Origin of the sequence: Rubrivivax sp. JA1055 (assembly GCF_020966565.1) — a bacterium.
GTDB classification, from domain to species: domain Bacteria; phylum Pseudomonadota; class Gammaproteobacteria; order Burkholderiales; family Burkholderiaceae_C; genus Rubrivivax; species Rubrivivax benzoatilyticus.
Genome location: NZ_JAJKFP010000006.1, coordinates 56,857 through 111,628, shown reverse-complemented (window position 1 = coordinate 111,628; position 54,772 = coordinate 56,857). Strand labels below are relative to the sequence as shown.

At 72.4% G+C, this 54,772-nt stretch carries 52 protein-coding genes and 1 tRNA gene (2 of these 53 running past the window's edge); 22 read left to right on the top strand and 31 right to left on the bottom strand.

What is annotated here, in order from left to right; genetic code table 11:
* From panC to LOC65_RS09955, 3 genes are all read right to left on the bottom strand, one after another.
* Positions 1-767, bottom strand: partial view of a pantoate--beta-alanine ligase gene (gene panC, locus LOC65_RS09965; protein WP_230247382.1) — the 5' portion only. It extends 79 nt beyond the left edge of the window; 767 of the gene's 846 nt are visible here — the first part of the coding sequence; the start codon lies at positions 765-767; its stop codon lies off the left edge, out of view.
* A 7-nt stretch (positions 768-774) separates the two neighbouring features.
* Positions 775-1,623: a 3-methyl-2-oxobutanoate hydroxymethyltransferase gene (panB, locus tag LOC65_RS09960; RefSeq protein ID WP_009857569.1), complete on the bottom strand. Its 849-nt coding sequence runs from the start codon at positions 1,621-1,623 to the stop codon at positions 775-777.
* A gap of 95 nt (positions 1,624-1,718) precedes the next feature.
* Positions 1,719-3,311, bottom strand: coding sequence for an aspartate:alanine exchanger family transporter (locus LOC65_RS09955; RefSeq protein ID WP_230247381.1), 1,593 nt, complete (start codon positions 3,309-3,311; stop codon positions 1,719-1,721).
* A gap of 173 nt (positions 3,312-3,484) precedes the next feature.
* Here LOC65_RS09955 and LOC65_RS09950 point away from each other — a divergent pair, with 173 nt between their 5' ends.
* Complete coding sequence (locus tag LOC65_RS09950) at positions 3,485-5,239, top strand: sensor domain-containing diguanylate cyclase (RefSeq protein ID WP_230247380.1); 1,755 nt, start codon at positions 3,485-3,487, stop codon at positions 5,237-5,239.
* A gap of 96 nt (positions 5,240-5,335) precedes the next feature.
* Positions 5,336-6,085 carry a precorrin-6A synthase (deacetylating) gene (cobF, locus tag LOC65_RS09945; RefSeq protein WP_230247379.1) on the top strand — a complete coding sequence of 250 codons (750 nt, stop codon included), beginning with the start codon at positions 5,336-5,338 and terminating at the stop codon, positions 6,083-6,085.
* Positions 6,086-6,096: 11 nt separating this feature from the next.
* Here cobF and LOC65_RS09940 read toward each other — a convergent pair whose 3' ends face one another.
* Complete coding sequence (locus tag LOC65_RS09940) at positions 6,097-7,413, bottom strand: DUF1015 domain-containing protein (protein WP_230247378.1); 1,317 nt, start codon at positions 7,411-7,413, stop codon at positions 6,097-6,099.
* A gap of 227 nt (positions 7,414-7,640) precedes the next feature.
* On the opposite strand from LOC65_RS09940, the gene LOC65_RS09935 reads away from it, so the two are divergent.
* The gene (locus LOC65_RS09935) at positions 7,641-8,003 is read left to right on the top strand and encodes a hypothetical protein (RefSeq protein ID WP_164963623.1); all 363 of its coding nucleotides are present in this window, start codon (positions 7,641-7,643) and stop codon (positions 8,001-8,003) included.
* A 165-nt stretch (positions 8,004-8,168) separates the two neighbouring features.
* Here the strand turns inward: LOC65_RS09935 and LOC65_RS09930 are convergent, their stop codons facing one another.
* Positions 8,169-9,248: a HAMP domain-containing sensor histidine kinase gene (locus LOC65_RS09930; protein ID WP_009857577.1), complete on the bottom strand. Its 1,080-nt coding sequence runs from the start codon at positions 9,246-9,248 to the stop codon at positions 8,169-8,171.
* The gene (locus LOC65_RS09925) at positions 9,245-9,967 is read right to left on the bottom strand and encodes a response regulator (protein WP_009857578.1); all 723 of its coding nucleotides are present in this window, start codon (positions 9,965-9,967) and stop codon (positions 9,245-9,247) included. Before LOC65_RS09925 ends, LOC65_RS09930 begins: the two co-directional genes overlap by 4 nt.
* A 123-nt stretch (positions 9,968-10,090) precedes the next feature.
* Between LOC65_RS09925 and LOC65_RS09920 the strand changes: the two genes are divergently transcribed.
* From LOC65_RS09920 to LOC65_RS09910, 3 genes are read left to right on the top strand one after another with little or no spacing between them, the layout of a single operon-like run.
* Positions 10,091-11,209 (top strand): efflux RND transporter periplasmic adaptor subunit, encoded by a 1,119-nt coding sequence (locus tag LOC65_RS09920; RefSeq protein ID WP_230247377.1) that lies wholly within the window; start codon positions 10,091-10,093, stop codon positions 11,207-11,209.
* Between the two features lie 13 nt (positions 11,210-11,222).
* Positions 11,223-14,354, top strand: coding sequence for a multidrug efflux RND transporter permease subunit (locus tag LOC65_RS09915; protein WP_230247376.1), 3,132 nt, complete (start codon positions 11,223-11,225; stop codon positions 14,352-14,354).
* 2 nt (positions 14,355-14,356) lie between these two features.
* On the top strand, positions 14,357-15,751 hold the full coding sequence (locus LOC65_RS09910) for an efflux transporter outer membrane subunit (protein WP_230247375.1): 1,395 nt from the start codon (positions 14,357-14,359) through the stop codon (positions 15,749-15,751).
* A 191-nt stretch (positions 15,752-15,942) separates the two neighbouring features.
* Here the strand turns inward: LOC65_RS09910 and LOC65_RS09905 are convergent, their stop codons facing one another.
* From LOC65_RS09905 to cbiE, 7 genes are all read right to left on the bottom strand, one after another.
* Positions 15,943-16,965 (bottom strand): SGNH/GDSL hydrolase family protein, encoded by a 1,023-nt coding sequence (locus tag LOC65_RS09905; RefSeq protein WP_230247374.1) that lies wholly within the window; start codon positions 16,963-16,965, stop codon positions 15,943-15,945.
* A 175-nt stretch (positions 16,966-17,140) separates the two neighbouring features.
* Entirely contained in the window at positions 17,141-17,929 is a 789-nt protein-coding gene (locus LOC65_RS09900) for a hypothetical protein (protein ID WP_230247373.1), read from the bottom strand.
* Between the two features lie 109 nt (positions 17,930-18,038).
* A complete protein-coding gene (locus LOC65_RS09895) occupies positions 18,039-19,373 on the bottom strand; it encodes a serine hydrolase domain-containing protein (protein ID WP_405048243.1) in 1,335 nt (444 codons plus the stop codon).
* Between the two features lie 112 nt (positions 19,374-19,485).
* Positions 19,486-20,808: a cobyrinate a,c-diamide synthase gene (locus LOC65_RS09890; RefSeq protein WP_230247372.1), complete on the bottom strand. Its 1,323-nt coding sequence runs from the start codon at positions 20,806-20,808 to the stop codon at positions 19,486-19,488.
* A complete protein-coding gene (gene cobM, locus LOC65_RS09885; protein WP_230247371.1) occupies positions 20,805-21,587 on the bottom strand; it encodes a precorrin-4 C(11)-methyltransferase in 783 nt (260 codons plus the stop codon). Before cobM ends, LOC65_RS09890 begins: the two co-directional genes overlap by 4 nt.
* Entirely contained in the window at positions 21,584-21,955 is a 372-nt protein-coding gene (locus tag LOC65_RS09880) for a cobalamin biosynthesis protein (protein WP_230247370.1), read from the bottom strand. Before LOC65_RS09880 ends, cobM begins: the two co-directional genes overlap by 4 nt.
* Entirely contained in the window at positions 21,952-23,133 is a 1,182-nt protein-coding gene (gene cbiE / locus LOC65_RS09875; protein WP_230247369.1) for a precorrin-6y C5,15-methyltransferase (decarboxylating) subunit CbiE, read from the bottom strand. Before cbiE ends, LOC65_RS09880 begins: the two co-directional genes overlap by 4 nt.
* On the opposite strand from cbiE, the gene LOC65_RS09870 reads away from it, so the two are divergent.
* Entirely contained in the window at positions 23,132-23,875 is a 744-nt protein-coding gene (locus LOC65_RS09870; protein WP_230247368.1) for a cobalt-precorrin-6A reductase, read from the top strand. The two genes, cbiE and LOC65_RS09870, sit on opposite strands and share 2 nt — an antisense overlap.
* Here the strand turns inward: LOC65_RS09870 and cobJ are convergent.
* The 5 genes from cobJ to cobA all read right to left on the bottom strand — a co-directional run bounded on the left by cobJ (position 23,854) and on the right by cobA (position 28,092).
* Positions 23,854-24,585 carry a precorrin-3B C(17)-methyltransferase gene (gene cobJ, locus LOC65_RS09865; protein ID WP_230247367.1) on the bottom strand — a complete coding sequence of 244 codons (732 nt, stop codon included), beginning with the start codon at positions 24,583-24,585 and terminating at the stop codon, positions 23,854-23,856. The two genes, LOC65_RS09870 and cobJ, sit on opposite strands and share 22 nt — an antisense overlap.
* Positions 24,582-25,307 carry a precorrin-2 C(20)-methyltransferase gene (gene cobI / locus LOC65_RS09860; RefSeq protein WP_164963611.1) on the bottom strand — a complete coding sequence of 242 codons (726 nt, stop codon included), beginning with the start codon at positions 25,305-25,307 and terminating at the stop codon, positions 24,582-24,584. Before cobI ends, cobJ begins: the two co-directional genes overlap by 4 nt.
* A gap of 4 nt (positions 25,308-25,311) precedes the next feature.
* Positions 25,312-25,941: a precorrin-8X methylmutase gene (locus LOC65_RS09855; RefSeq protein WP_164963610.1), complete on the bottom strand. Its 630-nt coding sequence runs from the start codon at positions 25,939-25,941 to the stop codon at positions 25,312-25,314.
* A 13-nt stretch (positions 25,942-25,954) separates the two neighbouring features.
* Positions 25,955-27,181, bottom strand: coding sequence for an NnrS family protein (locus LOC65_RS09850; RefSeq protein WP_230247366.1), 1,227 nt, complete (start codon positions 27,179-27,181; stop codon positions 25,955-25,957).
* 113 nt (positions 27,182-27,294) lie between these two features.
* Positions 27,295-28,092 (bottom strand): uroporphyrinogen-III C-methyltransferase, encoded by a 798-nt coding sequence (cobA, locus tag LOC65_RS09845; RefSeq protein ID WP_230247365.1) that lies wholly within the window; start codon positions 28,090-28,092, stop codon positions 27,295-27,297.
* Between the two features lie 378 nt (positions 28,093-28,470).
* On the opposite strand from cobA, the gene LOC65_RS09840 reads away from it, so the two are divergent.
* Together LOC65_RS09840 and LOC65_RS09835 are read left to right on the top strand one after the other, a co-directional pair.
* Positions 28,471-29,067 carry a DUF6088 family protein gene (locus tag LOC65_RS09840; protein ID WP_230247364.1) on the top strand — a complete coding sequence of 199 codons (597 nt, stop codon included), beginning with the start codon at positions 28,471-28,473 and terminating at the stop codon, positions 29,065-29,067.
* Entirely contained in the window at positions 29,060-30,079 is a 1,020-nt protein-coding gene (locus tag LOC65_RS09835) for a nucleotidyl transferase AbiEii/AbiGii toxin family protein (RefSeq protein WP_230247363.1), read from the top strand. Before LOC65_RS09840 ends, LOC65_RS09835 begins: the two co-directional genes overlap by 8 nt.
* A 364-nt stretch (positions 30,080-30,443) precedes the next feature.
* Here the strand turns inward: LOC65_RS09835 and LOC65_RS09830 are convergent.
* The 4 genes from LOC65_RS09830 to LOC65_RS09815 all read right to left on the bottom strand — a co-directional run bounded on the left by LOC65_RS09830 (position 30,444) and on the right by LOC65_RS09815 (position 32,563).
* A tRNA-Val gene (locus LOC65_RS09830) sits at positions 30,444-30,518 on the bottom strand.
* Between the two features lie 49 nt (positions 30,519-30,567).
* Positions 30,568-31,272 carry a DNA polymerase III subunit epsilon gene (dnaQ, locus tag LOC65_RS09825; RefSeq protein WP_230247362.1) on the bottom strand — a complete coding sequence of 235 codons (705 nt, stop codon included), beginning with the start codon at positions 31,270-31,272 and terminating at the stop codon, positions 30,568-30,570.
* Positions 31,269-32,075 (bottom strand): prolipoprotein diacylglyceryl transferase, encoded by an 807-nt coding sequence (gene lgt, locus LOC65_RS09820; RefSeq protein ID WP_230247361.1) that lies wholly within the window; start codon positions 32,073-32,075, stop codon positions 31,269-31,271. The genes dnaQ and lgt overlap by 4 nt, the downstream gene beginning before the upstream one ends.
* A 170-nt stretch (positions 32,076-32,245) precedes the next feature.
* A complete protein-coding gene (locus LOC65_RS09815) occupies positions 32,246-32,563 on the bottom strand; it encodes a TIGR04438 family Trp-rich protein (RefSeq protein WP_009856408.1) in 318 nt (105 codons plus the stop codon).
* Between the two features lie 77 nt (positions 32,564-32,640).
* Between LOC65_RS09815 and LOC65_RS09810 the strand changes: the two genes are divergently transcribed.
* Positions 32,641-32,934: a c-type cytochrome gene (locus LOC65_RS09810; protein ID WP_230247360.1), complete on the top strand. Its 294-nt coding sequence runs from the start codon at positions 32,641-32,643 to the stop codon at positions 32,932-32,934.
* A 56-nt stretch (positions 32,935-32,990) separates the two neighbouring features.
* On the opposite strand, the gene acs is transcribed toward LOC65_RS09810, so the two are convergent.
* Positions 32,991-34,973, bottom strand: a complete 1,983-nt coding sequence (acs, locus tag LOC65_RS09805; RefSeq protein ID WP_009856406.1) for an acetate--CoA ligase — start codon at positions 34,971-34,973, stop codon at positions 32,991-32,993.
* A gap of 177 nt (positions 34,974-35,150) precedes the next feature.
* Here acs and LOC65_RS09800 point away from each other — a divergent pair, with 177 nt between their 5' ends.
* The 3 genes from LOC65_RS09800 to LOC65_RS09790 are packed head-to-tail and all read left to right on the top strand — an operon-like array spanning position 35,151 to position 37,936.
* The gene (locus LOC65_RS09800; RefSeq protein WP_009856405.1) at positions 35,151-35,753 is read left to right on the top strand and encodes a TIGR00645 family protein; all 603 of its coding nucleotides are present in this window, start codon (positions 35,151-35,153) and stop codon (positions 35,751-35,753) included.
* A gap of 19 nt (positions 35,754-35,772) precedes the next feature.
* On the top strand, positions 35,773-37,299 hold the full coding sequence (locus tag LOC65_RS09795) for a fumarate hydratase (protein WP_230247359.1): 1,527 nt from the start codon (positions 35,773-35,775) through the stop codon (positions 37,297-37,299).
* 13 nt (positions 37,300-37,312) lie between these two features.
* Positions 37,313-37,936, top strand: coding sequence for an L-threonylcarbamoyladenylate synthase (locus LOC65_RS09790; RefSeq protein ID WP_230247358.1), 624 nt, complete (start codon positions 37,313-37,315; stop codon positions 37,934-37,936).
* 1 nt (position 37,937) lies between these two features.
* On the opposite strand, the gene LOC65_RS09785 is transcribed toward LOC65_RS09790, so the two are convergent.
* The 3 genes from LOC65_RS09785 to plsY form a co-directional block, all read right to left on the bottom strand.
* The gene (locus LOC65_RS09785) at positions 37,938-39,161 is read right to left on the bottom strand and encodes a hypothetical protein (protein ID WP_230247357.1); all 1,224 of its coding nucleotides are present in this window, start codon (positions 39,159-39,161) and stop codon (positions 37,938-37,940) included.
* Positions 39,162-39,253: 92 nt separating this feature from the next.
* Positions 39,254-39,598, bottom strand: coding sequence for a RidA family protein (locus LOC65_RS09780; protein ID WP_009856401.1), 345 nt, complete (start codon positions 39,596-39,598; stop codon positions 39,254-39,256).
* On the bottom strand, positions 39,595-40,305 hold the full coding sequence (gene plsY / locus LOC65_RS09775) for a glycerol-3-phosphate 1-O-acyltransferase PlsY (RefSeq protein ID WP_009856400.1): 711 nt from the start codon (positions 40,303-40,305) through the stop codon (positions 39,595-39,597). Before plsY ends, LOC65_RS09780 begins: the two co-directional genes overlap by 4 nt.
* A gap of 262 nt (positions 40,306-40,567) precedes the next feature.
* On the opposite strand from plsY, the gene LOC65_RS09770 reads away from it, so the two are divergent.
* Positions 40,568-41,119: an excisionase family DNA-binding protein gene (locus tag LOC65_RS09770; protein WP_164963603.1), complete on the top strand. Its 552-nt coding sequence runs from the start codon at positions 40,568-40,570 to the stop codon at positions 41,117-41,119.
* Here the strand turns inward: LOC65_RS09770 and ybaK are convergent, their stop codons facing one another.
* The gene (ybaK, locus tag LOC65_RS09765; protein WP_009856398.1) at positions 41,120-41,614 is read right to left on the bottom strand and encodes a Cys-tRNA(Pro) deacylase; all 495 of its coding nucleotides are present in this window, start codon (positions 41,612-41,614) and stop codon (positions 41,120-41,122) included.
* A gap of 4 nt (positions 41,615-41,618) precedes the next feature.
* Positions 41,619-42,680, bottom strand: a complete 1,062-nt coding sequence (locus LOC65_RS09760) for an aldo/keto reductase (RefSeq protein WP_230247356.1) — start codon at positions 42,678-42,680, stop codon at positions 41,619-41,621.
* 62 nt (positions 42,681-42,742) lie between these two features.
* Here LOC65_RS09760 and LOC65_RS09755 point away from each other — a divergent pair, with 62 nt between their 5' ends.
* A complete protein-coding gene (locus LOC65_RS09755; RefSeq protein ID WP_230247355.1) occupies positions 42,743-43,348 on the top strand; it encodes a hypothetical protein in 606 nt (201 codons plus the stop codon).
* A gap of 197 nt (positions 43,349-43,545) precedes the next feature.
* Here LOC65_RS09755 and LOC65_RS09750 read toward each other — a convergent pair whose 3' ends face one another.
* Positions 43,546-45,255 carry an acyl-CoA synthetase gene (locus LOC65_RS09750; RefSeq protein WP_230247354.1) on the bottom strand — a complete coding sequence of 570 codons (1,710 nt, stop codon included), beginning with the start codon at positions 45,253-45,255 and terminating at the stop codon, positions 43,546-43,548.
* Between the two features lie 145 nt (positions 45,256-45,400).
* On the opposite strand from LOC65_RS09750, the gene LOC65_RS09745 reads away from it, so the two are divergent.
* Positions 45,401-46,522 (top strand): HD-GYP domain-containing protein, encoded by a 1,122-nt coding sequence (locus LOC65_RS09745; RefSeq protein WP_230247353.1) that lies wholly within the window; start codon positions 45,401-45,403, stop codon positions 46,520-46,522.
* On the opposite strand, the gene LOC65_RS09740 is transcribed toward LOC65_RS09745, so the two are convergent.
* On the bottom strand, positions 46,523-47,008 hold the full coding sequence (locus tag LOC65_RS09740; protein ID WP_009856394.1) for a GNAT family N-acetyltransferase: 486 nt from the start codon (positions 47,006-47,008) through the stop codon (positions 46,523-46,525).
* 59 nt (positions 47,009-47,067) lie between these two features.
* On the opposite strand from LOC65_RS09740, the gene LOC65_RS09735 reads away from it, so the two are divergent.
* The 6 genes from LOC65_RS09735 (at position 47,068) to LOC65_RS09710 (ending at position 54,288) form a co-directional block, all read left to right on the top strand.
* Complete coding sequence (locus LOC65_RS09735) at positions 47,068-48,027, top strand: alpha/beta fold hydrolase (protein WP_230247352.1); 960 nt, start codon at positions 47,068-47,070, stop codon at positions 48,025-48,027.
* A gap of 46 nt (positions 48,028-48,073) precedes the next feature.
* Positions 48,074-49,178, top strand: a protein-coding gene (prfB, locus tag LOC65_RS09730) for a peptide chain release factor 2 (protein ID WP_138938793.1) whose coding sequence is annotated in 2 segments (ribosomal slippage) — positions 48,074-48,154 and positions 48,156-49,178 — 1,104 coding nt in all. Because the reading frame shifts where the segments join, the coding sequence is not laid out codon by codon here.
* On the top strand, positions 49,178-49,858 hold the full coding sequence (locus LOC65_RS09725) for an HAD family phosphatase (protein WP_230247351.1): 681 nt from the start codon (positions 49,178-49,180) through the stop codon (positions 49,856-49,858). Before prfB ends, LOC65_RS09725 begins: the two co-directional genes overlap by 1 nt.
* Entirely contained in the window at positions 49,851-52,511 is a 2,661-nt protein-coding gene (gene pepN / locus LOC65_RS09720) for an aminopeptidase N (RefSeq protein WP_009856390.1), read from the top strand. The genes LOC65_RS09725 and pepN overlap by 8 nt, the downstream gene beginning before the upstream one ends.
* Positions 52,508-53,515, top strand: a complete 1,008-nt coding sequence (locus tag LOC65_RS09715) for a class 1 fructose-bisphosphatase (protein ID WP_009856389.1) — start codon at positions 52,508-52,510, stop codon at positions 53,513-53,515. Before pepN ends, LOC65_RS09715 begins: the two co-directional genes overlap by 4 nt.
* Positions 53,516-53,601: 86 nt before the next feature.
* The gene (locus LOC65_RS09710; protein ID WP_230247350.1) at positions 53,602-54,288 is read left to right on the top strand and encodes a response regulator transcription factor; all 687 of its coding nucleotides are present in this window, start codon (positions 53,602-53,604) and stop codon (positions 54,286-54,288) included.
* A gap of 18 nt (positions 54,289-54,306) precedes the next feature.
* On the opposite strand, the gene LOC65_RS09705 is transcribed toward LOC65_RS09710, so the two are convergent.
* A protein-coding gene (locus LOC65_RS09705) for a sensor histidine kinase KdpD (protein ID WP_009856387.1) crosses the window boundary here: on the bottom strand, positions 54,307-54,772 show its 3' end. Its footprint extends 956 nt past the window's final position; 466 of the gene's 1,422 nt are visible here — the last part of the coding sequence; the start codon falls outside the window, past its right edge; the stop codon is at positions 54,307-54,309.

The following is a 54,772-nucleotide window of genomic DNA, read 5'->3' as shown; positions in this document are numbered from 1 at the left end:
AGCGCCGCGGCGTCGGGCGGCAGCAGCGTCTCGCGCCGACGCACCGTCAGGTAGTCCGGCGCCCAGCCGCGCTCGCGCAGCGCGGCGGCAGCCTCGGCTTCGGCGGCGGCCAGCGCCGCCGGGTCGGCCGCACGGCGTGCAGCCCCGGCCAGCGAATGCAGCGCCGCGGCCAGCGCCGGCGCCTCGGCACGTTCGGCCTCGTTCAGGTAGCCGTTGCGCGAGCTCAGCGCCAGGCCGTCGGCGGCACGCACCGTCTCGCCGGCGACGACCTGCGTCGGCAGCGCGAACTGGCGCGCCATCGCGTCGATGACACGCCACTGCTGGTAGTCCTTGCGGCCGAAGACCGCGACCGCCGGCTGCACGATGCCGAAGAGCTTCAGCACGACGGTGCAGACACCGCCGAAGAAACCCGGCCGGAACTCGCCTTCGAGGATGTCGGCCAGCGCCGGCGGCGGTGCCACGCGGTAGACCTGGGGCTCGGGATAGAGCTCGGCCTCGTCGGGCGCGAACAGCAGGTCGCAGCCGGCACCGGCCAGCAGCTCGGCGTCGCGCGCCAGCGTGCGCGGATAACGGTCGAAGTCCTCGTGCGGCAGGAACTGCAGCCGGTTGACGAAGACGCTGGCGACGACCGGGCCGCCCAGCGTCTCCGCCTGGCGCACCAGCGCGAGGTGGCCGTCGTGCAGGTTGCCCATCGTCGGCACGAAGGCCGTGCGCGTCTGGCCGGCGAGCGCGGCGCGCAGCTCGGCGATGGTGTGGATCGTCTTCATCGGGGACTCAGTAGCCGTGCTGCACGGGGTCGGGGAAACGCCGGGCCTTGACCTCGGCGACGTAGGCGGCGGCGGCCTCCTGCACGCTGCGCGTGTGTTCGCCGTCGCGGCTGAAGTCGTGCACGAAGCGCGGCCGGCGGCCGGGCGTCCAGCCCAGCATGTCGTGCAGCACCAGCACCTGGCCGTGGGTGTCGGGCCCGGCGCCGATGCCGATCGTGATCAGCCCGGGCGCGGCGGCACGCACCTGGCGCGCGACGGCCGACGGCACCAGCTCCAGCACCAGCATCGCCGCACCGGCCTCGGCCATCGCCCGGGCCTCGGCGACCAGCGTCTCGGCGCCCGCGGCATCGCGGCCCTGGACACGGAAGCCGCCCAGCGCGTGCACCCGCTGCGGCGTCAGCCCCAGGTGGGCGCAGACCGGGATGCCGCGGTCGACGAGGAAACGCACCGTCTCGACCATCGGCCCGCCGCCTTCGAGCTTGACCATCTGCGCGCCGGCACGCATCAGCGTGATCGCCGACGCCAGCGCCTGCTGCGGCGAGGCTTCGTAGCTGCCGAACGGCAGGTCGCCGATCAGCCAGGCCGAGGACAGCCCGCGCGCCACGCATTCGGTGTGATACGCCATGTGGCCCAGGTCCACCGGCAGCGTGCTCGAGCGGCCCTGGACGACGTTGCCCAGCGAGTCGCCGACGAGCACGACGTCGACGCCGGCGGCGTCGACCAGGCGGGCGAGCGTGGCCTCGTAGCAGGTCAGCATCGCGATCGGCTCGTCGCGCGCGGCCATCTCGCGCAGGCGCACGAGATTCAGGCGCGGGCGCGAAGCCCCGGCGGGGGTGTCGGTGACGTGGACGCTCATGGCGTGGGCGGCCCGCGGGGGGCGGCGGTGTCGGAACGGGCGCGATTATGGGTGCGCGCCGCACCGGCCCGCGCGCCGCAGGGCCACGCCCGGCGCTACAAGCCGCCGAGCACCTGGCCGAGCAGGATCTTGCCGATCATCGCCGCCGGGTAGACCAGCGCGTAACCCTGGGCGACGCGGCTGTCGTGGCCGGTGCGGCCGTTGGCAAACGCCAGCACCGCCGGCTGCGTCTGGGTGCCGGCCAGCACCCCGGCCAGCCGCGTGTTGCCCATGCCGAAGACGCGCCGCATCAGGATCGTGATGCCCAGCGCGGTCGTCGCCGTGACCATCAGCCCGAGCACCAGCAGGTCGATCCAGGCGCCCGACGCGAAGGCCGCGCCGAGCTGGCCGCCAGCCTTGGTGCCGGCCTGGGCGAGGAAGATCAGCAGCCCGAGCTCGGCCAGCGCCTGGGCCGCCGAATGCGGCAGCGTCGTGACGATCGGCCCGACGCGGCACAGCTGGCCGAAGACCAGCCCCAGCACCAGCGTGCCGGCGGCCGAGCCGATCGAGAACTCGGCGCCCGGCACCGGGAAGACGAACTTGCCCAGCAGGATGCCGGCGGCCATGCCCAGGCCGAGCGCGATCGGGTTGATGTCCGACAGCCCGCGCTCGGAGTCGCCGAGGAAGGCCGACACCGCCGCGATCTGCTCGCGCGGCGCGATGACCCGCACGCGGTCGCCGGGCTGCAGCACCAGGTCGTCGTTGGCCAGCATGTCGACGTCGCCGCGGCGCACGCGCGTCACGGTAGCGCCGAAGCGCCGCATCAGCCCCAGCCCGGCGATCGTGTTGCCGGCGAGCTGGGTGTTGGACAGCGTGATGCGGCGGAAGTCGAGTTCGCTGCGGTCGGCGTGCAGCGTGTGCGACGAGGCGTGGCCGAGCTCGGCCGCCACGCGGGCGACGATGTCCTCGGGGCCGACGACGGTGACCAGGTCGTTGCGGCGCAGCACGTCCGCGTCGCCCGGGGCCTGCGTCGGGAAGCGGCTGCCGCCGTGCTTGACGCGCGAGAAGCGCACGCGGCCCCCGTGGCGGCGCTCGATCTCGCCGATGCGCGGCTCGTCGCCGGTCTCCACGCGCACCGTGCAGTTGACGAGCGGCGCCGGCGCGTCGCGGTCGTTGGCGCGGCCACGCAGCGCCAGCTGCGCCGCCAGCAGCATGCCGATGACGCCGAAGACGTAGGTCACGGCGTAGCCGATCGTCGGCAGCGGGCTGTTGCCCGAGGCCTCGCGCGCGGCGGCCAGCGCCGGGGTGTTGGTCACCGCGCCGGCGAAGGCGCCGGCCACCAGCGCCGGGTCCAGCCCCAGCAGCCGGCCGCCGAGCACGGCCACCAATGCCGCCGTCGTCAGCACGCCGACGGTGGCCAGGATCGGCCAGATGCCGCGCCGCAGCGACGCGAAGAAGCCCGGCCCCGACATCACACCGATGGCGAAGGTGAACAGCGTCAGCCCCAGCGTGCCCAGCGCCTCGGGCACGACGAACTCGTGGCCGCGCGACTTGGCCCCGGCGCTGGCCGCGATCGCCAGGAACAGCACCGCGGCGGCGCCCAGCGAGACGCCGGCAACCTTGAAGTGGCCGGCCAGCGCGCCGAAGCCGACGAGCAGGAACAGCAGCAGGATCTCCTGCCGGGCGAGATAGGCGAGCACGACATCCATGGGCATCGGGTCCGGAACTGCAGGGAGACGGAGGCGAGAGCAAGGTCCGCGCCGGATGATGCACGACCCTGCGCGTCGGCACGACGACAGGTGACACGGCGGCCGGGCTCGGTCACAGTCGTGGCCATGTGCATGCGCAAGCCGTCCGCCAGCGCGGGCCCCGGCCACCGGCCATGACCCCTCCCGGGCAGGAAACCGCCGGGCCGCTTGCCGCCGCCGCGGGCCACGCCACCGCCGGCATGTCGCCGCGCGCCTGGGGCTCGTTCCGGCTGCGGCTGACGCTGGGCGCCGGGGGCCTGGCGCTGTGCACGCTGCTCGGCGTGGGACTTTACGCGGCGCGGCTGGCGACGCAGGAGCGCCAGAACTTCGTCGGCCTGCAACTGCTGGGTGCGGCACGCTCGGCGGCGATCGGGCTGGCCACGCGGCTGCAGGAACGCGAGCGTGAGGTCGAGATCCTCAGCCGCGTGCCGTCGCTGGCCGAGAGCCCGCTGGACTCCGAGCGCGTGGCGCGCTCGCTGGCGCTGCGCAAGGAGACCAACACCGAGTACGCCTGGATGGGCGTGGCCAGCCTCGACGGGCGCGTCGTCAACGCGACCGGCGGCCTGCTGGTCGGCGCCGACGTGCGCACGCGGCCCTGGTTCGCCGCCGGGCTGAAGGGCTCCTACACCGGCGACGTGCACCAGGCCGCACTGCTCGCGACCCTGCTCGAGCCCCGCCCCGGCGGCGAGCCGCTGCGCTTCATCGACCTGGCCGCGCCGGTCATCGGGCCGGCCGGCCAGGTGCGCGGCGTGCTGGCCGCGCACGTGCACTGGGACTGGATCGCCAACGCGGTGCGCAAGGCGGTCAGGGAAGACCCGCGCGCCACGGACACCGAGGTGATCATCCTGGGGCGCGACGGCACGGTGCTGTACCCGCTGCGCGCCCCCGGCACGCGGCTGCCGCAGGCGCTGGGGCGGGAGCGCTTCGGCATGCAGGAGGAGCCCGGCGGCGCGTCCTACCTCGTCGCCCGCGCGAGCGTGCCGGTCACCCAGCACTCCGACCTCGGCTGGAGCGTGGTGCTGCGCCAGCCCTCGGCGGCGGCCACCGCGCCGGTGGCCCAGCTGCGCGACCGGCTGTTCGCGATCGGGCTGGCGACCTCGCTGCTGGTCGCGGCCCTGGCCTACGTGCTGGCCGCCCGTGTCAGCCGGCCGCTGGAGCGGCTGGTGACGGCGGTGATGTCGGTGCGCGAAGGCCGCGGCGGCCAGGCGAACTTCCCGCGCGACGGCGGCTCGCCGGAGCTCAGCGCGCTGTCGGACGCGGTGCGCGAGATGACCGAGACCCTGCTCGACCGCGAGGCCCGGCTGGCGCAGGCCAACGCCCACCTCGAGCAGACCGTGGCCGAGCGCACGTGCCAGCTGTCGCAGGCCAACGAGGAGCTGGCGCGGCTGGCGGCGCAGGACGCGCTGACCGGGCTGGCCAACCGGCGCGCCTTCGAGCAGCGCGCCGCCGAGGAGGAGGCGCGCTGCCGTCGCTCGGGCACCGGCTTCGGCCTGCTGCTGCTGGACATCGACCACTTCAAGGACGTCAACGACCGTTTCGGCCACGCCACCGGCGACCAGGTGCTGCAGCAGATCGCCCGGCTGCTCGAGAGCGCCACGCGCGAGACCGACCTCGTCGCGCGCCTGGGCGGCGAGGAGTTCGCGGTGCTGCTGCCCGAGCTGGGCGAATCCGCCGACACGCTGCGTGTGGCCGAGAAGATCCGCCAGGCGATCCAGGCGGCCGACTTCGGCCCCGTCGGCGAAGTGACGGTCAGCGTCGGCTGCGCGAAGGGCGACGGCAACGACACCCCCGTGCAGCTGGCGCTCCGGCGCGCCGACGAGGCCCTCTACAAAGCCAAGCAGGCGGGGCGCAACCGCTGCGTCGCCGCCGACGACCTCACGGCGGCCTGAGCCACCGGGGCGGCGGCGGCGTTCAGCCGGCCCGAGGTGCGCCCGCCGTACACTCGCCCGCCCGTCGCCCCCCCGGCGACACGAGGACCGACGACGATGATCGAACTGGCGCTGGTGGGCATCGGCACCGGCAACCCCGAGCACCTGACGCTGCAGGCCATGCGCACGCTGGCCGCGGCCGACCTGGTGCTGATCCCGCGCAAGGGCGAGGACAAGGCCGACCTGGCCGAGCTGCGGCGCACGATCTGCGCCGAGGTGCTGCGCGACGCGAAGACCGTCGTCGCCGAGTTCGACCTGCCGGTGCGCGATGCGGCCACCGCCGACTACCGCCGCCGCGTCGACGACTGGCACGACGCCATCGCCGAGGTCTGGATGCGCACGATCGCCGCGCACCCCGGCGCGCGCCGCGTCGCGCTGCTGGTCTGGGGCGACCCGTCGCTGTACGACAGCACGCTGCGCATCGCCGCGCGGCTGCAGCCGCCGCCGCAGGTGACGGTGGTGCCGGGCATCACCTCGGTGCACGCGCTGACCGCGGCGCACGCGATCCCGCTCAACGAGATCGGCGCGCCGTTCGTCGTCACCACCGGGCGCCGGCTGCGCGAGGACGGCTGGCCGCCGGGGGTGGACACCGTCGTCGTGATGCTCGACGCCGGCGGCGCCTTCGAGGCGCTGGACCCGCAGGGCGTCGAGATCTGGTGGGGCGCCTACGTCGGCATGCCCGAGCAGATCACCGTCGCCGGGCCGCTGGCCGAGGCGGCGCCGAAGATCCTGGCCGCACGCGCCGAAGCGCGCGCGCGCCACGGCTGGATCATGGACATCTACCTGCTCAGGCGGCGCGCCGGCTGAACGCCGGGGCGCTACGGCCGGATGCGGCGCGCCTCGAGATAGAAGCGCTTCTCGTCGGCCTCGCCCATCGAGAAGCTCTTGCGCGGCAACGGCCCGTGCTGCGCGACGCGCGCGATCAGCTCGCTCTTGCCCAGCGTCGCCAGGTGCAGGCCGGCGTGGCTGTCCTGGGCGGCCAGCCGCGCCAGCGCGTCGTCGCCGTGCACGTAGTCGACCTCCTGGGCCCCACCCTGCGCCAGCAGCGCGTCGACGAAACCCTGGAAGCTGGCGACGTCGAGCTGCGCCGCCGGCGCGCCGTGCACGACGACCAGCGCGTGGCGCCCGCCCGGCTGCAGCAGGCCGGCGGCGTGCATCGAGCGCGGCTGGGCGGCGAGCGCGGCGCGCATCGCCGCGGCGTCGGGCTGATCGACGATCTGCACCCGGTCGCCGAAGTGGGCCGCCAGCGCGGCGCGCAGGTCGGCCTGCACGCCGATCAGCAGGCGGTGAATCGGCGCGAACTCCATCGCCGGGTCGTGGATGTTCTCCACCTCCACCAGCGCCCAGCGCGCCGGGTGCTCGGGGCCGGCGCTGGCCTTCAGGCGGTCCCAGTTGGCCTTGGCGGTGGCCAGCGAATGGTTGCCGTCGCCGACCGCGAACAGCATCGGTGCCGTGCCCGCCGGCAGGCCGTGGCACGCCGCGAAGGCGTCGGCGTCGCCGAGTGCCTGCAGCGCGGCCAAGGCTTGCGCCTGCAGGCCGGCGTCGGGCGCGAAGCCGGCGACACGCCCGCCACCCAGCATCAGCGCCGTGTCGTACAGCGGCACCAGGCGCTCGCGCTCGGCGGCCAGCGGCTCGATGACGGTGCGCGCCGGGTCGGCTATCAGCACGAGGATGTGCGGCAGCTCCAGCTCGGCGTCGCGGCGCACTTCCAGCCGCGGCGCGATGCGCTCGACGATCGTGCCTTCGGTCGGCCGGATCGCGCTGGTGGAGCCCGGCGTGTAGTCGTACTGCTCCAGGTCCAGCTCCAGCATCAGCCCGCGGCGCACGCGGCCGTCGGCCAGCGTGCGCTCGACCAGCACCGTGCCGGCGTGCGGGCGCAGCAGGCCATCGGCGGCGTAGCGCCGCATCGCCGTCTGGATGGCGGCGATGCGCTCGCGTTTGTCGGCGCTGGCGAGAAAGACCTCGGGGTAAATCAGCCGCAGCGCCGACGGCGCGTCGCCGACGGCCTGCTCCACCTGCTGCCAGTAGCCGGGGTCGCTGGTGTACTGGTCGCAGGCGATGACGCTCCAGCGCTGAAGATCGAGATCGGCGCGCGGGAGCAGGAGCTGCGGGGGGCGGAAACAGGGGGCGGGCATGAGGGGATGATGCCGCAGGGGCGGGCCGGCGCTGGCCCGTGCCACGGCTATCCTGCGCTGATGGTGCTGCGTGGGCTGGCCAACGGCGAGGGCTTCGATGCGTCGGCTTCGGGGTGGAGGGAGCGTTTATGGGGCGCGGATGGGTGAGCCGCCCGGCTGTCTCGAGCGAAGAAGCCTCCGAGGAGGCCGGGGCAGCCCTGCCTGCCGGCACCCGATCACGCCCGCCAATGTCTGACGAGCTCTACTGCAAGGTCTACCTGGCCGGTGCCGCCGACAGTGCCGCTGCGAAGGCCGCGATCAGCGCCGCCACCGGCCAGCTGTTCGAGCGGCGCGGCGCGCAGGTGGCCGGGTTGAGGGTCGAGGTCTTCGACAACGGCCAGCCCGGCTGGGAGGCCAGCGACGCCGACGACGACTTCCTGCACTGGCCGGTCTACCTCGAGATCGAGCCGATGGACGCGGACATGGCTCTGCCGGCCTTCATCGCGGCGCTGGCCGGGCTGCTGAACCGTCTGGATGCGCACGGCCTGCGCAGCATGGCCAGCTGCGACTTCGAGGACGAACTGGCAGCGGCGCGACAGGCGCGCGGCTGAGAGTCCGGGCGGTTGGCAAGCGATCGGTCGCGTGGCGCTTGTCGAGCGCTGCCTTTCGACCCAGAGCAGTCACTCACCGTGTGCGGCGGCGGTCAACCCAGCGCCGGCCTCCCGAGGCGGCTCTGCGCATCGGTTGGATGCGATCCTCAGGCGCCCCGCCTTCGCCTACGCAGCTCGCGCCGACACGGGCCAACTCAGCCATACCGAGCTGCCGCCGCTCGGCAGCGCTTGGCTGCCCACACGCCCACCGTGCGCCTCGGCGATCGCCTTGACGATCGCCAGCCCCAGCCCGCTGCCGCCGCTGCGGCGCGAGCGCGACGGCTCGCCGCGGCGGAAGGCCTCGAAGAGCTGGCCGTCCAGCTCGGGCGGGATGCCGGGGCCGCCGTCTTCGACCGCCAGCGTGGCCCAGCCTTCGTGCAGGCGCGCCCGCACGCGCAGCGGGCCGGGGTCGGCGTGCATCAGCGTGTTCTCCAGCAGCGCCATCAGCGCCTGGCGGATGCGCACCGGGTCGCAGTCGACGGCGGCCGGCAGCTCCAGATCGAGCGCGAGCGTGAAACCGCGCGCCGCCAGCCGCGCGTCGACGGCATGCACGACGGCCGCGATCTCCGCGCCCAGGTCGGCCGGCGTGCGCTGCAGGTCGAGGTGGCCGCTGTCGGTGAGGCTCAGCACACGCAGGTCCTCGATCAGCCGGTTCAGGCCCTCGACCTGGCGCAGCAGGCTTTCGAAGAGCTGCGGCTCCGGCTTGAACACGCCTTCGGTCAGCCCCTGCAGCCGCCCGCGCAGCACCGTCACCGGCGTGCGCAGCTCGTGCGCGATGGCGGCGCTCCAGAAGCGTCGCTCCTCGGCCATGGTCTGCAGCCGCTCGGCCATCGTGTTGAAGTCGCCGACCAGGCGCGAGGCCTCGCCCAGCGACGGGTCGTCGCTGGCGGCGCGCGCCTGCAGATTGCCTTCGGCGACCTCGCGCAGGCTCTCGGCCACCGAGTTCAGCGGCCGCAGGATGCGGCGCGACAGCCGCGTCGCCGCCAGGATCGCGATCGCCAGCGCCGCTGCCGTCGTTGCCAGCATCCAGGCGATCTCGACGTCGTTGGGCAGCCAGCTGTCGGAGATGCTGGACGGCGAGTAGGTCATGAAGAACGCGTAGAACGCGTACGAGCCCAGCACCGACAGCAGGATGACGGCCAGCGCCAGCGCGGCCATCGCCAGCACGATCTGGCGCTTGAGCCCCGAGCGCGTGTCGGTGCTCATTCGCCGCTCGACAGCCGGTAGCCGACGCCGCGGATGCTCTGCGGCGAACCCGTCAGGCCGCAGGCTTCGAGCTTGCGCCGCAGCTTGCTCAAGTGGCTGTCGACGGTGCGTTCCTGGGCGTCGCCTTCGGGCAGGCAACTGCCCAGCAGCTCCTCGCGCGAGTGCACGCGCCGCGGCGCCTGCGCCAGGCAGGCGAGCAGGCGGAACTCGGTGGCCGTCAGGTTCAGCGGCCGGCGCTCGCCGTCGACGAGCACCGTCGCCTCGTGGTTCTCGCGGTCGATCTCGAAGGCGCCGGCGCGCAGCACCGGCTGGGCCGCGGCGGCACGCCCGAAGCGGCTGCGCCGCAGCACGACCTGCACCCGCGCCACGACCTCGGCCGGGTTGAAGGGCTTGACGACGTAGTCGTCGGCGCCGACGCGCAGCCCGGTCAGCTTGTCGATGTCCTGGTCCATCGCCGTCAGCATGATGACCGGCGTCTGGCCGCGGTGGCGGATCTCGCTGAGCACCTTCCAGCCGTCCAGCCGCGGCATCAGCACGTCCAGCAGCACGAGGTCGGGCTTCAGCGACAGATGCATCGCCAGCGCCTCGCGCCCGTCGCGGGCATGCACCGTGCGCAGGCCGCTGCGGCCCAGGTAGGCGGCGAGGATCTCGGCGATCTCGCCCTCGTCCTCGGCGATCAGGACGAGCGCGTTCAGCGGCTCGGCGGCGGGGGTGGGCATCGTTACTCCTCGTGGCGCTCCATCGTATCTCCACAAAACCTCGATCGTCCGTCAGCCTGACGTCACGACACTGCCACGCCTCGACGCGCCGGGCCTTCCTCGGCGCGCGCTCTGGATGTGGACATGAACGACAACTGGACTCGGCGGGCGGCGCTGGTGGCCGCGGTGGTGGTGGCGGGCTGTGCGCCGGCCGACGACGAGACGGGCCCGGCGGCCGCGCCGCGGGTGACGGTGCAGGCGCTGGCGCCGGCCGATCTGGCGGTGACGGAGGACCTGCAGGGCCGTGTGGCCGCCTGGCGCAGCGCCGAGATCCGCGCGCAGGTCGGCGGCATCGTGCAGCAGCGGCTGTTCGAGCAGGGGGCCGAAGTCGAGGCCGGCAAGCCGCTGTTCCAGATCGACCCGCGGCCCTTCCAGGCCGAACTCGAGATGGCCGCGGCGTCGCTGCAGCGCGCCGAGGCGGCGCTGGCGCGGGCGCAGCTGCAGGAGCAGCGCCTGGCACCGCTGGTGGCGGCCGAGGCCGTCAGCCGCCAGGCGTACGACGACGTCGTGAGCGCCCGCGAGCAGGCCGCGGCCGAGGTCGCGCTGGCGCGTGCAACGCTCGCACGCCGCCGGCTGGACCTGCAGTTCACCACCGTCACGGCGCCGATTGGCGGGCGCATCGACCAGGCCCTGGTCAGCGAAGGTGCGCTGGTGTCGGCCGGCGACACGGCGCCGATGGCGCGTGTGCAGCAGATCGACCGCGTCTACGTCGACCTGCGGCAGCCGGCCACCTCGGCCGCCGCAGCATTGCCGGCAGCGGCCGAGGTGCAGATCCTCGATGCACGCGGAGCGCCGACCGGCCTGTCCGGGCGGGTGCTGATGTCGGGCATCGACGTCGACATCGGCACGGGCGAGCGGCTGCTGCGGGTGGCCGTCGCCAACCCGCAGCGCCAGCTGCTGCCGGGGCAGTACGTCCAGGCGCGCCTGACGCGGGCGCACTACGACGCGGCGCTGACGCTGCCGCAGCACGCGGTGTTCCGCGTCGGCGGCCAGGCGCGGGTGTGGGTCGTCGACGCGCAGCAGCGCGCGCACGCGGTGCCGGTCGAGCTCGGCGAACTGGTGCAGCGTCGATACCGTGTCGCCGCCGGGCTGCAGGCCGGTCAGAAGATCGTCGTCGCGGGCGGTGAACGCCTGCACGAAGGCGCGGTGGTGGCGGCGCGGCCCTGGACCGAGTCCCAGACCGCTGTCGCCGTGCGGCGCTGAGCCGGAGCACCGCATGCCGCAGTTCTTCATCCAGCGCCCGGTATTCGCCTGGGTCATCGCGCTGTTCATCGTGCTCTTCGGGCTGATCGCGATCCCGCAGCTGCCGATCGCGCGTTACCCGTCGGTGGCGCCGCCGTCGGTGTCGCTGTACGCCAGCTATCCCGGCGCGACGCCGCAGACGCTGGCCGATTCGGTGGTCGCACCGATCGAACGCGAACTCTCGGGCGTGCGCAAGCTGCTGTACTTCGAGTCCTCGGTCGACTCGTCCGGCACGGCGCAGATCACGGTCACCTTCCAGCCCGGCACCGACCCCGAACTCGCCCAGGTCGACGTGCAGAACCGCCTCAAGGCCGTCGAGCCGCGGCTGCCGCAGGCGGTGCGCCAGAACGGGCTGCAGGTGGAGTCGGCCAGCTCGGGCTTTCTGATGCTGGTCGGCCTGGTGTCCGACGACGGCCGCCACGACGAGCTGGCGCTCAACGACTACATGGCGCGCCACCTCGTCGAGGAACTGCGCCGCATCGACGGCATCGGCCGCGTGCAGCTGTTCGGCGCCGAGCAGGCGCTGCGCGTCTGGGTGCTGCCCGAGCGCCTGGCCGCCCACGGCCTGACGATGGGGGACGTGGCGCAGGCCATCGAACGCCAGAACGCACAGATCGCGCCCGGGCGCCTGGGCGACGAGCCGGCGCTGCCCGGGCAGCGCGTCAGCGTGCCGCTGACGGTGCAGGGGCAGCTGTCATCACCGGAAGAGTTCGCGGCTATCGTGCTGCGTGCCGGCCGCGACGGCTCCAAGGTCGTGCTCGGCGACGTCGCGCGGGTCGAGCTGGGCGCGCAGTCCTACGCCTTCTCCAACCGCGAGAACGGCCTGCCGGCCACCAGCGCCGCGCTGCAGCTGTCGCCGGGCGCGAACGCGGTGCGTGCCGCGCAGGCGGTGCAGGACCGATTGGCCGAGCTGGCGCCGACGCTGCCGGCCGGCATGCGCCACACGGTGTCGTTCAACACCGCGCCGTTCGTGAAGATCTCCATCGAGAAGGTGCTCTACACGCTGGCCGAGGCCATGGTGCTGGTCTTCCTCGTGATGTACGTCTTTCTGCAGAACCTGCGCTGCACGCTGATCCCGGCGATCGTCGCGCCGATCGCGCTGCTGGGCACCTTCGCGGCGATGCTGGCGCTCGGCTTCTCGATCAACGTGCTGACGATGTTCGGCATGGTGCTGGCCATCGGCATCATCGTCGACGACGCCATCGTCGTCGTCGAGAACGTCGAGCGCCTGATGGCCAGCGAAGGCCTGTCGCCGAAGGCCGCGACGGCCAAGGCGATGCAGGAGATCACCGGCGCGGTGGTCGCGATCACGCTGGTGCTGACGGCGGTGTTCATCCCGATGGCGTTCGCCAGCGGCTCGGTGGGCGTCATCTACCGCCAGTTCAGCCTGTCGATGGCGCTGTCAATCGGGCTGTCGGCCTTCCTGGCGCTGAGCCTGACGCCGGCGCTGTGCGCCACGCTGCTGCAGCCGGTGTCGGCGGCGCACCCCCGCTCGCGTTTCTTCGCCGCCTTCAACCGCGGCTTCGAGCGCCTGACCGGGCGCTACGGCCGCGGCGTCGCCGCGCTGCTGTCGCGCGGCGGCCGCGTGATGGCGATGTTCGCGGCGCTGTGTCTGCTGCTGGTGCTGGCCTGGCGCGAGCTGCCCTCGTCCTTCCTGCCCGAGGAAGACCAGGGCTACTTCATGACCTCGATCCAGCTGCCTGCCGACGCCACCGCCGAACGCACGCTGGACCTCGTCAAGGCCTTCGAGGCCCACGTCGCGACGCGCCCGGCGATCGCCTCCAACCTCGTCGTGCAGGGCTTCAGCTTCTCGGGCTCGGGGCCGAACGCGGCGATGGCCTTCACGACGCTGAAGGACTGGGACCAGCGCGACGGCGCCACCGCGACCGAGGAGGTCTGGCGGGTGATGGAAGCGCTGCAGGACACGACCGAAGGCCAGGTGATCAGCCTGATGCCGCCGGCAATCGACGAACTCGGCACCTCCTCGGGTTTCACGCTGGTGCTGCAGGACCGAGCCCAGCAGGGCCAGGCGGCGCTGAAGGCCGCCGAGGCGCAGCTGCTGGCGCTGGCCGCGAAGAGCCCGCTGCTGCGCGAGGTCTACGCCGACGGCCTGCCCGCCGGCAGCAGCCTGCGGCTGGACATCGACCGCCGCAAGGGCGAGGCGCTGGGCGTGTCCTTCGACGCCATCAGCCAGACGCTGTCGGCGGCGATGGGCTCGCTCTACGTCAACGACTTCCCGCACGACGGCCGCATGCAGCAGGTCATCGTGCAGGCCGATGCGTCGGCGCGCATGCAGCTCGACGACGTGCTGCGGCTGCAGGTGCGCAACACCGCCGGCGGCATGGTGCCGCTGCGCGAGCTGGTGACACCGGTGTGGAGCGAAGCGCCGCTGCAGATGCAGCGTTTCCAGGGGCTGCCGGCGACGCGCATCGCCGGCAGCCCGGCGCCGGGCGTGTCCAGCGGCAAGGCGATGGCCGAGATGGAACGCCTGGCGGCACAGCTGCCGCCGGGCTACACGGTCGCGTGGACCGGGCAGTCGCTGCAGGAGCGCCAGTCGGCATCGCAGGCGCCGATGCTGATGCTGCTGTCGGCGCTGGTCGTCTTCCTCGTGCTGGCGGCCTTGTACGAGAGCTGGTCGCTGCCGCTGTCGGTGATGCTGGTCGTGCCGCTGGGGCTGGTCGGCGCGGTCGCGGCGGTGGTGCTGCGCGGCCTGCCCGACGACGTGTTCTTCAAGGTCGGGATGATCACCATCATCGGGCTGTCGGCGAAGAACGCGATCCTGATCTGCGAGTTCGCGCGCCAGCTGCACGCCCAGGGCCACGGCCTGGCCGACGCGGCGCTGCAGGCGGCGCGGCTGCGGCTGAGGCCGATCCTGATGACCTCGCTGGCCTTCACGCTGGGCGTGCTGCCGCTGATGCTGGCCAGCGGCGCCAGCGCCGCGACACAGCACGCCATCGGCACCGGCGTCTTCGGCGGCATGCTCAGCGCCACGCTGCTGGCGGTGTTCTTCGTGCCGGTGTTCTTCGTCCTGGTCGTCGGCGCCACCGAACGCTGGCAGCGCTGGCGTGGCCGCCAGGCCGGGCAGCCGCAGCAGCGGGAGGCCTGACGATGCGAACCGCGTTTTTCGCCCTGCTGCCGCTGCTGGCCGCCTGTGCCGGCGCGCCGACGCCGATGCCGGCACCCGACGCCGGCCTGCCCGCGGCCTTTCCGCTGGCGGCCGAGACCGAATCCGAATGGCGCGGCGTCTTCGCCGACCCGGCGCTGCAGCGCCTGACGGCCGCCGCGCACGAACACAACCGCGACCTGCGGCTGGCGGCGCTGAACGTCGAGATCGCACGCGCGCAGTACGGCATCGAACGTGCGGCGCGCCTGCCGGCCGTCGCGCTGGAAGCCGGGGCGCAGCGCGAACGTGCGCTGGCCGGCGGCGGCGACAGCGCCAGCACACGCTCGCAGCAGGCCAGCCTCGGCCTGGGCCTCAGCGCCTTCGAACTCGACTTCTTCGGCCGCGTGAAAGCCCTGTCCGACGCCGCGCTGGCGCGTTACCTCGCCAGCGAACACGGCCGGCGCGCGGCCGAGCTGGCGCTGGACGGCGCCGTGGCCGACGCCTGGTTCGCCCAGCGCCTGGCGCTGGCCCAGCGGGACCTGGCCGAGCGCACACACGAGGACTGGCGGCAGACGCTGGCGCTGCTGCGAATGCAGCGCGAGGCCGGCCAGAGCAGCGCGCTGGACCTGGTGCAGGCCGAAGGCGAGCTGGCCTCGGCCGAAGCCGAGCTCCAGGCCCGCCGCCGGGCGCTGGAGCAGGCCGGCAACGCGCTGTGGCTGCTGGTCGGCACGGCGCTGCCCGGCGAGCTGCCGCCGCCGCTGGCACTGGACGCACCGCCCGTGGCCGTGCAGGCCCCGGCGGGCCTGCCGTCGCAGCGCCTGCTGCGCCGGCCCGACCTGCAGCAGGCCGAGCAACTGCTGGCCGCGTCCCAGGCCGAGGTCGGCGCCGCCCGCGCGGCTTTCTTCCCGCAGATCACGCTGACCGCGGCGCTGGGTGTCGCCAGCCCGTCGCTGGACGCGCTGTTCGGCGACGGCCGCCGTGTCTGGCGGCTCGCGCCGCAGGCCAGCCTGCCGCTGCTCGACGGCGGCCGGCGGCGGCAAGAGCTGCGGCTGGCCGAGCTGCGCCGCAGCGAGGCGCTGGCGAGCTACGAACGCAGCATCCAGACCGCGTTCCGCGAAGTCGCCGACGCGCTGGCTGCGGCCGCCACGCTGGGGCCGCAGATCGAGGCCCAGTCGCGCGCCGTCGCCAGCGCCGCGCGCCGCGTCGAGCTGACCGAGCTGCGTTACCGCGCCGGCCTGGAGGGGCGGCTGGAGCTGCTGGACGCGCGGCGCCAGCAGCACGCGGCGCAGCTCGCGCTGCTGGAACTGCGCCGCGCCGAGCTGGGCAACGCCGTGGCGCTGTTCCTGGCCTTGGGCGGCGAGGCGCCGGCAGGCCGTGGGCGTGAGTCGCTCAACGACTGACCCCGTCGCCGCGCGGCGAGCGGGTCCGCCCAGTCAGCAGCATCTGTTGGTCGCCGCTTCCGACGGCCCCGGTCTGCGGCACCGACCGCGGCGGCCAGACAGCGCCAAGGGCCTGCCGACGCCTCCGACACCAGCGCGGAGGCCGACCCGGGGCCGCCGTCGGCCCCGCCCTCCCGCCGACCCGGCCGCAGTCAGGCCCTTCGGCGCCGGGCCCGCAGCACCAGCACCACGGCCAGCGCCGCCAGCACGAGCAGCAGCGTCGCCGGCTCGGGCACCTCGGCCGCCGCCAGGGCCAGCGGGCGGCCGTTGAGCAGCAGGTCCGCCGCCGCCAGCCCCAGCACGCGGTGGGCTGCCGTCGTCGGGTGGATGCTGTCCCAGAACACCGTCGTCGCCGCCGCGGCGCAGGCGCTCTCGAAGATCAGCAGCGTCACCCGGCGGCAGGTGCCCGTCGTGTCGGTGAAGCCGTAGGACGCGGGGTCGTCCAGCAGGTCGTTGAAGGTCGAGTAGACGTCGAAGTAGTAGATCGACGCCTGGCCCGACAGGCCCAGCAGCATCGCGTGCAGCGCGTCGTTCCAGGCCACGGTGGCCGCCGACGCCGACGCTTCGCGGGTGCTGCCGCGGTTCTCGGGGATCTTGCCCAGGTCGGGCAGGTTGGGGATCAGGAAGGTGGACGCACCCCGCCCGATCAGCCCGGTCAGCATGCCCTGCAGGTTGCCGAGGCTGGCGGCGATGCCGGCCAGCGGGTCGGGGTTGCCGACGAGGTCGCGGATGTCGTTGCCGCCGCCCCAGAGCACGTACAGCGCGTCGGCATCCGCACCGCCCGGGTGGCGCGCGTTGTACTGGGCGTACTGGGTCAGCAGGCCGGCCGACGGCAGCCCGGCGTCGTCGATCAGCGCGCCGCCGTAGGCGAAGTTGGTGTTGGACGCGCCCGAGACACGCGACGCGGTGGCCACCGGCACGCCGATCGCCGGCGCCATGTACTCGTGCCAGACATTGCCGTTGGAGAAGCGCCCGTTGGCGCCGTACCCGGCCGGCACCGCGATGATGTTGCTGGAGCCCAGCACGTTGCGCACGTTGCCGGTGTCGGACAGGCTGTCGCCGAACACGACCATGCTGCTGAACGTCGGCGCCGCCCCCGCGGCGCCCGCCATGCCCAGCGCCACGGCCGCGGCGAGCCCGCGCGTCCAGCGCCCCATCGTCTGCCTGATGCCCATGTCCGTCTCCGTTGTTCGTTGTGTCGGTCCGGGTGCCGCCGCTGACGGCGACGGCAGCTTTCATCCTAGGGGTGACGCGGCCGGCGCCGACGCCGGCAGACCCCCGGCTGAGCGGCCGGGATGACCGGGGTTGACGGCGCCGCGGTGCGCGTGATGAGCCGGCGTGCGCCGACGCTCAGGGCCGGGCGGCGGGGGCGGCCAGCTCCAGCACCCGGCGCGGCTCGCCCGGCAGCGCCTGCACCACCTGCACGGGCAGCAGGCCGCCCCGTGCGGCGGCCACCAGCGGATGCGACGGCCAGCCCAGCGGCGCGCCGGCCGGCGTGCGGGCACGCAGGGCGTCCAGCACCGCGGCGCCGGCCTGCAGGGCCTGCAGCACCGCGTCGCCGCCGGGCACCCGGCCGGGCGGCACGACGCAGGCCTGGCCGACCTGCCGGCCACCGGCCTCCAGCCCGATCCACTGGCAGCGCAGCCCCGCGACCACGTCCGCGCGGCCGAGCGCGGGCCGTGCGTCGGCCGCCGTCACGGCTTCGACGGCGGCCCAGGGCCCGCGCGGACGCAGCAGCTCGGCCAGGCGCAGGCGCGCCCGCGGCTGCTCGTCGCGCGGCAAGGCCTCGACCAGCTGCTGCAGCGAACGCGCCGCCTCGGCCTGGCGGGCCGCCAGCGTGTCCAGGGTCTCGTCGTTCATGACCAGCGGCGTGCCGGTGTCGGGATCGGCCAGGCTCAGCACGCCGCTGCCGCGGTCGTAGCGTGCGACGAGGCGGCCGGCGTCGTCGCGCCAGTCCACGCGCTCGGGCCGGACCTCGAAGCTCTCGGCCGCGGGCGCCTCGGGGCCGCCGGCACGGTAGACCAGGCGCGGCGGCTCGCCGGGCGCGGCGGCGGTGCCGGAGGACAGCCCGCCGGCCAGCCCACCGGCCAGCCCACCGGCCAGCCCACCGGCCAGCAACAGCATCGTGGAGGCTTGCATGCCGGGCAGCATAGGCCGGGTGCCGATCCCCCCGCGCCGGCGGCGGGCGCGGGGTGCCGCGTGGTGCACGGACGCCGGCGGCTTCAGCCCCCGTCGGCGGGCCGGCGCCTCAGCGGCCGGCCTGCATCAGATGGCGGGCGAGCGCGTGGTAGGCGGGCAGCGACGTCGGGTCGTTGGCGTGGTTGCCCGCCACCGGGTGCGAGGCAAAACGCGCGATCACCATCTCGGCCTTCGGGTCGATGTACAGCGCCTGCCCGTGCACGCCGCGCGCCGCGAAGGCGCCGTGTTCGTTGTGCGTGATCCACCACATGCTGCGGTAGCTCCAGCCCGGCAGCAGCGCGTAGCCGGCCTTGGCGAAGTCGGCCTGGCGGCCGCCGCGGCGGATGTCGGCCACCGCCGCCGCCGGCACGATCTGGCGCCCGTTGAAGCGGCCGTCGTTGCGCATCATCTCGCCGAAGCGCGCCAGGTCGCGCAGCCCCGTGTTCAGGCCGCCGCCGGCAAACGGGGTGCCGGTCGAGTCGACCGACATGTAGCCGTCCTGCTCGGCGCCCAGCGGGCGCCAGATGCGCTCGGACAGCAGCTGGGCGACCGAGCGCCCCGTCACACGCGCCAGAACCCAGCCCAGCGCGTCGGTGTTGACGGTGCGGTAGTGGAACGCCTCGCCATGCACGCCCTGCGGCTTCACGGTCTGCAGGTACTCGTAGTAGCTGCGCGGGCCGCTGTAGTCCTGGGGCTTGGGCAGCGGATTGCCGGCCGCGCCATGGGCCCACACGTCGGCGTTCGGATCGGCGTAGTCCTCGCTGAACTTGACGCCGGTGGTCATGTCCATCAGCTGGCGCAGCGTGGCGCTGCCGAAAGCCGAGGCCGCCAGCTCCGGCACGTAGTGGTCCACCCGCCGGTTGGGGTCCAGCGTGCCGTCCGCGACGAGCATCGCCGCCAGCGTGCCGACGAAGGTCTTGGTGACCGACATCAGGCCGTGCTGGCCATCGGGCTCGAGAACGCCGAAATAACGCTCGTAGACGATGCGGCCGCGATGCAGCACGACGATGCCGTCGGTGTAGTTGGCGTCCAGCGCCTGGCGCCAGGTCATGCTGCGGTCCGTGCCCAGCGGCGTGAAGCGCACGCCGTCGATGTCCTCGCGCAGCGCCACCGGCAACGGCGCCGCCGGCCCGAGCCCGCGCGAGACCGCCACCGTGGGCATCAGCTGGCGGAAGTTCGACGCCGTCCAGCGCAGCGCCGGGAAGCGCCAGTACGAGCCGTCCTCGAAGCGGATGATGCGGTCCGGCGGCGGCGGGGCGCCGACCATCCAGCCCAGCCGGGCCGGGTCGCTGGCCTGGGCGTCCGGGAAGCCCGACGCCACGCCGGCCGGCTCGGGGGCGGCCCGCGCGGAACACAGCGCCAGTCCCAATGCCAGGGCCAGCAGACGGCAAGCGAGAGCACTCATGGCCACTCCTGTGGTTGGTGTCGGCGCCAGCCTAAGACAAACCGCTGCAACGGAGCGTTACGCCGAGCACGGACGGGGCTGTCTGCCCCCGTCATCGGCGGGTCGGCCAGGCTCAGCCCGCCGGCGCGACGAGGTGGAAGAAGCTGCCGCTGACGCGCCCGCCGCCGTCCAGCACGCGCCACGAGCCGGTCTCGGCGACCTCGCGGCCGTCGGCGTCGACGATGCGCGCCAGCGGCGCGTCGGGCTGGGCCGACACGCTGGCGTAGTGGAACTCGTGGCCACGCAGCCGCGTGCCGGCGGCATGACCGGGCAACGGCGCCTGCAGCTCGGCCAGGCGGTAGCCCAGGTGCAGCCGGCGCTTGCGGAACGAGGTCTCCAGCCCCAGCAGCCCGGCCATCGCGTGGCGCGTGCCGTCGGCGTCTTCGAGCACGCTGCCCAGCGCCATGTAGCCGCCACACTCGCCATGCACCGGCCGCGTGCGCGCGAAGGCGCGCAGGCCGTCGCGCCAGCGCGTCGCGGCGGCCAGGCGGCCGGCGTGCAGCTCGGGGTAGCCGCCGGGCAGCCAGCAGGCGTCGGCGCTGTCGTCGGGCGCTTCGTCGGCCAGCGGCGAGAACGGCAGCAGCGCCGCGCCGGCGGCGTGCCAGGCGTCCAGCAGATGCGGGTAGACGAAGGAGAACGCGGCGTCACGCGCCAGCGCGATGCGGGCGCCCGGCGGCGGCAAGGGCTGCAGCGGTGCGGGCTCGCGGGCGCCCGCGGCGGAAGCGCGCAGTGCGTCCAGGTCGACATGTTCGGCGACCCGCCGGCCGAGTGCGGCCAGCGTCGCGGCGCGTTCGGGCAGTTCTTCCGCCTGCACCAGGCCGAGGTGGCGTTCGGGCAGCGCCACGGCGGCGTCGCGCGGCAGCGCGCCGAAGACCCGGAAGCCCGCGGATTCGACCGCGCTGCGCACGGTGGCTTCGTGGCGCGCGCTGCCGACGCGGTTCAGCAGCACGCCGGCGAGCCGGACGCCCGGGCGCAGGCTGGCGAAGCCCAGCGCCACCGCGGCGGCCGACTGCGCCTGGCCACGCACGTCCAGCACCAGCAGCACCGGCCAGCCGAAGGATTCGGCGAGGTCGGCGCCGGCGCCGCGGCCCCATTCGCCGGGTGTCACGGCGCCGTCGAACAGGCCCACCGAGGCTTCGGCCAGCAGCAGATCGCAGCCTTCGGCGGCGCCCAGCAGGCCGGCGATGCGCTCGCGGCCCATCGCCCAGCTGTCGAGGTTCAACGAAGCGCGGCCGGCGGCGGCGGTGTGGAAGGCCGGGTCGAGGTAGTCGGGGCCGTTCTTGAACGGCTGCACGGCCAGCCCGGCGGCGCGCCAGGCGGCCAGCAGGCCCAGCGTCACCGTCGTCTTGCCGCAGCCCGAGGCGGGCGCCGCGACCAGCAGCCCGGGCGGGATCATCGGGTCTCGGGGAAACGCGGCGAGCTGCCCATCGGCCGGTAGCGCCGGTCGTAGTCGACGGCGTAGAGCCGGCTTTCGTCGAACGCCTCGCTGCCCAGCGTGCGGCCGACGAGGATCAGCGCGGTGCGCTCCATCTCGGCGCCGACGGCCGCGTCCAGCGTCGCCAGCGTCGCGCGCACGATGCGCTGGTCGGGCCAGCTGGCGCGCCAGACCACGGCCACCGGGCAGTCGTCGCCGTAGTGCGGGCGCAGTTCGGCGACGACCTGGGCGAGCACGTGCACCGACAGGTGGATGGCCAGCGTGGCGCCGGTGGCGGCGAAGGCGGCGAGGTTCTCGCCTTCGGGCATCGCGCTGGCGCGGCCCGAGGTGCGTGTCAGCACCAGCGACTGGGCGACGCCGGGCAGCGTCAGCTCGGCGCCCAGCGCGGCGGCGGCGGCGGCGAACGATGGCACGCCGGGCGTCACGTCATAGGGGATGCCCAGCGCGCGCAGCCGGCGCAGCTGCTCGCCCATCGCCGACCAGATCGACAGGTCGCCGGAATGCAGGCGCGCGACGTCCTGGCCACGCGCGTGGGCGGCGGCGATCTCGTCGACGATCTGGTCCAGGCTCAGCGGCGCGGTGTTGACGATGCGGCAGCCCGGCGGGCAGTGCGCGAGCACGCCTTCGGGTACCAGCGAACCGGCGTACAGGCACACGGGGCTGGCGGCGATCAGGTCGCGGCCACGCAGCGTCAGCAGGTCGGCGGCGCCGGGGCCGGCGCCAATGAAGTGGACCGTCATCGTTCGTCCTTCGGAGATTGGGCCAGGGCCGCGGTCGCCAGACCGTCGGCCGACACGGCGCGTGCGCCCAGCAGCCGCGCGCCGGGGCCGGCGCCGGCCAGCGCGGCGGCTTCGGCCAGGCTGCCGGCGCCGGTGAGGCGGCGCACCCGCGCCGACTCGGTGAGCGTGGTTTGCATCGCCAGCAGCGCTTCGGGCAGCGCCAGCAGCGGCAGGCCGGTCTCGGCGGCCAGCGCCTGCATCGCCGGCGCGCCGGCCTTGCGTTCGCTGGTCGCCAGCGCGTCGGCGCCCTGCCCGCCCGCGGCGGCCAGCGCCGCGCGCAGCGAGTCGACGCCGGCGCTGCTGCGAAAGCCCAGGCCGGCGACTTTCATCGCGTGACAGTCCACTGCACGACCGGCCGCGCCGGCTGCCAGCCCCGCATGCGGCCCAGCGGCGCGGCACGCGCCAGTTCGATGCGCAGCAGCTCGCCGCCGTGGCGGGCGTGCAGCGTCGCCAGCAGCGCCTCGGTCTCCAGCGTCACGCCGTTGGCGACGAGGCGCGCGCCGGGCGCCAGGCGCGCCCAGATGGCGTCGAACACCGCCTGGTCCAGGCCGCCGCCGACGAACACCGCGTCGGGCACCGGCAGCGCGTCCAGCGCCTGCGGCGCGTGGCCTTCGACGACCGTCAGACGGTCCTGCAGGCCGAAGCGGCGCACGTTGGCTTCGATGTTGGCGACCCGTTCGGCGCGTGTCTCGACGGCCAGCGCACGGCCGCCGGCGAGACAGAACTCGATCGAGACCGAACCGGAGCCGGCGCCGACGTCCCACAGCAGCTCGCCCGGGCGCGGCGCCAGCGCGGCCAGCGTCAGCGCCCGCACCGGCGACTTGGTGATCTGGCCGTCGTGCGCGAACAGCGCCTCGGGCAGGCCGGCGCAGCGTGGCAGCGGCCGGCCGCCGGCGGCCTCGACGGCCAGCAGCGCGGGCGAAGCGGCGTCGTGCAGCGCGTAGCCGGCGGCGGTGCTCTCGCGCACCCGTTCGTTCGGGCCACCCAGCGCTTCCAACAGCCAGACGCGGCTGGCGCCCCAGCCGTGTTCGGCCAGCCAGGCGGCCAGGGCTGCGCCGGCGGCGCCGTCGCGCAGCAGGCACAGCGCACGTGCGCCGTGCGCCAGGTGCGGCAGCAGGCGCTCGAACGGTGCGGCGTGCAGGCCCAGGCAGGTGGTGTCTTCCAGCCGCCAGCCCAGGCGCGCCGCGGCCAGCGACACGCAGCCGGCCGCAGGAAACGCGCGCCATTCACCCGGCGCCAACCGCGCCGTCAGCGTGCCGCCGGCGCCGTGCCAGAACGGGTCGCCCGAGGCCAGCACGGCGACCGGCCGGCCGCGCAAGGCCAGCACCGGGGCGACGTCGAAGGGCACGGGCCACTCGCGGCCACGCGCGCCGGCGTCGGCCAGCGCGAGGTGGCGGGCGCCACCGAAGACAATCTCGGCTGCGCCGAGCGCCGCACGCGCGGGCGCACCGAGGCCGGCGAGGCCGTCCTCGCCGAGACCGATGATCGAGAGCCAGGGTTCAGACATGACACGCGTCCTCTTGTTGGGAGGCACCACCGAAGCCAGCCGGATGGCCGCCGCGCTGGCGCGCGACGGCGTCGAAGCGGTGTTCTCGTACGCCGGCCGCACCGCGGCGCCGGTGGCCCAGCCGCTGCCGGTGCGCGTCGGCGGCTTCGGCGGCGCCGACGGCCTGGCGGCCTGGCTGCAAGCCGAAGGCATCAGCCACGTCGTCGACGCGACACACCCGTTCGCGGCGCAGATGAGCCGCAACGCGGTGGCCGCCTGCGCCGCCACCGGCACGGCGCTGATCGCGCTGGAGCGCCGGCCCTGGGCAGCCGGCCCGGGCGACCACTGGACGCACGTGGCCGACCTCGACGCCGCGGCTGCGGCGCTGCGCGACGAGCCCGAACGTGTCTTCCTCGCGATCGGCCGCCAGCACCTGGCGGCCTTCGCGGCCAAGCCCCAGCACCACTACCTGCTGCGCCTGGTCGACCCGCCCGAAGGTGCGCTGCCGCTGCCCGACGCCGAGGCCGTGATCTCGCGCGGCCCCTTCGGTTACGACGACGACCTGGAACTGCTGCGCTCGCGCCGCATCACGCGCATCGTGACCAAGAACGCCGGCGGCGAAGGCGCACGCGCCAAGCTCGACGCGGCGCGCACGCTGGGCCTGCCGGTGATCGTCGTCGACCGCCCGGCGCTGCCGCCGCGCGAGAGCGTCGAGACCGTCGCCGAGGTGCTGGCCTGGCTTCATGCCGAACGCGGCGTGTAGACCCAGCGGCCGACGCGGCGCGTCGCCGAGTTGCCGACCAGCACGACGGTGCGCATGTCGGCCATCTCGGGCGTCGCTTCGGCCAGCGTGACGGTGACGAGTTGCTCCTCGGGCGTCGAGACGGCACGCGCGAAGGTGATCAGGCGCTCGCCGCCGCAGGCGTCGCGCAGCAGTTCGAGCACGCGCGCAAAACCTTCGGGCCGGCTGCGCGAGCGCGGGTTGTAGAAGGCCATCGCGAAGTCGGCCTGGGCCGCGGCGCGAAGGCGCGCCTCGATCAGCGCCCAGGGCTTCAGGTTGTCCGACAGGTTGATGGCGCAGAAGTCGTGGCCCAGCGGCGCGCCAGCACGCGCGGCGGCGGCCAGCATCGCGGTGATGCCGGGCAGCACGCGGATGTCGAGCTGCTGGTGCTGCGGCGCGGCTTCCAGCGCCTCGAACAGCGCCGCGGCCATCGCGAACACGCCGGGGTCGCCTGAGGAGACGATGACGACACGCGCGCCGGCCGCCGCCAGTTCCAGCGCGTGGCGTGCACGCTCGACTTCGACGCGGTTGTCGCTGGCGTGCAAGCGCAGCTCGGGGCGTGCGGCGACACGCGCGACGTAGGGGATGTAGCCGACGATGTCGGTGGCCTCGGCCAGCGCGGCGCTGACTTCGGGCGTGACCAGCGTCTCGGCGCCCGGCCCTAGCCCGGCGACAGTGACCCAACCCGTCATGCCCGCACCTCCGGCCGCCGCCCGTGGCCGTGCACCAGCACGATCGCGAAGTACGGGCAGTCCTCGGGGTCGGCGTCGGCCAGGCGCAGCACACGCTCGCCGGGCATCGTGCCGCGTTCGACCAGCCAGGCGGCGTCCAGCCGGCCGGCGGCGGCCAGCGCGCGCCGCACCTTGGGCAGGTTGCGGCCGGTCTTCATCACCACCAGTGCGTCGGCGGCACGCATGCGTGCGACGAGCTCGGCCTCGGGCATCGTGCCCGGCAGCACGGTCATCACGTCGTCGCCCCAGGTGATCGGTTCGCCGGTGGCGTGCCAGCAGCCGGCCATGCCGGGGATGCCGGGGATGACCTCCAGCTCGACCCGCCCGCGCAGGCGCACGTACAGGTGCATGAACGAGCCGTAGAAGAACGGGTCGCCTTCGCACAGCACGACGACTTCGCCGGGCAGCGCCACGAGGCGCTCGGCCCAGTCGTCGTAGAAGGCGGCGAGCGCGTCGTTGTATTCCTCGCCGTCGACCGGGAGTTCGGTCGTCACCGGGTACTCCATCGCCAGCTCGACGGCCTCGGGGTGCAGCAGTTCGGCGGCGATGCGCCGCGCCTGGCCCGGGCGGCCGGCCTTGCGGAAATAGGCCACCTGGCGCGCGGCACCGATGGTGCGTGCGGCGCGCAGGCTGACGAGGTCGGGGTCGCCGGGGCCCAGCCCGGCGCAGATCACCTTGGCCACCGCCCTACTCCTTGCGGCTGGCCAGCGCGTTGATCGCCGCCACCGTGATCGCCGAACCGCCGAGCCGCCCTTCGACGACGACCGCCGGCACCGGCGGCGCGTCGATCAGCGCGGCCTTGGATTCGGCGGCGCCGACGAAGCCCACCGGGCAGCCGATGATCGCCGCCGGCCGCGGGCAGGCCGGGTCTTCAAGCATGTTGAGCAGGTGGAACAGCGCCGTCGGCGCGTTGCCGATCGCGACCACCGCGCCGGCGAGCATCGGCCGCCAGAGTTCCAGCGCCGCGGCCGAACGCGTGTTGCCCATCTTCGCGGCCAGCGCCGGCACCTCGGGGGCGTCGAGCGTGCAGACGATGCGGTTGTCGGCCGGCAGCCGGGCGCGCGTGATGCCTTCGCTGACCATGCGCGCGTCGCAGAGGATGGGCGCGCCCGCGGCCAGCGCGGCGCGTGCCGCGGCCGCCATGCCGGGCGTGAAGCGCACGTGGCGCTCCAGGCCCACCATGCCGGCGGCGTGGATCATGCGGACGACGACCGGCTCTTCGTCGGCGTCGAACCGCGCGAGATCGGCTTCGGCGCGGATGGTGGCGAAGGAGCGGCGGTAGATCGCGGCGCCGTCGGTTTCGTAGACGTGGGGCATGGGGGACGGGGGTTCAGGCCTTGGCGCCGCTGAACACGGGGCGCAGCAGCGGGCCGAGGATGGTCGGGACGAAGGCGGCGAGGAAGACGATCCAGCCGGCACACCAGAGCTGCGCCGCCAGCGCCACCGGGTTGTCGAGCCAGCCGTGGAGGAAGGGCGCGGTGGTGCGCAGCCAGGCGCCGAGCCAGACCAGCGCGTAGGCCGTGGGCAGCAGCCGGCCGGCGTCGAGCGTGCCGCCGTCGCCGCGCCGCGCCGCCGCGCGCGAGGCGATCGACAGCACCATGCCGGCCATCGCGCCCATCGTCAGCGCGTGCACCGCGTCGCGTTCGGGCCAGAACTCGGGCGCCAGACGCGAGACGCCGACGACGACCAGGCCGACGATCAGCGAGCCGAAGGTGGTGTGCATCATCACCAGCAGCGTGTTGCCGCCCACCGCACGCGAGCGCCAGCCCGCAAAGCGCCAGGCCTGCACCGCCGCGGCGACGATCAGCGCCCAGCCGCTGGCCGTCTCGGCGCCGGCCAGCGTCAGCCCGAGCGCGAGGTACAGCGTGACCAGGCCCAGGCGGTTGGCAAGGCGGTTCTCGTGCGGCGGCGGCGCGGCCGAGCCGCTCTGGCGCAGCCAGTTGGCGGTGAACGCCGGGATCATGCCGCCGGCGATGATCGCGACCTTCATCGCGAAGAACATCACCGCGGCGCGTTTCAGCGCCACGAGGTCCAGCGCCCAGGCTTCGCGCGCGGCGACGACGAGCAGCGCGTCGACCACGCCCAGCGCGAGGATCGCGCCCGGGAAACCCAGCTTGTTCCAGACCCGTGCGGCGGCGATGTCGCGCAGCAGCCAGAAGGTCACGGTGCCGAAGTACAGCGCGCCGGGCGCCAGCAGCAGCGCCAGCGGCAGGCGCTCGGCCTGCAGCATCACCAGCCGCGCCGCGACCCAGAAGGCGACGAGCAGCATCAACGGCCGGCCGGCGATCATCGGCCGCGAGGTCCAGCTCGTCACCGCGGTGAGGAAGTAGGCCGCGACCGAGGCGCCGCCGAAGCCGAACACCATCTCGTGCACGTGCCAGACGGTCGGCGTGCCCAGCGTCGGCATGCCGAGCCCGGGCCACCACCACCAGCCCCACTGCCACCAGAACAGCGCCGCCAGCGCCCACAGCCCGGCCATCAGGAACAGCGGCCGGTGCGGCGCGAACCAGAGGGCGGACAGCGGGGACGGAGCGGGTTGTTCTGTGGATCGAGCCATCGGCTAATACGGCAGCCGCAGCCAACCGATCGAATAGCGCGCCCCGGCACGACGGCCTGCGGGGCGCCAGCGGTCGTCAGGGCAGACACCCTGGGCGAGGCAAGCGCCGGATTTTATGGGGCGGCGTCCGGCGCAGCCGGAGTTTTGCGCTGCAGCCGCGGCCGCAGGCCGACGACGCCGCCGACGACGATCAGCGCCGGCGTGCGCACCCGCTGCTCCAGCGCGAGCTGCGGCAGCGTCGTCACGGTGCCGGTGATGCAGCGCTCGTCGGGCAGCGTGGCACGTTCGACGACCGCCGCCGGCGTGTCGGCCGGCAGACCGTGCGCGACCAGCTCGCGGCAGATCAGCGCCAGCGTGCCGACGCCCATGTAGATGACCAGCGTCTGCCGCGGCCGCGCCAGCGCCGCCCAGTCCAGGTCGATGCCCTGGCCGTCGGCGCGCAGATGGCCGGTGGCGAAGACCAGCGCCGCGGCGTGATCGCGGTGCGTCAGCGGGATGCCGGCGCTTGCCGCCGCGCCCTGCGCGGCGCTCAGGCCCGGGATGACGTCGAACGGCACGCCGGCTTCGGCCAGCGCGATCGCCTCCTCGCCGCCGCGGCCGAAGATGTAGCCGTCGCCGCCTTTCAGCCGCACCAGCGAGCGGCCCTCGCGCGCCAGGCGCAGCATCAGGGCGATGATCTCGTCCTGCGGCAGCGCGTGCCGCGACGCCTGCTTGCCGACGTACAGCCGCTCGGCCGACGCCGGCGCCAGCGCCAGGATCTCGTCGCTGACCAGCGCGTCGTAAAGCAGCAGCGAAGCGCCCTGCAGCGCCTTCAGGCCCTTGAGCGTCAGCAGTTCGGGGTCGCCGGGGCCGGCGCCCAGCAGGGTCACGCGGCCGCAGGCGGGGCCGGCTTGAATATCACTCACCATCATCGAGACTCGTTGGACCCGCGCACCGGAAACGACGACGCCACCCGGAGGTGGCGTCGCGTGGTGATCCTGTGGGCGATGCAGGGGTTCGGACCTGCGACCCGGGCCTTGCGAAGGCCTTGTTGCAGTTCATGTTAGCACGGCCGTCGGCGCCTTCCCTGAAGGGCGAGCGAAGTGCTAAGGCCGCTGCGAGCGGCTGTTGAAGCCGGCCCATCGCTCAGGCCCGGCGTCGAGAGTTGAAGCTGCGCATAGCCCGCGGGCGCGGTGCTGCATGCGCGGCGTCGTATCAGGTCAACGATCACCCTTCGACCTCTACCAACGGCACTCGCCCTTGCAAACTGTCAGAAACCGAGTAAAACTTCTGACAGCCAAGGAACCACCGTGTCCAACCTCGCCCAGCAACTCCTCGAACACGCCGCCTCGCTGCCGGAAGGTGCCAGCCTGTCGGCCAAGGAGCTGCTGCACCTTGGCAGCCGTGCGGCGGTGGACCAGGCGCTGTCCCGGCTTGCCCGCAGTGGCGAACTGCTGCGGGCCGGCCGGGGCGTCTACGTCCTGCCAGTCAAGGGGAAGTTCGGCCCCCGCGCACCCGAAGCCGCGAAGGTGGTGCAGGAATGGGCCAGCCAACGTGGCGAGACGGTTGTCGGCAACGGCGCGGCAGCGGCCAATGCGCTGGGCCTGAGCACCCAGGTGCCGGTGCGCCAGGTCTTCCTGACCTCGGGCCGCAGCCGCAAGCTCAGGCTCGGTGCGCAGACCGTCGAGCTGAGACATGCCCCGCCCTGGCAACTGCTCTACCCCGGGCGTGCGGCAGGCGAGGCCATCCGGACGCTGGCCTGGGCCGGCCCCGAGGGCGCGCCGGCGGCCCTCGGTCAGCTGAAGAAGAAACTGCCGGCCTCCGAGCTCCATGCTGTCGCGGCGGCGCGAGCGCGGCTGCCCACGTGGCTCGCCAGCCAGGTCAGCACGCTGCTGAGCCGTGCCTGACTTCTTCGAGCTTGCGCGCGGCGACCAGCATGAAGCGCTGCTCGTCGCCGCGGAGCGCTCGGGGCGCCCGCTGCACCTGCTGCAGAAGGATCTCTGGGTCGTCTGGGCCCTGAAGCAACTGTTCGACGGGCCGCATGCCCGGCATCTGGTCTTCAAAGGCGGCACCTCCCTGTCCAAGGCCTACGGCGTCATCCGGCGCTTCTCGGAGGACGTGGACCTCACCTACGACATCCGCGCCATCGCGCCGGACCTGACGGCGCAGTCGCCCTGGCCCACCTCGCGCAGCCAGGAGAAGAAGTGGAGCAAGGCGATCCGCCAGCGGCTCGCCGATCTCGTCGGCCACTCGATCGCCCCCGAACTGGCCGCCGCTCTCGTCGCGCAAGGCCTGCGGGCGACGGTGCGCCCGGAAGGCGAGAAGATCTTCATCGACTACGAGAGCTTCGGCGAAGGCACGGGCTATGTGCGGCCGTCGGTGATGCTGGAGTTCGGTGCGCGGTCGACCGGGGAACCTCACGAGTTGCGGCCGGTGAGTTGCGACGCCGCCGAGCATGTCCCCGGCCTCGGCTTTCCCGACGCCAGGCCGCAAGTGATGCGCCCCGAGCGCACCTTCTGGGAGAAGGCCACCGCCATCCACGTCTTCTGCGCCCAGGGGAGCTTCAGGAGCGGTGCCCGCTTCGCCCGCCACTGGCATGACGTGACGAGGCTCGATGACGCCGGCTTCGCCGACAGGGCAGCCGCCGATCGAGAACTGGCGCAGGCCGTCTCGCTCCACAAGAGCATCTTCTTTGCTGAAGCGGCGCCGGACGGCACCGCCATCGACTATCGCGCAGCGGTGACCGGCGCCTTGACGCTCGCGCCTGACGGAGAGGCCCTGCGCGCCCTGGCCCAGGACTACCAGCTGATGGTCGAGGACGGCCTGCTGCTCGACGATGCAGAGCCGTTCGAGGTATTGATGGCACGCTGCAGGGAGATCGCAGCGAAGATCAACGCGAGGGTCGGGAGTCCCCTGTGATGGAGGCATCACCGCAGTCGGCAGTCATGGCCTGACTTGCTCCCGAAACTGCGCAGGCTGCCATCCAGCGACCCGGATGGCGGGCGTGATGAACTTGGCACAGATGCCCAGCTCACTCACGCCGAGCAAGTCCAGCACGTTGCTCCCCAGAAGACCGCCGGCTCCAAGGTGACCGGACCATGTTCGTTCGGCGCGCTGAACTGTGACGATGAAGGTCGAGAGAGCGCCTGAATCGCGACCAAGCGTCCACGCCACGAGACGAAACGACGTACTGGGCAAGGTAGCGAGCCGCGCCCGCATTTGGACACCGCAAACGAAAACGCCACCCGAAGGTGGCGCAAGTCGTTGGTACAGCTGATGTTCTTGGTGGGCGGTGCAGGGTTCGAACCTGCGACCCCTGCCGTGTGAAGGCAGTGCTCTACCGCTGAGCTAACCGCCCGGCTGGCCTGACCTCTGATGAACAGCGATCAGCGCCGGTGAGCCTCGCATTATGCCATGGTTTGGCGCCAGATGGTGCGTCCGTTGCTCGCTTTGTCGAGTTCGGCCAGAACGGCCTCGTGCGCGGCAGCTTCTTCGTCGCTCGCCACCAGCACCGGCAGCGTGAACTGCGACAGGTCGATGGCCGCCACCTCGAGGGCCGTGCCGCCCTCTTGCGCGTCGTCGATGACCAGCGAGTCCTGGCCGCGCGTCATGCGGATGTAGACCTCGGCCAGCAGCCCCGCGTCGAGCAGCGCGCCGTGCAGCGCACGGTTGCTGTTGTCGACTTCCAGCCGCTTGCACAGCGCGTCCAGCGAGTTCGCCTTGCCGGGGAAGAGTTCGCGCGCCATCACCAGGCTGTCGGTGATCGTGCAGCCCAGCTCGACCAGGCGCGGCTTGCCCAGACGGGTGAGTTCGGCGTCGAGGAAGCCGACGTCGAACGCGGCGTTGGGGATGATCAGCTCGGCGTCGCGCACGAACTCGATGAACTCGTCGGCGACGGCAGCGAACAGCGGCTTGTCGGCGAGGAACTCGTCGGTCAGGCCGTGCACCTTGACCGCCTCGGGGTTGCTGGAGCGCTCCGGGTTCAGGTAGTGGTGCAGCGTGCGGCCCGACAGGCGCCGGTTCAGCATCTCGATGCAGCCGACTTCGACCAGGCGGTCGCCGTCGACGGCCGACAGGCCGGTGGTTTCGGTGTCGAGGAAGATCTGTCTCATCGCGCCGATCCTACCGCCCGGCCCGACCAGACCCACAGGAACACGCCCCCCAGCACCATCGGCACGCACAGCCACTGGCCCATGCTCATGTTCAGCGCCAGCAGGCCCAGGAAGCTGTCGGGCTCGCGGAAGTACTCGGCAACGAAACGCAGGCTGCCGTAGCCGATCAGGAAGGCGCCGGAGACACGCCCGGTGGGCCGCGGGTGGCGCGCGTAAAGCCACAGCACGACGAACAGCAGCAGCCCTTCGAGCGCGAACTGGTAGAGCTGCGACGGATGCCGCGGCGTCAGGCTGGCACTCTGCGGGAACACCATCGCCCAGGGCAGCGACGGGTCGGCGGCGCGGCCCCACAGCTCGCCGTTGATGAAGTTGCCGATGCGCCCCGAGGCCAGCCCGGTGGGCACGCAGGGCGCGACGAGGTCGGTCACCTGCAGGAAGGGCCGCCCCTTGCGGTGCGCGAACAGCGCCATCGCACCGATGACGCCCAGCAGCCCGCCGTGGAAGGACATGCCGCCCTTCCAGACCTGCAGGATCTCCAGCGGGTTGGCGAGGTACTCGCCCGGCTTGTAGAACAGCGCGTAGCCGACGCGGCCGCCGACGATGACGCCGACGACGCCGTAGAACAGCAGATCCTCGACGTCCTGCTTCGTCCAGCCGGCCTGCACGAACTGCGGCTGCGCCGCGCGCAGCCGAGCCAGCAGCAGGAACAGCCCGAAGGCGACCAGGTAGGTCAGCCCGTACCAGTGGATCTGGACCGGTCCGAGCGCGATCGCGACCGGATCGAATTGCGGATGCACCAGCATCGGGAGCGGCCTTTCGTGTCGTCGTGGCGGAGAGCGGCGATTGTGCCGTCGCCATCGAAGGCCACCCTGACGCGGGCGTGAATCAGGCCGGAAAAGGAATCGAGGGCCGACGCCCATGCGTCGGCCCCCGGTTCCGGCGGACCGTCACCTCGGTGACGTGCGTTCGCCCCTCATAGACCCGGCTCGCGCCGCCGCGGCTCCTTGCCGGCCGAGCCGGAAGAACCCCCGCGACGCAGTTCGTGCACATGCTTCTGCTGGTTCGGGTTGAGCCCCAGCGCGTCGATGTCGCGCTGGCGCCGGGCACGTTTGCGTTCCTCGATCTTCTCCTCGGCACGCCGCCGCGTCAGCCCCGAGGCGTCGGCGAAGGCCCACCAGGCCGCGGCCGCGCCAAAAGGCAGCGCGATCCACGCCCAGTGCCACTCCGAGACGGGTTCGATGCCGGCCAGGGACAGGCCCAGCAGCACCAGCCCGATGACCAGAAACCACATTCTTCGCTCTCCGGCGACCCGCTACCATGCTGACGATGACTGTAGCCGAAGCTCAGCCGTCGATGAGAGCCATCGTGATGACGCTTTGCGCAATCGCACTGTGCTCGTCGACTCCGGCACGCGCCGACGCGGACCTGGCGCGCAAACGCCTGTGCATGGGCTGCCACGACGTCAGCGCCAAGCGGGTGGGCCCGCCGTTCAGGGACATCGCCGCGCGCTACGCCGGCCAGGCCGACGCGCCGCAGCGCCTGGCGCAGGGCATTCGCGAGGGCAGCGCCAAGGTCTGGGGCCCGGTGCCGATGCCGGCCAACCCCAAGGTCACGCCCGACGAGGCCCGCCGCCTGGCCGCCTGGGTGTTGTCGATGCGCTGAACGCGGACAGGAAAAAGGGGCTCCGAGGAGCCCCTTTCCACACGCCGGCCGAGGGATCAGTTCGTCTGCGACAGCTGATCGAGAATCGCCGGATTCTCGAGCGTGGAAGTGTCCTGCGTGATCGCCTCGCCGCGCGCGATCGAGCGCAGCAGGCGGCGCATGATCTTGCCGCTGCGCGTCTTGGGCAGGTTCTCGCCGAAGCGGATGTCCTTGGGCTTGGCGATCGGGCCGATCTCCTTGGCCACCCAGTTGCGCAGCTCGTTGGCGATCTTCTTGGCCTCGTCGCCGGTCGGGCGCGGGCGCTTCAACACGACGAAGGCGCAGATCGCCTCGCCGGTGGTGTCGTCCGGACGACCGACGACCGCGGCCTCGGCGACCAGCTCGGTGTGGCTGACCAGCGCCGACTCGATCTCCATCGTGCCCATCCGGTGGCCGGACACGTTGAGCACGTCGTCGATGCGGCCGGTGATCGTGAAGTAGCCGGTCTTCGGGTCGCGGATCGCGCCGTCGCCCGCCAGGTAGTACTTGCCGTGGAAGTCGGCCGGGTAGTAGCTCTTCTTGAAACGCTCCGGGTCGCCCCAGATCGTGCGGATCATGCTCGGCCACGGCTTCTTGACGACCAGGATGCCGCCCTGGCCCCAGGGCACGTCCTTGCCGGTCTCGTCGACCACCGCCGCCTGGATGCCCGGGAACGGCAGCGTGCACGAACCCGGCACCAGCGTCGTCACGCCCGGCAGCGGGGTGATCATGTGGCCGCCGGTCTCGGTCTGCCAGAAGGTGTCGACGATCGGGCAGCGGCCGCCGCCGACGTGCTTGTGATACCACTCCCAGGCCGCCGGGTTGATCGGCTCGCCGACCGAACCCAGGATGCGCAGCGAGGACAGGTCGTAGTTCTTCGGGTGCACCGCCTCGGTCGCCTCGGCGGCCTTGATCAGCGAGCGGATCGCCGTCGGCGCGGTGTAGAAGATGCTGACCTTGTGGTCCTGGATCATCTTCCAGAAGCGGCCGGCGTCCGGGAAGGTCGGCACGCCCTCGAAGACGATCTCGGTGCCGCCCAGCGCCAGCGGGCCGTAGGTGATGTAGGTGTGGCCGGTGACCCAGCCGATGTCGGCGGTGCACCAGAAGACGTCGTCTTCCTTCAGGTCGAAGGTCCACTTGGTGGTCAGCGCCGCGTGCAGCAGGTAGCCGCCGGTGCTGTGCTGCACGCCCTTGGGCTTGCCGGTCGAGCCGCTGGTGTAGAGCAGGAACAGCGGGTGCTCGGCCTCGACCCACTCGGGCTCGCAGACCTCGCTCTGGCCGGCCACGAGGTCGGCCAGCCACAGGTCGCGCGAGGCGTCGAACGGGATGTCGGCGCCGGTGCGCTTGTGCACGACGACGTGCTTGACGCTGCCGCAGCCGCCCAGCGCGATCGCCTCGTCGACGATGGTCTTCAGCGGCAGGGACTTGCCGCCGCGCTGCTGCTGGTCGGCAGTGATGACGGCCACCGCGCCGGTGTCCTCGATGCGGTCGCGCAGCGACTGCGCCGAGAAGCCGCCGAACACGACCGAATGCGTGGCGCCGATGCGCGCGCAGGCCTGCATCGCGGCCACGCCTTCGACGCCCATCGGCAGGTAGATGACGACGCGGTCGCCCTTCTTCACGCCCAGCGACTTCAGGCCGTTGGCCATCTTGCTGACGATGGCCAGCAGCTCGCGGTAGCTGACGCGGCGCACCTCGCCGCCGTCGGCCTCGAAGACGATCGCCGTCTTGTCGCCGAGGCCGCGTTCGATGTTGCGGTCCAGGCAGTTGTACGAGGCGTTCAGCGTGCCGTCGGCGAACCACTTGAAGAACGGCGCGTCGGACTCGTCGAGCACCTGCGTGAACGGCGTCTTCCAGCTGATCAGCTCGCGCGCCAGACGCGCCCAGTAGCCCGCGTAGTCGGCCTCGGCCTCGGCGCACAGCGCGTCGTAGGCAGCCTGTCCGGAGACGTGAGCGCGAGCGACGGCGTCGGCCGGCGGCGGGTAGAGGGAGTACTCGGTGGGAGCGTCGGCGCTCGACATGATGTCAGTCTCCTAGATTTGATGGCTCGGTTCGGTGTCGACCGATGGCTCGGAAGGTAGGCAAGGGCTCTTACGAACCGCTTACTCTCCCGTCCGGCGCCGTGAAGCGGATCTGTCCGCGTTCAAGGCGCGAACTACAATTTACGTCATCGCGCATTCGCGCCCTTCCCCCCTCTCATGAAGCCTGAAAACACCGGCGCGGTCCCGAAGCTGGGGCCCCTGCCAGCGCTGATCTTCGCCAGCCGCTGGCTGCAGCTGCCGCTGTACCTGGGGCTGATCCTCGCCCAGGCGGTCTACGTCTTCAACTTCTGGGTCGAACTGGTCCACCTCATCGAGGCGGCCTTCGGCGACCAGCACGCGCTCGAGCTGCTGGTCAAGAACATCGGCTACAAGAGCGAGACCGAGGTCACCGGCCTCAACGAGACGATCATCATGCTGGTCGTGCTGGCGCTGATCGACGTCGTGATGATCAGCAACCTGCTGATCATGGTGATCGTCGGCGGCTACGAGACCTTCGTCTCGCGGCTGCGCCTCGAAGGCCACCCCGACCAGCCCGAGTGGCTGAGCCACGTGAACGCCTCGGTGCTGAAGGTGAAGCTGGCCACGGCGATCATCGGCATCAGCTCGATCCACCTGCTGAAGACCTTCATCAACGCCGCCAACTACTCGGAGAAGGTGCTGATCTGGCAGACCGTGATCCACATCGCCTTCCTGTTCTCGGCGCTGGCGATCGCGCTCGCCGACCGCGTGATGGTGCACGCCCAGCACGCCAACGACTGACCCAACGGACGACCCGCCCATGACCACGACGATCCGCCAGGCCGACCTGATCGAGTCGATTGCCGCCGCGCTGCAGTACATCTCGTACTACCACCCGGCCGACTTCATCGCCCACCTCGCACGCGCCTACGAGCGCGAGCAGAGCCCGGCGGCCAAGGACGCGATCGCGCAGATCCTGACGAACTCGTGGCTGTGCGCGGAAGGCAAGCGCCCGATCTGCCAGGACACCGGCATCGTCAACGTGTTCCTGAAGATCGGCATGGACGTGAAGTGGGAAGGCTTCACCGGCTCGATCCAGGACGCCGTCGACGAAGGCGTGCGCCGCGGCTACAACCACCCGGACAACAAGCTGCGCGCCTCGGTGCTGGCCGACCCGATCTTCGAGCGCAAGAACACCCGCGACAACACGCCGGCCGTGGTCTTCATGGAGGTCGTGCCCGGCGACAAGGTCGACGTGACGGTGGCCGCCAAGGGCGGCGGCAGCGAGAACAAGAGCAAGGTCTACATGCTCAACCCCAGCGACTCGATCGTCGACTGGGTGCTCAAGACCGTGCCGACGATGGGCGCCGGCTGGTGCCCGCCGGGCATGCTGGGCATCGGCGTCGGCGGCACCGCGGAGAAGGCCGCGCTGCTCGCCAAGGAGTCGCTGATGGACGACATCGACATGCACGAGCTGCTGCAGCGCGGCCCGGCCAACAAGCTGGAAGAGCTGCGCATCGAGCTCTACGAGAAGGTCAACGCGCTGGGCATCGGCGCGCAGGGCCTGGGCGGGCTGACGACGGTGCTCGACGTCAAGATCAAGACCTGGCCGACGCACGCCGCCAGCAAGCCGATCGCGATGATCCCGAACTGCGCCGCGACGCGCCACGCGCACTTCGTGCTCGACGGCTCGGGCCCGGCCTTCCTGGAGCCGCCGAGCCTGGACCTGTGGCCCGACGTGCACTGGGCGCCCGACTACAACAAGAGCGAACGTGTCGACCTGAACACGCTGACGCCGGCGCAGGTGGCGAGCTGGAAGCCGGGGCAGACGCTGCTGCTGAGCGGCAAGATGCTCACCGGCCGCGACGCGGCGCACAAGCGCATCCAGGACATGCTCGAACGCGGCGAGCCGCTGCCGGTGGACTTCACCAACCGCGTCATCTACTACGTCGGCCCGGTCGACCCGGTGCGCGACGAGGTCGTCGGCCCGGCCGGCCCGACGACGGCCACGCGCATGGACAAGTTCACCCGCATGATGCTGGAGAAGACCGGCCTGATCGCGATGGTCGGCAAGGCCGAACGCGGCCCGGTGGCGATCCAGGCGATCAAGGACAACCAGAGCGCCTACCTGATGGCCGTCGGCGGCGCCGCCTACCTCGTGTCCAAGGCGATCAAGGCGGCCAAGGTCGTCGGCTTCGCCGACCTGGGCATGGAGGCGATCTACGAGTTCGACGTCGTCGACATGCCGGTGACGGTGGCGGTGGATGCCGGCGGCACCAGCGCCCACCAGACCGGGCCGCAGGAATGGCAGGCGAAGATCGGCAAGATCCCGGTCGTCGTCGGCTGACGCAGGAGAGCCGGTGACGCTGCGTTTCGAGGTCCATCCCGACAATCCGCAGCCGCGGCTGCTGAAGCAGGCCGCCGAGCTGCTGCGCGGCGGCGACGTGCTCGCCGTGCCGACCGACTCGAGCTACGCGCTCGTCTGCCGGCTCGACGACAAGGCCGCCGCCGAACAGCTGCGCCGGCTGCGCGGCATCGACGACAAGCACCTGCTGACGCTGCTGTGTCGCGACCTGTCGGAACTCGCCAACTACGCGCGTGTCGACAACCGCCAGTACCGGCTGCTGAAGCTCGGCACGCCGGGGCCCTACACCTTCATCCTCGACGCCACGAAGGAAGTGCCGCGGCGCGTGTCGCACCCCTCGCGGCGCACGATCGGCCTGCGCGTGCCCGACCACCAGGTCATGCAGGACCTCCTCGCCGCCTACGGCGAGCCGCTGCTGGCGACGACGCTGATCCTGCCGGGCGACGACGAGCCGCTGAACGACGTCGACGAGATCCAGGACCGCCTGGGCAAGCTGCTGCCGGCGATCATCGACGCCGGCGCCTGCCCGATGGAGCCGACGACGGTGCTGGACATGACGGCCGAAGAGCCGGTGCTGGTGCGCCAGGGCCGCGGCGAACTGTCGCGCCTGGGGCTCTGACTTACTGCGCGACGCCGCTGGCCCAGGCCGAGCGGATCAGCCGGCCGCAGTTCACCGAACCGAGCGCGCCGTTGGGTGCCACGCGCGCGACGATGCCGTAGCGGGTCTTCGTCGCGTCGATCCACGGGTAGAAGCCGAAGGCGCCCGGGCTGCTGAACGCGCCGTCACCGACCTTCGGGTCGTCCTCGACCCAGTGGCCCACCGAGTAGTGCCAGCTCTCGCTCAGCGGCAGCGGCGCGTACACCGCGCTGGCGCAGGTGGCGGGGTTGGTGCAAACCGGGCCGCTGCCGAGCAGCGACTTCATCTGCAGCTTGCCGCCGAGGATCTTGCGCAGGAACAGCGCGTAGGCGTCCGTGGAGATCACCGCGCCACCGGCCATCAGCGGCTGCGAGAACGACAGCGCAATGTCGCTGCCCAGCTTGGCCTTGAACTCGGTGGCCAGCGCCTTGGTCGTCAGCGCGCCCAGGCCGACCAGGCTGGCGTGCTTCTCCATGTGGCCGCCGTCGTACTTGAACAGGCCGTCGTAGGCCGGGGTGTACACGCCGTTGCTGCCCGACGCGAGGCAGGCGTCGACGCTGGCCAGGCCGCTGCAACTGCCGAGCGAAGCGTAGCCGGAGGTCATCGACAGGAACTTGCGGTCGCTGGCCGTCAGCGCCCCGGCGCGCAGCTGCGCGACGTAGCCGCCGTACAGCCACTTCGAGGCTGACGCGATGCTGATCGGCAGCGTCGACTTGGGTGCCGTCGTCCCGGCGTCGGCCACCGAACCGCTGACCTGGCGGCCGGCGGCATTGCCGATCTCCCAGTAGAACGGGCGTGCCTGGGCGCAAGCGTTGCGGGTGCTGGCGGCCGTGGCCTTGGCCGCGGCAATGCGCTCGGCGTCGGACAGCGTCGCGCTGGTGGCCGGCGGGGGCGGCGCTGCCGGTGCCTTCGGGCGCCGCAAGGCCGCCGCCGTCACCCGGGCGGCGGCGGTGTCGCCGGAGACCTGGGTGTCGACATCGGCATCGGCATCGGCATCGGGCGCGGCGTCGGCTGCGTCCCAGGCGAGCGCGTCGGAGCGGGTGTCCAGCAGCGCCGAGGCGGCGGCGAGTTCGCTGTCGGCGAGAGCGTCGACGGCAGCCGCGTCGGCTGCGGCGGCATCATCGCCGTCGGAGCCGCCACCGCAGGCGGCCAGCGCCAGCAGACAGGCCAGCGCGACGAGATGCCGGGAGGTGTTCACGGGGTGCATGCCCCGATCTACGACCCTCCCCCGGGCGCCTTAAGCCGTTGCGGATTCAGCGATCTGCAAGCAGATGTGTGCGCCGGTGCGACACCACGGTGTCAGAGCGCGGCGGTGACCACCAGCTCGACCTTCCAGCCCGGGCGCGCCAGCGCGGCCTGCACGGTGGCCCGCGGGGGCGCGGCGCCGGCCGGCAGCCAGGCTTCCCAGACCTCGTTCATCGCCGGGAAGTCGGCCAGGTCGGCGATGAAGATCTGCACCATCAGCAGGCGCGACTTGTCGCTGCCGGCGCGCGCCAGCAACGCGTCGATCGCCGCCAGCACCTGGCGCGTCTGGCCGGCGATGTCCTGCGTGTCGTCGGCGGCCACCTGGCCGGCGAGGTAGCAGACGCCGTTGTGCACGGCCATTTCCGACAGGCGCGGGCCGACGTCGAAGCGCTGGATCATTTGCGGTGTCCTTTCCGGCCGTGGCCGGACTTGGGTTGCGAGGTGTGGAGGTGGCGCGGCGGATGCGCCGACGCCTTGGTGTGCGAGGCCGCCGGCGCCGCCTTCTGGCCGATCTTCGACTCGGTGCCGGCCAGCAGCTTGCGGATGTTGCCCTCGTGCCGCCAGACCAGCAGCAGGCTCATGCCGACGATGGCCAGCATCGAGAGGTCGACACCCCAGACCAGCGCCTGCACCAGCGGCGCGCAGAACGCGGCGGCGATCGAGGCCAGCGACGAGTAGCGCGTCGTGAAGGCCACCAGCAGCCAGACCGCCAGCACCGCGGCGCCGAGCGCCGGGTTCAGGCCGAGCAGCGCGCCGGCCGCCGTGGCCACGCCCTTGCCGCCCTGGAAGCGGAAGAACACCGGCCACAGGTGGCCGACGAAGGCCGCGAGGCCGACGAAGGCCGCGACCGTCGGCGCCAGGCCCCAGCGCGCGCCGAACAGCACGACGGCCAGCACCGGCAGATAGCCCTTCAGCGCGTCGAACAGCAGCGTCATCAGCGCCGCCTTCTTGTTGCCCGAACGCAGCACGTTGGTCGCGCCGGGATTGCCCGACCCGTAACTGCGGGGGTCAGCCAGCCCCATCGTGCGGCTGACCAGGACGGCGAAGGACAGGGAACCGAGCAGGTAGGCGGCCAGGATCGCGGCCGCCGCAGGAAGCGAGAACATGGGGCGCAAGTGTAAGGTCGCCGGCGGCCCCGCTCCCCGCACGACGCCGACGCCGCGGCGACAGCGCGAGCCGGCCGGGGCGGGTACATTGTTTGCTGAATCCACTCGCCCGGCGCGTCGACCCTCCCGTCATTCGTGAGATGATCGGCGCCAGGCTCGCGAAGATATGACGACAGGCCGGGGACTGCCGCCCCGGAGCCATGTCATCGGGCGGGAGGATGCCCCGAGAGCCCATTTTTCGACGACAACCCGGCAGCGCCGAATGCAACGAAAAACAATCACGACGGCCCAGGCGGCGGAGCGCCTCGGGGTATCGCCACAGACGATCCAGAAGTGGGTCGACGCCGGTCACCTGCCGGCCTGGAAGACGATGGGCGGGCATCGCCGCCTCGACGCCGAGGCGGTCGAACGCATGGTCGCCGAACGGCGTGCGCGTTTCGAGGCCGCCGACGGCGTCGAGTCGATCATGCTGGTCGAGGACGATCCGGTGACCGCGGCGCTGATCGAGTCGCACCTGTCGGACCTGCGCCCCGACGCCCGGCTGCGCGTCTTTGCCGACGGCTTCACCGCGCTGCTGGACGCCGGCCGCGACGTGCCGGACTGGCTGATCACCGACATCGACCTGCCTGGCCTCGACGGCCTGCAGATGATCCGCAAGCTGCGCGAGAACCCGGCGACGCAGAAGATGCGCATCGTGCTGGCGACCAGCCACACCGGCGCGTCGCTGGAGCGCTTCGGGCCGCTGCCCGACGGCATCCCGCTGCTGATGAAGCCGGTGACGCCCGAGGCGCTGTCGGCGGCGATGGCCGGCTGATCAGCCGGCGAGCGCGCAGTGCACCGGCCGGGCGCCGACGGCGCCGGGCAGCACACGCGGGTCGATGCCGACGAGGAAACCGCGGCGGCCGCCGTTGATCAGGATGCGCGGCAGCTCCAGCACGCTGGCCTCGACGTAGACCGGCATCGTCTTCTTCGTGCCGAACGGCGAGGTGCCGCCGACGAGGTAGCCGCTGTGGCGCTGCGCGACCTCGGGCTTGCAGGGCTCGACCGACTTGGCGCCGATCTCGCGCGCCAGGTTCTTCGTGCTGACCTGGCGGTCGCCGTGCATCAGCACGACGAGCGGGTGGGCGTGTTCGTCCTGCATCACCAGCGTCTTCACGACCTCGTGCTCGGCCACGCCGAGCTGGCGCGAGGACTCGGCGGTGCCGCCGTGGTCGACGTAGTCGTAGACGTGTTCGCTGAACTCGATGCCGGCGCGGCGCAGGAACTGCGTCGCCGGCGTCTCGCTGACGTGGGCGTTCTTCTTGGCCATGGGCTCACTGGGCAGGGTCGCGGTGGCGCCAGCGGATCGCGTCGATCTCGGCCAGCAGTTCGGGCGACAGTTCGACCGACCAGGCGGCGACGTCCTCCTCGAGCTGGGCGATGCTGGTGACACCGATGATGGTGCTGGCGACGCGCCAGCTGCGGTAGCAGAAGGCCAGCGCCAGCTGCGTGGGCGTCAGGCCGTGGCGGCGCGCCAGCGCGTTGTACTCGCGCGCCGCGACCAGCGCCTCGTCACGCGCCCAGCGCTGCAAACGCATGCTGGCGAACTGCGCCAGGCGGCCGGTGGCCGCCGGCGCGGCCTCGAAGCCGGTGGCGTCGTACTTGCCGGTCAGCGCGCCGAAACCCAGCGGCGAATACGCCAGCAGGCCGACACCGCTGCGGTGCAGCGCCTCGTCCAGGCCGTTGTCGACGCTGCGGTTGACCAGCGCGTACGGGTTCTGCACGCTGACCACCCGCGGCAGGCCGTGCTGCTCGGCCAGACGCACGAACTCCAGCAGCCCCCACGGCGTCTCGTTGGACAGGCCGACGTGGCGCACCTTGCCGGCCTTCACCAGGCCGGCCAGCGCTTCGAGCTGCTCGCGGATGCCGGTCTGCTCGCGGTCCTTGGCCGGGTCGAAGTACAGGCCGCCGAACATCGGCGCGTTGCGGTTCGGCCAGTGGATCTGGTAGAGGTCGATGACGTCGGTCTGCAGCCGCGCCAGGCTGGCGTCGCAGGCGGCGACGATGTCGGCCGGCGCCAGGTCGAGCGCGCCGCCGCGGATCCAGTCCATGTTGCGCGACGGCCCGGCCACCTTGGTGGCGATCACCAGGCGATCGCGCAGCCCGGGCCGCGCCGCCAGCCAGCGGCCGATGATGGCCTCGGTCGCACCTCGGGTCTCGGCGCGTGCCGGCACCGGGTACATCTCGGCAGCGTCGAGGAAGTCGATGCCGAGTTCGACGGCACGGTCGAGGATGGCGTGGGCGTCGGCTTCGCCCACCTGTTCGCCGAAGGTCATGGTGCCCAGGCAGATGCGCGAGACGCGCGGGCCGCCGAGGCCGAGAGTCGTTCTTTCCATGGTGGAAGTGTGCCAAAGGCGCGGCACGGGCACCGTCCGCGGGTGACCTACGATCGCCGGCCATGAGCGTTGCTGCCCTGGAGACCACCTTCGCCACGCCGGCGCGTGGCCGGCGCCACCGAGGCCTGGCGCTGGCGCTCGCCGCACACGGGTTGCTGATCGCCGGCCTGTTGAAACTCGCGCCGCCTGTGGAGCGTCTGGCGAACCCGCAGACGGCATCGGTCACCTGGCTGCGCCTGCTGCTCGAGCCGGCACCTGCACCGGCACGCGAGGCCGCGCCAGCGCACGCCGCGCTGCCCGTCACCCGTCCCGCGCCGGTGCTGCAGGCGCCGGCCACCATGGCCCTGCCACCTGCCCAAGCCGAGGCCGCGGCGCCCCAGCCGGCCGAGCCGGCGCCGCTTCAGCTCACGCTGCCGAGCGGCCCCGCCGGGCGCGTCGAACGCTCGCCGGCGTTGGACGACCCGCGCGCCAACACCCGGCGCCTGAGCCTGGAAGCGCGCATCGCCAAGACGCTGGAGAAGGACTGGACCGAGGAACGGCTGCCCGACGGCAGCCGGCGCTTCCGTCGTGGAAACGACTGCATCCTCGTCAAGGACTCGCAGGCCACCGTGCTCGACCCGTTCAACAACGCGTCTCGCCTGCCGCCCAAGCTGGTCGGGCCCTGCTAGGCAGTCCGGGGTCAGGTCCTAGGCAGTCCGGAAAGGCCGGGGTCAGGTCTCGCGAGACCTGACCCCGTTGAACCGAGGCAGGCCGAGGCAGTCCGGGGTCAGGTCCTGCGGGACCTGACCCCGTCTTCCTGTGACCCCGTCTTCCTGTGACCCCGTCTTCCTGACCCCGTCTTCCGTTGTCTTCCGCGCCCCGCGCCTCACCCGCCCCGGCGCGCCCGTTCCTCCTCCTGCAGCCGCAGCACGCGGCGCTGCACCTTGCCGGTGGTCGTCATCGGCAGCGCGTCGATGAACTCGATCTCCTTCGGGTACTCGTACGGCGCCAGGCGCTCGCGCACGTGCTGCTGCAGTTCGCCGACCAGCGCCTCGTCGCCCTGCACGCCCGGCGCCAGCACGACGTAGGCCTTGACCACCGCGCCGCGCTCGGCGTCGGGCTTGGGCACGACCGCGGCGTTGGCCACCGCCGCGTGCTTGACGAGGCAGTTCTCGATCTCGCTCGGCCCGATGCGGTAGCCGGCGGCCTTGAAGACGTCGTCGCTGCGGCCCTGGTACCAGAGGTAGCCGTCGGCATCCATCACCGCGGTGTCGCCGGTGCGGCACCAGCTGGCCGCCGGGTCGCCGGTGTACTTGGCGCGTGTCGCGGCCTCGTTGCGCCAGTAGCCGAGGAAGAAGATCGGGTCCGGGTCGCCATGACGGTCCAGCCGGTGCAGCGCGACGTCGCCGGGCACGCCGGGCGGGCATTCGCGGCCGTCGTCGTCGATCACGGCGACGCGGTGGCCCGGGTAGGCGCGGCCCATGCTGCCGGGCCGCGCCGGCCAGCCGGGCACGGCGCGGCCGGCCTCGTCGACGCTGCGCGCGCAGTTGCCGACGATGTAGTTCATTTCGGTCTGGCCGAACATCTCGTTGACCGGCACGCCCAGCGCGTCGCGGCACCAGGCGAAGACGGCGTCGCCGACGGCTTCGCCGGCGCTCATCACGGCTTCGAGCTTCAGCGCATAACGCTCGGCCGGCGCGGGCACCGCCTTCATCATCGCCTTCAGCGCCGTCGGGAACAGAAAGGTGTGCGTGACGCCGTGGCGCTGCATCAGCTCGAAGGCGCGCTCGGGCTGGAAGCGCCCGCGGAAGGCGACGATCTCGCGGCCGAAAAACAGCGTCGGCAGCAGCGCGTCCATCAGCCCGCCGGTCCAGGCCCAGTCGGCCGGGCTCCAGAACACCGCCTCGCCGCTGAAGCCGTTCTGGCTGCAGACGAAACCCGGCAGGTTGCCCAGCAGGGCGCGGTGCGGGATCAGCGCGCCCTTGGGCGGGCCGGTGGTGCCGCTGGTGTAGATCAGCACCGCGGCATCGTCGGCACGCGTGCGCGCGGGCTCGAAGCCGGCCGCGCCGCCCGCCAGCAGCGCACGCCAGCCGCAGTCGGCGTCGCCTTCGGCCGGGCCGACGCCGACGATCAGCTCCAGCGCCGGGCATTCGGCGCGCAGGCGCAGCAGGTGCGCGAGCGTCGCCTCGTCGGCCACCGCCACACGCGCCCCGCTGTCGGCCAGGCGCCAGGCCAGCGCCTCGGGACCGAACAGCACCGACAGCGGCATCGCCACCGCGCCCAGCATCGCCACGCCCATCTGCGCGACGGCGGTCTCGGGGCGCTGGGCGAGCACGATCGCGACGCGGTCGCCGCGCCCCACCCCGCGCGCCGCCAGCCCGGCGGCAAAAGCCCGCGCCTGGGCCTCGAGCTCGGCGTAACCCAGCGTCCCCGCGGCGCCGCCCTCGTCTTCCCAGCGCAGCGCGTTGCGGCCGCTGGCGGCCCAGCGCGTGCAGCAGACCTGGGCGATGTTGAACTCGTCGGGCACCTGCCAGCGCCAGGCGCGGTGCAGGAAATCATGGAAATCGGTGGAATCGCCCGGGACGGTGTCGTGCATCGGCCCAGCTTAGGAGCAGCCCGTCGCGGCGCGAACCCGGTTCAACACCGAGAACGGTCAAGTTCGGCGGCGCGGCGCCGAAATGCCTCCAGAGCAGGCCCAGGCTGCCCGTCAGTGCCGCGGCCGAAGAACACACCGGACCCCCATGTCCTACACCGCTCTCGCCACCGTCGCGCACCGCATCCAGGTCGGCCAGCCGCTGCCCTTCAACGTGCGCAATGCCGACCTCACGCTGCTGCTGGCGCGCGGCCACCGCGTCGCGACCCCGGCGCAGCTGCAGGCGCTGCTCGAACGCGGCGCGCTCGTCGACCTGACCGAGCTGCTCGGCGACCGCGAACGCCTGGCGCAGCTGCCGCGTGAGCAGCTGCCGAGCTTCTGGCGCGACGGCCTGGGCCGCGTCGCCGAGGTGCTGCAGGCCACGCCGGCGCCGGGTTTTCGCGATGCGCTGGACGGCGCCGCGCAGCCGGTGCTGGCGCTGATCGAACGCGACCCTGACCTGGCGATCTTCCAGGTGCTGCGCCAGGAAGGCGGCGACCGCGCGGCCTACGGCGTGCGGCGCTCGGTCGGCGCGGCGATCACTGCCTACCTCGTCGCGCGCCGGCTGCACTGGGACGCCGAGGCGCTCGAACGCACGTTCAAGGTCGCGCTGACGATGAACCTGGCGATGCTCGAGCTGCAGGGCGAACTCGCCGAGCAGCGCACGCCGCTGACGCCGGCGCAGCACGCGGCGCTGCTGCGCCACCCGCTGCGCGGGCGCGAGATGCTGGAGCAGGCCGGCATCACCGACCGCCACTGGCTGCAGGCCGTCGAGCGCCACCACGAGGCCGAGGACGGCAGCGGCTACCCCACCGGCATGCGCGAGGTCGGCGAGATCGCCTCGCTGGTGCGGCGCGTGGACACCTACACCGCCAAGCTCGCCGCGCGCGGCCACCGCGGCGCGCTGGCCGCCGACGTCGCCGGGCGCCAGATGTTCATGCAGGACCCCGGCCACCCGATGACGCTGGCGCTGGTCAAGGAGTTCGGCATCTACCCGCCGGGCTGCTTCGTGCGCCTGGTGTCGGGCGCGATGGGCGTCGTCGTCGGCCGCGGGCCGACGGTGGCGACACCGATCGTCGCCTGCCTGATCGGCCCTGGCGGCCGGCCGCTGCCGGCGCCGCAGCGTGTCGACACCGCCGAGCGTGTGCACACGGTCTCCGGCGTCGTCGGCGACCACGCCTTCGGCCGCGAGTTCACGGCCGACGAGCTGATGCAGCTGGCGCTGGCCTGATCAGCGCGCGAAGCGCTGCAGCGCCTCGCCGCTGACGCGGCAGATGCGCCAGTCGGGCAGCACCGTCGCGCCCATGCGGCGGTAGAAGCCGATCGCGTTCTCGTTCCAGTCGAGCACGCTCCACTCGAAGCGGCCGCAGCCGCGCTCGACCGCCAGCGCGCCCAGGTGCTCCAGCAGCGCCTGGCCGATGCCGTGGCCGCGCCAGGCCGGCTGCACGTACAGGTCCTCCAGGTACAGCCCGGGCCGGGCCATGAAGGTCGAGAAGTTGGTGAAGAACAGCGCGAAGCCGATGACCTCGCCGCCGCCTTCGGCGACGACCGCCTCGGCCACCGGGCGTTCGCCGAACAGATGCGGCTCCAGCGCCTCCGGCGTGGCCTGGCAGACGTGGGACAGACGTTCGAACTCGGCGAGTTCGCGGATCAGCGCGGTGATGGCCGGCAAGTCGCGCCGCTCGGCCGGGCGCAGGGAGAAGGCGGGCGTGGTCATGGCGGCATTGTCGCGTGCAGGACCGGCGCGCCGGCCGCGCGGCGCCTAGCATCGGCCGCATGGACACCGCCTGCTACACGCCACGCCGCCTGCCCGCTGCCGAGACCGTCGCGCTGCGCGGCCTGCGCTGCCACGTCCGCCGCTGGGGCGACAGCGCGCCGGCCGGCACGCGGCCGCTGGTGCTGCTGCACGGCTGGATGGACTGCGGCGCTTCGTTCCAGTTTCTGGTCGACGCGCTGGCCGAGGCCGAGGGCATCGAGCGCCAGATCTTCGCGCCCGACTGGCGCGGCTTCGGCCTGACCGAGGCGCCGCCGACCGACACCTACTGGTTCCCCGACTACCTGGCCGACCTCGACGCGCTGCTCGACGCGCTGGCGCCCGAAGGCGCCGTCGACCTGCTCGGCCACAGCATGGGCGGCAACGTCGCGATGAGCTATGCCGCGCTGCGCCCGCAGCGCGTGCGCCGGCTCGTCAACCTGGAAGGCTACGGCCTGCCGGCGACCACGCCCGAGGACGCACCGGCGCGCCTCGTGCAGTGGCTCGACGAGCTGAAGACGGCGCCGGTGCTGCGCGACTACGCCGGCCTCGCCGAGGTCGCCGCGCGGCTGAGGAAGAACAACCCGCTGCTGCCCGCCGACAAGGCGGCCTGGCTGGCGACGCAGTGGTCGGCGCCGACGCCAGAGGGCCGCCGGCGGCTGCTCGCCGACCCGGCGCACAAACGGGTCAACCCGGTGCTGTACCGGCGCGAGGAGGCGGTGGCGACCTGGCGCCGCATCACCTCGCCGCTGCTCTTCGTCGAAGGCGACCGCGGCGAGTTCGAGACCTGGTGGGGCCACCGTTACCCGCGCGAGGACTTCGAGTCCCGCCTGGCCGTCGTGCCGCAGCTGGAACGCGAGCGTCTCGCGCCCTGCGGCCACATGGTGCACCACGACCAGCCCGAGGCGCTGGCGCGGCGGCTGGTCTCGTTCCTCGGGGGATCTCCGGCAGATCCCGATGCGTGCCTGTGCACATCGGCATGAGAAAATGGCTGTTTGCGCCCGCTGGGCGCCAAACCCAAGAAGACACATGGACATCGAACACATCAACTCGATCGGCACGCTGCTCGCCGACCTGAGTGCCCGCACCGAGCAGCTCCGGGGGTATCTTTGACTACGACCGCAAAGCTCTGCGGCTGAACGAAGTCAATGCCGCGCTGGAGAACCCCAGCGTCTGGAACGAACCCAAGCGCGCCCAGGAACTGGGGCGCGAGAAGAAGTCGCTGGAAGACGTCGTCGGCACGATCGACCACCTCGCCAGCAACCTGTCCGACAACCTCGAGCTCTACGAGATGTCGAAGGCCGACGAGGACTTCGACGGCATCGCCGCGATCGAGGCCGAGGCCCACGCGCTGCGCGAGATCGTCGAGCGGCTGGAGTTCCGCCGCATGTTCGCCAACCCGGCGGACCCGAGCAACTGCTTCATCGACATCCAGGCCGGCGCCGGCGGCACCGAGGCCTGCGACTGGGCCAGCATGCTGCTGCGCCAGTACCTGAAGTACTGCGAGAAGAAGGGCTTCAAGGCCGAGGTCATGGAAGAGACCGAAGGCGACGTGGCCGGCATCCGCAGCGCGACGCTTAAGATCGAGGGTGACTACGCCTTCGGCCACCTGCGCACCGAGACCGGCGTGCACCGCCTGGTGCGCAAGAGCCCGTTCGACTCCGCGGGCGGGCGCCACACCAGCTTCGCCAGCCTCTTCGTCTACCCCGAGGTCGACGACTCGATCGAGATCGAGATCAACCCGGCGGACGTGCGCACCGACACCTTCCGCGCCTCGGGCGCGGGCGGCCAGCACATCAACAAGACCGACTCGGCGGTGCGCCTGACGCACATCCCGACCGGCATCGTCGTGCAGTGCCAGAACGACCGTTCGCAGCACCGCAACCGCGACGAGGCCTGGGCCATGCTGCGCAGCCGGCTCTACGAGCACGAGATGCGCAAGCAGATGGAAGCGCAGCAGAAGCTCGAGGACAGCAAGACCGACGTCGGCTGGGGCCACCAGATCCGCAGCTACGTGCTCGACCAGAGCCGCATCAAGGACCTGCGCACCGGCGTGGAGATCAGCAACACGCAGAAGGTCCTCGACGGCGACCTCGACCCGTTCATCGAGGCCAGCCTGAAGCAGGGCCTGTGATGGCGGCGCGCCGCTACGCCGCGCTGCTGCTGGACATGGACGGCACGCTGCTCGACAGCATGCCGATCCACCAGCAGGCCTGGGGCCGCTGGCACGCGGAGCTGGGCCTGCCGTTCGACGACGCCGGCTTCTTCCAGGCCACGGCCGGCCGCGCCAACGACGAGGTCCTCTCGGGCCTGTTCCCGGCGATGCCGGCGGCCGAACGCGCGGCGCTGGCCGAACGCAAGGAAGCGCTGTACCGCGAAGCCGCGGCCGGCGCGCTGCAGTACGTCGCCGGCGCCCAGACCTTTCTGCAGCAGGCGCGCGCGGCGGGCTTCAAGCTCGCCGTCTGCACCGCGTCGCCGGCGGCCAACCTGCGGATCGTCTTCGAGCGTTTCGGCCTGGACCGCCTCGTCGACACCGTCGCCAGCCCCGCCGACGGCCTGCGCGGCAAGCCGCACCCGGACATCTTTGTCGAGGCCGCGCGCCGCCTGGGCGTCGCCGCGGCCGACTGCCTCGTCTTCGAGGACGCGCCGCTGGGCGTCGAAGCCGCGCGCCGCGCCGGCATGGACGCCGTGGCGCTGGCCACCACCCTGCCGCCGAGCGCCTTCGACGGCCATCCGAACCTCCTCGCCACGATTCCCGATTTCGTTGGCGTCGACCCGACCACTTTCATCCCGCGAGAACCCCACCATGCGTGAAGGCCCCGCCACCGTCGTGCACCGCCAGGACTACGCCGCCCCGGCGTACTGGATCCGCAAGGTCGAGCTCTGCTTCGACCTGGACCCCGTCAAGACCATCGTCTCGAGCAAGCTGCACATCGAGCGCAACCCGGCCGCCGAGCCGCAGCCGCTGAAGCTGCACGGCGAGGACATCACCGTGCTGCGCGTGATGGCCGCCGGCGAGAGCGTCTCGTTCCGCCACGAGGACAAGCTGCTCGTCATCGACAACCCGCCGGCCGGCGAGCAGTTCGTGCTCGAGATCCGCAACACCTGCAGCCCCGAGAAGAACACCCAGCTGTCGGGCCTGTACACCTCGGGTGGCGGCTTCTTCACGCAGTGCGAGGCCGAGGGTTTCCGCCGCATCACCTACTTCCTCGACCGTCCCGACGTGATGGCGGTCTACACGGTGACGCTGCGCGCCGACAAGAAGAAGTACCCGGTGCTGCTGTCCAACGGCAACCTCGTCGAGCAGGGTGAACTGGACGGCGGCCGCCACTTCGCCGTCTGGCACGACCCCTTCCCCAAGCCCAGCTACCTGTTCGCGCTGGTCGCCGCCGATCTCGTCTGCCGCGAGCAGAAGATCCGCACCCGCGCCGGCAAGGAGCACCTGCTGCAGGTCTTCGTGCGCCGCGGCGACCTCGGCAAGACCGAGCACGCGATGGCCTCGCTGGTGGCCTCGGTGGTCTGGGACGAAGCCCGCTTCGGCCTGCCGCTGGACCTCGAACGCTTCATGATCGTCGCGGTCGAGGACTTCAACATGGGCGCGATGGAGAACAAGGGCCTGAACATCTTCAACACGAAGTTCGTTCTGGCCAGCCCCGCCACCGCGACCGACGTCGACTTCGCCGGCATCGAGAGCGTCGTCGGCCACGAGTACTTCCACAACTGGACCGGCAACCGCATCACCTGCCGCGACTGGTTCCAGCTGTCGCTGAAGGAAGGTCTGACGGTCTTCCGCGACCAGGAGTTCTCGATGGACATGGCCGGCTCGCCTTCCGCGCGCGCCGTCAAGCGCATCGAGGACGTGCGTGCGCTGCGCGCCAGCCAGTTCCCCGAGGACGCCGGCGCGATGGCGCACCCGGTGCGCCCGGACAGCTACGCCGCGATCGACAACTTCTACACCGCCACCGTCTACGAGAAGGGCTCCGAAGTCGTGCGCATGATGCAGACGCTGGTGGGCCGTGAAGGCTTCGAGCGCGGCATCACGCTGTACTTCGAGCGCCACGACGGCCAGGCCGTGACCTGCGACGACTTCGCCCAGGCCATCGCCGACGCCAACCCCGGCAGCGAGCTCGCCACGCGGCTGGAGACCTTCAAGCGCTGGTACTCGCAGGCCGGTACGCCGCGGCTGAAGGCGCGTGGCGTCTACGACGCCGAAGCCCGCCGCTACACGCTGACGCTGACCCAGTCCGCCCTGCCCTCGCCCGGCCAGCCGACCAAGCAGCCCTTCGTGATCCCGGTGCTGGCCGCGCTGCTGGGCCGCGACGGCCGCACGCTGGCCGCCGAGCGCCTGCTGGTGCTCGACAGCGCCGAGCAGAGCTTCGTCTTCGAGGACGTCGACGCCGAGCCGGTGCCGTCGCTGCTGCGCGGCTTCAGCGCACCGGTGATCCTGGACGACGGCCTGGGCGACGCCGAGCTGCTGACGCTGCTGGCGCACGACAGCGACGCCTTCAACCGCTGGGAAGCCGGCCAGCGCCTGGCGCTGGCGCGCCTGCTGGCGGCGGTCGAACAGGCCGCGCCGGTGACGCTGGACGAGGCTTTCGTCGAGGCGATGCGCACCGTGCTGCGCGACCCGGCACTCGACCCGGCCTTCAAGGAACTGGCGCTGACGCTGCCCAGCGAGGGCTACGTCGCCGAGCAGTTGGCCACCTTCGACCCGCAGCGCATCCACGCCGTGCGCGAGCACTTCCGTGAACAGCTGGCCAGCACGCTGCACGCCGACTGGGCCGAGGCTTTCGAGGCCAACCTGGTGCACGAAGGCTACGCGCCGACGCCGTCCCAGGCCGGCCGCCGCGCGCTCGCCAACCTGGCGCTCGCCATGCTGTGCCTGCACGCCGTGCGCAGCGGCAACCCGGTGTGGCCGGGCCGCGCCTACCAGCGTGTCAAGGACGCCAGCAACATGACCGACCGCATCGGCGCGCTGGCCGCGCTGGTGCACTCGCACTCCGAGCTGGCCGAGCCGGCGCTGGAGCGCTTCCACGCCATCGCCGGCGGCGAGCCGCTGGTCGTCGACAAGTGGTTCGCGCTGCAGGCCCAGGCCAGCGAGCCGGTCGGCGCCGGCCACGGCCGTTCGTTCGCGCGCGCCAAGGCCCTGCTCAAGCACCCGGACTTCTCGCTGAAGAACCCGAACCGCGCACGCAGCCTGATCTTCCAGCTGTGCATGAACAACCCGGCCGCCTTCCACCGCGCCGATGCCGCCGGCTACGTGTTCTGGGCCGAGCGCCTGCTGGAGATCGACCCGATCAACCCGCAGCTGGCCGCCCGCCTGGCGCGCGTGATGGACCGCTGGACGGCGCTGGCCGAGCCCTACCGCAGCGCCGCGCGCGAGGCGCTGGCGCGTGTGGCCGCCAAGCCCGACCTCAGCGACGACGTGCGCGAGGTGCTCGGCCGCGCGCTGGAGGCCCAGCAATGAAGCGCGTCAGCCTGACCCAGTACCTCGTCGAGCAGCAGCGCGAGCACGGGATGATCCCGGGCCAGCTGCGCCTCTTGATCGAGGTCGTCGCACGCGCCTGCAAGCGCATCGCGATCGCCGTCAACAAGGGCGCGCTCGGCGACGTGCTCGGCTCGGCCAGCAGCGAGAACGTGCAGGGCGAGGTGCAGAAGAAGCTGGACATCATCAGCAACGAGGTGCTGATCGAGGCCAACGAGTGGGGCGGCCACCTCGCGGCGATGGCCAGCGAGGAGATGGACTCGATCCACGTCGTGCCCAACCGCTACCCGCAGGGCGAGTACATGCTGCTGTTCGACCCGCTGGACGGATCGAGCAACATCGACGTCAACGTCTCGATCGGCACGATCTTCAGCGTGCTGCGCAAGGTCGGCCACACGCGCGGCGTCAGCGAGGACGACTTCCTGCAGCCCGGCAAGCACCAGGCCGCGGCCGGCTACTGCATCTACGGCCCGCAGACCCAGCTGGTGCTGACGGTGGGCAACGGCGTCGTCGCCTTCACGCTGGACCGCGAGACCGGCTCCTGGGTGCTGACGCAGTCGGACATCCGCATTCCCGAGGACACGAAGGAATTCGCGATCAACATGTCCAACATGCGCCACTGGGCGCCGCCGATGCGCCGCTACGTCGAGGAATGCCTGGCCGGCAAGACCGGCCCGCGCGGCAAGGACTTCAACATGCGCTGGGTGGCCAGCATGGTCACCGACGTGCACCGCATCCTGATGCGCGGCGGCATCTTCATGTACCCGTGGGACCAGCGCGAGCCCGAGAAGCCGGGCAAGCTGCGCCTGCTCTACGAGGCCAACCCGATGGCCTTCCTCGTCGAGCAGGCCGGCGGCGCGGCAACCAACGGCCGCGAGCGCATCCTCGACGTCGTGCCGTGCAAGCTGCACGAGCGCGTGTCGGTGATGCTGGGCTCGCGCAACGAGGTCGACCGCGTCACCGCCTACCACCAGCAAACCGAGTGAAGCCTGACAATCCCCTGTTCTAGGTATTCCTGATCGGGCGGGCACTAGACTTCCCGGTGACGCTCACCGGCCCGCCCCTCCAGACCATGCTGCCCAAGACGATCGCCCTCGTCGACGACGACGCCGACTTCACCGACACCTTCGCCGCCTTCCTGCGCCGCGAGGGGGTCGAGGTCCGGGTGTTCGCCGACAGCAACGACCTGCTGGCCAGCGAATCGCCGTTCGGCTGGGACTTCTACGTCATCGACCTGATGCTGCCCGGCGTCGTCGGCGAGGAGCTGATCCGCATCCTGCGCCGGCGCACCGACGCCGGCGTGCTCGTCGTCTCGGGCAAGGTCGGCGCGTCGACCTTCGCCACCGTCGTCGACGCCGGCGCCGACATGTACCTCGAGAAGCCGGTCTCGATGGAGCAGATCCTGCTCGTCATCCGCGCGCTGCAGCGCCGCGCCGTGATGCGCGGCCAGCGCGACCAGAGCTGGGTCGTCGACCTGCGCGCCGCGCAGCTGCAGGCCCCGGACGGCGCCCGGGTCGAGCTGAGCGACACCGACCTCGCGGTGCTGCGCTGCTTTCTCGACGCCGAGGGCGGCGTCGTGACACGCGACACGCTGATCCAGCGCCTGGGCCGCGACAACACCAGCACGCTGGACAACACGCTGCACGCGACGATCTACCGTCTGCGCCGGCGCATCGAGAAGGCCTCGACCAGCCTGGTGCCGCTGCAGTCCGAGCCGCGCATCGGCTACGTCTTCCGCGCGCCGCTGAAGTCGCTTTGAGGCCTTGGCGGCGGCGCGTCAGCCGCCGTCCTCCTGCCCCTGCGGCACGGTCAGCGTGAAGACGCTGCCGCCAGCATCGCTGCGCACCTCGGCCGTGCCGCCCTGCAGCTGCAGCGCGCGGCGCACGATGAACAGCCCCAGCCCCTGGCCGTGCACGTCGTGGCGGCCACGCACGCCGCGTTCGAACACCCGCGGCAGCAGCGCCGGCGCGATGCCGGGCCCCTCGTCGGCAACCTCGAAGACCACCGCCAGCGGCTCCTCGCTGTCGACGATGCGCAGCGTCACCGGCGTGCCCGGCGTCGCGTAGGCCAGCGCGTTGGCGAGCACGTTGCGCAGCGCCAGACGCATCAGCCCGACGTCCATCGCCGCGGTGCGCACGGCGCTGTCGCGCTGCAGGCGAACCCGCGGGCGCTCCTCCTCGGGCAGGTCGCCGAGCACGAGGCCGACCAGCATGTCCAGATCGGTGTCGCGCAGCGGCGGCGCG

Excerpts from the sequence above, each read along its gene's own strand:
- panB (WP_009857569.1), bottom strand. The coding sequence starts at position 1,623 with ATGAGCGTCCACGTCACCGACACCCCCGCCGGGGCTTCGCGCCCGCGC.
- LOC65_RS09955 (WP_230247381.1), bottom strand. The coding sequence starts at position 3,311 with ATGGATGTCGTGCTCGCCTATCTCGCCCGGCAGGAGATCCTGCTGCTG.
- LOC65_RS09950 (WP_230247380.1), top strand. The coding sequence starts at position 3,485 with ATGACCCCTCCCGGGCAGGAAACCGCCGGGCCGCTTGCCGCCGCCGCG.
- cobF (WP_230247379.1), top strand. The coding sequence starts at position 5,336 with ATGATCGAACTGGCGCTGGTGGGCATCGGCACCGGCAACCCCGAGCAC.
- LOC65_RS09940 (WP_230247378.1), bottom strand. The coding sequence starts at position 7,413 with ATGCCCGCCCCCTGTTTCCGCCCCCCGCAGCTCCTGCTCCCGCGCGCC.
- LOC65_RS09935 (WP_164963623.1), top strand. The coding sequence starts at position 7,641 with ATGTCTGACGAGCTCTACTGCAAGGTCTACCTGGCCGGTGCCGCCGAC.
- LOC65_RS09930 (WP_009857577.1), bottom strand. The coding sequence starts at position 9,248 with ATGAGCACCGACACGCGCTCGGGGCTCAAGCGCCAGATCGTGCTGGCG.
- LOC65_RS09925 (WP_009857578.1), bottom strand. The coding sequence starts at position 9,967 with ATGCCCACCCCCGCCGCCGAGCCGCTGAACGCGCTCGTCCTGATCGCC.
- LOC65_RS09920 (WP_230247377.1), top strand. The coding sequence starts at position 10,091 with ATGAACGACAACTGGACTCGGCGGGCGGCGCTGGTGGCCGCGGTGGTG.
- LOC65_RS09915 (WP_230247376.1), top strand. The coding sequence starts at position 11,223 with ATGCCGCAGTTCTTCATCCAGCGCCCGGTATTCGCCTGGGTCATCGCG.
- LOC65_RS09910 (WP_230247375.1), top strand. The coding sequence starts at position 14,357 with ATGCGAACCGCGTTTTTCGCCCTGCTGCCGCTGCTGGCCGCCTGTGCC.
- LOC65_RS09905 (WP_230247374.1), bottom strand. The coding sequence starts at position 16,965 with ATGGGCATCAGGCAGACGATGGGGCGCTGGACGCGCGGGCTCGCCGCG.
- LOC65_RS09900 (WP_230247373.1), bottom strand. The coding sequence starts at position 17,929 with ATGCAAGCCTCCACGATGCTGTTGCTGGCCGGTGGGCTGGCCGGTGGG.
- LOC65_RS09895 (WP_405048243.1), bottom strand. The coding sequence starts at position 19,373 with ATGAGTGCTCTCGCTTGCCGTCTGCTGGCCCTGGCATTGGGACTGGCG.
- LOC65_RS09890 (WP_230247372.1), bottom strand. The coding sequence starts at position 20,808 with ATGATCCCGCCCGGGCTGCTGGTCGCGGCGCCCGCCTCGGGCTGCGGC.
- cobM (WP_230247371.1), bottom strand. The coding sequence starts at position 21,587 with ATGACGGTCCACTTCATTGGCGCCGGCCCCGGCGCCGCCGACCTGCTG.
- LOC65_RS09880 (WP_230247370.1), bottom strand. The coding sequence starts at position 21,955 with ATGAAAGTCGCCGGCCTGGGCTTTCGCAGCAGCGCCGGCGTCGACTCG.
- LOC65_RS09870 (WP_230247368.1), top strand. The coding sequence starts at position 23,132 with ATGACACGCGTCCTCTTGTTGGGAGGCACCACCGAAGCCAGCCGGATG.
- cbiE (WP_230247369.1), bottom strand. The coding sequence starts at position 23,133 with ATGTCTGAACCCTGGCTCTCGATCATCGGTCTCGGCGAGGACGGCCTC.
- cobJ (WP_230247367.1), bottom strand. The coding sequence starts at position 24,585 with ATGACGGGTTGGGTCACTGTCGCCGGGCTAGGGCCGGGCGCCGAGACG.
- LOC65_RS09855 (WP_164963610.1), bottom strand. The coding sequence starts at position 25,941 with ATGCCCCACGTCTACGAAACCGACGGCGCCGCGATCTACCGCCGCTCC.
- LOC65_RS09850 (WP_230247366.1), bottom strand. The coding sequence starts at position 27,181 with ATGGCTCGATCCACAGAACAACCCGCTCCGTCCCCGCTGTCCGCCCTC.
- cobA (WP_230247365.1), bottom strand. The coding sequence starts at position 28,092 with ATGATGGTGAGTGATATTCAAGCCGGCCCCGCCTGCGGCCGCGTGACC.
- dnaQ (WP_230247362.1), bottom strand. The coding sequence starts at position 31,272 with ATGAGACAGATCTTCCTCGACACCGAAACCACCGGCCTGTCGGCCGTC.
- lgt (WP_230247361.1), bottom strand. The coding sequence starts at position 32,075 with ATGCTGGTGCATCCGCAATTCGATCCGGTCGCGATCGCGCTCGGACCG.
- LOC65_RS09815 (WP_009856408.1), bottom strand. The coding sequence starts at position 32,563 with ATGTGGTTTCTGGTCATCGGGCTGGTGCTGCTGGGCCTGTCCCTGGCC.
- LOC65_RS09810 (WP_230247360.1), top strand. The coding sequence starts at position 32,641 with ATGACGCTTTGCGCAATCGCACTGTGCTCGTCGACTCCGGCACGCGCC.
- acs (WP_009856406.1), bottom strand. The coding sequence starts at position 34,973 with ATGTCGAGCGCCGACGCTCCCACCGAGTACTCCCTCTACCCGCCGCCG.
- LOC65_RS09800 (WP_009856405.1), top strand. The coding sequence starts at position 35,151 with ATGAAGCCTGAAAACACCGGCGCGGTCCCGAAGCTGGGGCCCCTGCCA.
- LOC65_RS09795 (WP_230247359.1), top strand. The coding sequence starts at position 35,773 with ATGACCACGACGATCCGCCAGGCCGACCTGATCGAGTCGATTGCCGCC.
- LOC65_RS09785 (WP_230247357.1), bottom strand. The coding sequence starts at position 39,161 with ATGCACCCCGTGAACACCTCCCGGCATCTCGTCGCGCTGGCCTGTCTG.
- LOC65_RS09780 (WP_009856401.1), bottom strand. The coding sequence starts at position 39,598 with ATGATCCAGCGCTTCGACGTCGGCCCGCGCCTGTCGGAAATGGCCGTG.
- plsY (WP_009856400.1), bottom strand. The coding sequence starts at position 40,305 with ATGTTCTCGCTTCCTGCGGCGGCCGCGATCCTGGCCGCCTACCTGCTC.
- LOC65_RS09770 (WP_164963603.1), top strand. The coding sequence starts at position 40,568 with ATGCAACGAAAAACAATCACGACGGCCCAGGCGGCGGAGCGCCTCGGG.
- ybaK (WP_009856398.1), bottom strand. The coding sequence starts at position 41,614 with ATGGCCAAGAAGAACGCCCACGTCAGCGAGACGCCGGCGACGCAGTTC.
- LOC65_RS09760 (WP_230247356.1), bottom strand. The coding sequence starts at position 42,680 with ATGGAAAGAACGACTCTCGGCCTCGGCGGCCCGCGCGTCTCGCGCATC.
- LOC65_RS09755 (WP_230247355.1), top strand. The coding sequence starts at position 42,743 with ATGAGCGTTGCTGCCCTGGAGACCACCTTCGCCACGCCGGCGCGTGGC.
- LOC65_RS09750 (WP_230247354.1), bottom strand. The coding sequence starts at position 45,255 with ATGCACGACACCGTCCCGGGCGATTCCACCGATTTCCATGATTTCCTG.
- LOC65_RS09745 (WP_230247353.1), top strand. The coding sequence starts at position 45,401 with ATGTCCTACACCGCTCTCGCCACCGTCGCGCACCGCATCCAGGTCGGC.
- LOC65_RS09740 (WP_009856394.1), bottom strand. The coding sequence starts at position 47,008 with ATGACCACGCCCGCCTTCTCCCTGCGCCCGGCCGAGCGGCGCGACTTG.
- LOC65_RS09735 (WP_230247352.1), top strand. The coding sequence starts at position 47,068 with ATGGACACCGCCTGCTACACGCCACGCCGCCTGCCCGCTGCCGAGACC.
- LOC65_RS09725 (WP_230247351.1), top strand. The coding sequence starts at position 49,178 with ATGGCGGCGCGCCGCTACGCCGCGCTGCTGCTGGACATGGACGGCACG.
- pepN (WP_009856390.1), top strand. The coding sequence starts at position 49,851 with ATGCGTGAAGGCCCCGCCACCGTCGTGCACCGCCAGGACTACGCCGCC.
- LOC65_RS09715 (WP_009856389.1), top strand. The coding sequence starts at position 52,508 with ATGAAGCGCGTCAGCCTGACCCAGTACCTCGTCGAGCAGCAGCGCGAG.
- LOC65_RS09710 (WP_230247350.1), top strand. The coding sequence starts at position 53,602 with ATGCTGCCCAAGACGATCGCCCTCGTCGACGACGACGCCGACTTCACC.